Annotated in this window: 42 protein-coding genes, 1 tRNA gene and 2 rRNA genes (2 of these 45 cut by a window edge); 17 read left to right on the forward strand and 28 right to left on the reverse strand. The window is 59.9% G+C overall.

Annotated elements, in window-relative coordinates:
- A protein-coding gene (locus tag ACTG20_RS21110; protein ID WP_040069504.1) for a calcium:proton antiporter crosses the window boundary here: on the forward strand, positions 1–177 show its final stretch. It extends 921 nt beyond the left edge of the window; only the last 177 of its 1,098 coding nucleotides appear in the window; its start codon lies beyond the left edge, outside the window; its stop codon occupies positions 175–177.
- A 145-nt stretch (positions 178–322) separates the two neighbouring features.
- Here the strand turns inward: ACTG20_RS21110 and hutH are convergent, their stop codons facing one another.
- From hutH to ftsY, 10 genes are all read right to left on the reverse strand, one after another.
- Positions 323–1,855, reverse strand: coding sequence for a histidine ammonia-lyase (gene hutH / locus ACTG20_RS21115; RefSeq protein ID WP_439987388.1), 1,533 nt, complete (start codon positions 1,853–1,855; stop codon positions 323–325).
- Positions 1,856–1,859: 4 nt separating this feature from the next.
- Positions 1,860–3,569 (reverse strand): urocanate hydratase, encoded by a 1,710-nt coding sequence (gene hutU / locus ACTG20_RS21120; protein ID WP_439987389.1) that lies wholly within the window; start codon positions 3,567–3,569, stop codon positions 1,860–1,862.
- A gap of 53 nt (positions 3,570–3,622) precedes the next feature.
- Positions 3,623–4,567 (reverse strand): formimidoylglutamase, encoded by a 945-nt coding sequence (gene hutG / locus ACTG20_RS21125; RefSeq protein WP_194494916.1) that lies wholly within the window; start codon positions 4,565–4,567, stop codon positions 3,623–3,625.
- Positions 4,560–5,795, reverse strand: coding sequence for an imidazolonepropionase (gene hutI / locus ACTG20_RS21130; protein ID WP_194494917.1), 1,236 nt, complete (start codon positions 5,793–5,795; stop codon positions 4,560–4,562). Before hutI ends, hutG begins: the two co-directional genes overlap by 8 nt.
- Before the next feature lie 154 nt (positions 5,796–5,949).
- Complete coding sequence (gene hutC / locus ACTG20_RS21135; protein ID WP_194494939.1) at positions 5,950–6,654, reverse strand: histidine utilization repressor; 705 nt, start codon at positions 6,652–6,654, stop codon at positions 5,950–5,952.
- Between the two features lie 11 nt (positions 6,655–6,665).
- Positions 6,666–7,325: a carbonate dehydratase gene (can, locus tag ACTG20_RS21140; protein ID WP_005339998.1), complete on the reverse strand. Its 660-nt coding sequence runs from the start codon at positions 7,323–7,325 to the stop codon at positions 6,666–6,668.
- A 125-nt stretch (positions 7,326–7,450) separates the two neighbouring features.
- Positions 7,451–8,305 carry an RNA polymerase sigma factor RpoH gene (rpoH, locus tag ACTG20_RS21145; RefSeq protein ID WP_005339997.1) on the reverse strand — a complete coding sequence of 285 codons (855 nt, stop codon included), beginning with the start codon at positions 8,303–8,305 and terminating at the stop codon, positions 7,451–7,453.
- 451 nt (positions 8,306–8,756) lie between these two features.
- Entirely contained in the window at positions 8,757–9,710 is a 954-nt protein-coding gene (ftsX, locus tag ACTG20_RS21150) for a permease-like cell division protein FtsX (RefSeq protein ID WP_005339996.1), read from the reverse strand.
- Positions 9,710–10,378 (reverse strand): cell division ATP-binding protein FtsE, encoded by a 669-nt coding sequence (gene ftsE, locus ACTG20_RS21155; RefSeq protein WP_005339995.1) that lies wholly within the window; start codon positions 10,376–10,378, stop codon positions 9,710–9,712. The genes ftsX and ftsE overlap by 1 nt, the downstream gene beginning before the upstream one ends.
- A gap of 89 nt (positions 10,379–10,467) precedes the next feature.
- The gene (gene ftsY, locus ACTG20_RS21160; protein ID WP_194494918.1) at positions 10,468–12,309 is read right to left on the reverse strand and encodes a signal recognition particle-docking protein FtsY; all 1,842 of its coding nucleotides are present in this window, start codon (positions 12,307–12,309) and stop codon (positions 10,468–10,470) included.
- Between the two features lie 110 nt (positions 12,310–12,419).
- Between ftsY and rsmD the strand changes: the two genes are divergently transcribed.
- Both rsmD and ACTG20_RS21170 read left to right on the forward strand, forming a co-directional pair.
- Positions 12,420–13,049, forward strand: coding sequence for a 16S rRNA (guanine(966)-N(2))-methyltransferase RsmD (gene rsmD / locus ACTG20_RS21165; RefSeq protein WP_194494919.1), 630 nt, complete (start codon positions 12,420–12,422; stop codon positions 13,047–13,049).
- Positions 13,033–13,344 (forward strand): DUF1145 domain-containing protein, encoded by a 312-nt coding sequence (locus ACTG20_RS21170; protein WP_005342853.1) that lies wholly within the window; start codon positions 13,033–13,035, stop codon positions 13,342–13,344. The genes rsmD and ACTG20_RS21170 overlap by 17 nt, the downstream gene beginning before the upstream one ends.
- 855 nt (positions 13,345–14,199) lie before the next feature.
- Here ACTG20_RS21170 and ACTG20_RS21175 read toward each other — a convergent pair.
- The 5 genes from ACTG20_RS21175 to ACTG20_RS21195 all read right to left on the reverse strand — a co-directional run bounded on the left by ACTG20_RS21175 (position 14,200) and on the right by ACTG20_RS21195 (position 19,321).
- A complete protein-coding gene (locus ACTG20_RS21175) occupies positions 14,200–15,186 on the reverse strand; it encodes a helix-turn-helix transcriptional regulator (RefSeq protein WP_005339987.1) in 987 nt (328 codons plus the stop codon).
- Positions 15,187–15,473: 287 nt separating this feature from the next.
- Positions 15,474–15,860 carry a SirB2 family protein gene (locus ACTG20_RS21180; RefSeq protein ID WP_194494920.1) on the reverse strand — a complete coding sequence of 129 codons (387 nt, stop codon included), beginning with the start codon at positions 15,858–15,860 and terminating at the stop codon, positions 15,474–15,476.
- A complete protein-coding gene (locus ACTG20_RS21185; protein ID WP_194494921.1) occupies positions 15,857–17,713 on the reverse strand; it encodes a monovalent cation:proton antiporter-2 (CPA2) family protein in 1,857 nt (618 codons plus the stop codon). Before ACTG20_RS21185 ends, ACTG20_RS21180 begins: the two co-directional genes overlap by 4 nt.
- 67 nt (positions 17,714–17,780) lie before the next feature.
- On the reverse strand, positions 17,781–18,377 hold the full coding sequence (gene kefF / locus ACTG20_RS21190; RefSeq protein WP_042081420.1) for a glutathione-regulated potassium-efflux system oxidoreductase KefF: 597 nt from the start codon (positions 18,375–18,377) through the stop codon (positions 17,781–17,783).
- Positions 18,378–18,478: 101 nt separating this feature from the next.
- On the reverse strand, positions 18,479–19,321 hold the full coding sequence (locus tag ACTG20_RS21195; protein ID WP_439987393.1) for a LysR family transcriptional regulator: 843 nt from the start codon (positions 19,319–19,321) through the stop codon (positions 18,479–18,481).
- Positions 19,322–19,463: 142 nt separating this feature from the next.
- Between ACTG20_RS21195 and ACTG20_RS21200 the strand changes: the two genes are divergently transcribed.
- The 6 genes from ACTG20_RS21200 (at position 19,464) to ACTG20_RS21225 (ending at position 27,509) form a co-directional block, all read left to right on the forward strand.
- Complete coding sequence (locus ACTG20_RS21200; protein WP_439987394.1) at positions 19,464–20,186, forward strand: SDR family oxidoreductase; 723 nt, start codon at positions 19,464–19,466, stop codon at positions 20,184–20,186.
- An 88-nt stretch (positions 20,187–20,274) separates the two neighbouring features.
- Positions 20,275–20,598 carry a hypothetical protein gene (locus ACTG20_RS21205; protein WP_005339955.1) on the forward strand — a complete coding sequence of 108 codons (324 nt, stop codon included), beginning with the start codon at positions 20,275–20,277 and terminating at the stop codon, positions 20,596–20,598.
- A gap of 46 nt (positions 20,599–20,644) precedes the next feature.
- Positions 20,645–21,076 (forward strand): DUF411 domain-containing protein, encoded by a 432-nt coding sequence (locus ACTG20_RS21210; protein WP_005348551.1) that lies wholly within the window; start codon positions 20,645–20,647, stop codon positions 21,074–21,076.
- Positions 21,077–21,310: 234 nt separating this feature from the next.
- A complete protein-coding gene (locus tag ACTG20_RS21215) occupies positions 21,311–23,464 on the forward strand; it encodes a S9 family peptidase (RefSeq protein WP_439987395.1) in 2,154 nt (717 codons plus the stop codon).
- Positions 23,465–23,878: 414 nt separating this feature from the next.
- A complete protein-coding gene (locus ACTG20_RS21220; RefSeq protein ID WP_005339950.1) occupies positions 23,879–24,850 on the forward strand; it encodes a TAXI family TRAP transporter solute-binding subunit in 972 nt (323 codons plus the stop codon).
- Positions 24,851–24,953: 103 nt separating this feature from the next.
- Entirely contained in the window at positions 24,954–27,509 is a 2,556-nt protein-coding gene (locus tag ACTG20_RS21225; RefSeq protein WP_194494927.1) for a TRAP transporter permease, read from the forward strand.
- Positions 27,510–28,041: 532 nt separating this feature from the next.
- On the opposite strand, the gene ACTG20_RS21230 is transcribed toward ACTG20_RS21225, so the two are convergent.
- Complete coding sequence (locus ACTG20_RS21230) at positions 28,042–29,295, reverse strand: phospholipase D-like domain-containing protein (RefSeq protein WP_194494928.1); 1,254 nt, start codon at positions 29,293–29,295, stop codon at positions 28,042–28,044.
- Between the two features lie 73 nt (positions 29,296–29,368).
- Between ACTG20_RS21230 and ACTG20_RS21235 the strand changes: the two genes are divergently transcribed.
- The gene (locus ACTG20_RS21235) at positions 29,369–29,545 is read left to right on the forward strand and encodes a hypothetical protein (protein ID WP_194494929.1); all 177 of its coding nucleotides are present in this window, start codon (positions 29,369–29,371) and stop codon (positions 29,543–29,545) included.
- Here the strand turns inward: ACTG20_RS21235 and ACTG20_RS21240 are convergent.
- From ACTG20_RS21240 to tatA, 3 genes are all read right to left on the reverse strand, one after another.
- Positions 29,523–30,944 (reverse strand): lytic transglycosylase F, encoded by a 1,422-nt coding sequence (locus ACTG20_RS21240; protein ID WP_194494930.1) that lies wholly within the window; start codon positions 30,942–30,944, stop codon positions 29,523–29,525. The two genes, ACTG20_RS21235 and ACTG20_RS21240, sit on opposite strands and share 23 nt — an antisense overlap.
- 229 nt (positions 30,945–31,173) lie before the next feature.
- Positions 31,174–31,476: a YfcZ/YiiS family protein gene (locus ACTG20_RS21245; protein ID WP_005339945.1), complete on the reverse strand. Its 303-nt coding sequence runs from the start codon at positions 31,474–31,476 to the stop codon at positions 31,174–31,176.
- A gap of 16 nt (positions 31,477–31,492) precedes the next feature.
- Positions 31,493–31,654, reverse strand: coding sequence for a twin-arginine translocase TatA/TatE family subunit (tatA, locus tag ACTG20_RS21250; protein WP_005339944.1), 162 nt, complete (start codon positions 31,652–31,654; stop codon positions 31,493–31,495).
- Positions 31,655–31,930: 276 nt separating this feature from the next.
- On the opposite strand from tatA, the gene ACTG20_RS21255 reads away from it, so the two are divergent.
- On the forward strand, positions 31,931–32,899 hold the full coding sequence (locus tag ACTG20_RS21255) for a LysR family transcriptional regulator (RefSeq protein ID WP_005357635.1): 969 nt from the start codon (positions 31,931–31,933) through the stop codon (positions 32,897–32,899).
- Between the two features lie 75 nt (positions 32,900–32,974).
- Here the strand turns inward: ACTG20_RS21255 and ACTG20_RS21260 are convergent, their stop codons facing one another.
- A complete protein-coding gene (locus ACTG20_RS21260) occupies positions 32,975–33,574 on the reverse strand; it encodes a YhgN family NAAT transporter (RefSeq protein WP_040069536.1) in 600 nt (199 codons plus the stop codon).
- Positions 33,575–33,673: 99 nt separating this feature from the next.
- The gene (locus tag ACTG20_RS21265) at positions 33,674–33,919 is read right to left on the reverse strand and encodes a YecH family metal-binding protein (RefSeq protein WP_005357633.1); all 246 of its coding nucleotides are present in this window, start codon (positions 33,917–33,919) and stop codon (positions 33,674–33,676) included.
- Between the two features lie 209 nt (positions 33,920–34,128).
- On the opposite strand from ACTG20_RS21265, the gene ACTG20_RS21270 reads away from it, so the two are divergent.
- Positions 34,129–35,412 carry a dicarboxylate/amino acid:cation symporter gene (locus ACTG20_RS21270; protein WP_040069539.1) on the forward strand — a complete coding sequence of 428 codons (1,284 nt, stop codon included), beginning with the start codon at positions 34,129–34,131 and terminating at the stop codon, positions 35,410–35,412.
- A gap of 11 nt (positions 35,413–35,423) precedes the next feature.
- On the opposite strand, the gene ACTG20_RS21275 is transcribed toward ACTG20_RS21270, so the two are convergent.
- Positions 35,424–35,738 (reverse strand): putative signal transducing protein, encoded by a 315-nt coding sequence (locus tag ACTG20_RS21275; protein WP_058054231.1) that lies wholly within the window; start codon positions 35,736–35,738, stop codon positions 35,424–35,426.
- 9 nt (positions 35,739–35,747) lie between these two features.
- Positions 35,748–36,650 carry a LysR family transcriptional regulator gene (locus ACTG20_RS21280; protein ID WP_019444678.1) on the reverse strand — a complete coding sequence of 301 codons (903 nt, stop codon included), beginning with the start codon at positions 36,648–36,650 and terminating at the stop codon, positions 35,748–35,750.
- Positions 36,651–36,746: 96 nt separating this feature from the next.
- Between ACTG20_RS21280 and ACTG20_RS21285 the strand changes: the two genes are divergently transcribed.
- Together ACTG20_RS21285 and ACTG20_RS21290 are read left to right on the forward strand one after the other, a co-directional pair.
- Positions 36,747–37,799: an HlyD family secretion protein gene (locus tag ACTG20_RS21285; protein ID WP_439987397.1), complete on the forward strand. Its 1,053-nt coding sequence runs from the start codon at positions 36,747–36,749 to the stop codon at positions 37,797–37,799.
- Positions 37,799–39,352, forward strand: a complete 1,554-nt coding sequence (locus ACTG20_RS21290; protein WP_120416308.1) for a DHA2 family efflux MFS transporter permease subunit — start codon at positions 37,799–37,801, stop codon at positions 39,350–39,352. Before ACTG20_RS21285 ends, ACTG20_RS21290 begins: the two co-directional genes overlap by 1 nt.
- 77 nt (positions 39,353–39,429) lie before the next feature.
- On the opposite strand, the gene ACTG20_RS21295 is transcribed toward ACTG20_RS21290, so the two are convergent.
- Positions 39,430–40,056, reverse strand: coding sequence for a lysoplasmalogenase (locus ACTG20_RS21295; RefSeq protein ID WP_005348507.1), 627 nt, complete (start codon positions 40,054–40,056; stop codon positions 39,430–39,432).
- A gap of 175 nt (positions 40,057–40,231) precedes the next feature.
- Between ACTG20_RS21295 and ACTG20_RS21300 the strand changes: the two genes are divergently transcribed.
- Positions 40,232–40,387 (forward strand): hypothetical protein, encoded by a 156-nt coding sequence (locus ACTG20_RS21300; protein ID WP_155397466.1) that lies wholly within the window; start codon positions 40,232–40,234, stop codon positions 40,385–40,387.
- Positions 40,388–40,732: 345 nt separating this feature from the next.
- On the opposite strand, the gene ACTG20_RS21305 is transcribed toward ACTG20_RS21300, so the two are convergent.
- Positions 40,733–41,851 (reverse strand): fatty acid desaturase, encoded by a 1,119-nt coding sequence (locus ACTG20_RS21305; protein ID WP_111900340.1) that lies wholly within the window; start codon positions 41,849–41,851, stop codon positions 40,733–40,735.
- A 147-nt stretch (positions 41,852–41,998) separates the two neighbouring features.
- Here ACTG20_RS21305 and fabR point away from each other — a divergent pair, with 147 nt between their 5' ends.
- Both fabR and ACTG20_RS21315 read left to right on the forward strand, forming a co-directional pair.
- Positions 41,999–42,619 (forward strand): HTH-type transcriptional repressor FabR, encoded by a 621-nt coding sequence (fabR, locus tag ACTG20_RS21310; protein ID WP_005339921.1) that lies wholly within the window; start codon positions 41,999–42,001, stop codon positions 42,617–42,619.
- A gap of 19 nt (positions 42,620–42,638) precedes the next feature.
- Positions 42,639–43,004 carry a YijD family membrane protein gene (locus tag ACTG20_RS21315; protein ID WP_194494935.1) on the forward strand — a complete coding sequence of 122 codons (366 nt, stop codon included), beginning with the start codon at positions 42,639–42,641 and terminating at the stop codon, positions 43,002–43,004.
- A gap of 487 nt (positions 43,005–43,491) precedes the next feature.
- Here ACTG20_RS21315 and ACTG20_RS21320 read toward each other — a convergent pair.
- The 3 genes from ACTG20_RS21320 to ACTG20_RS21330 all read right to left on the reverse strand — a co-directional run.
- Positions 43,492–43,568: transfer RNA gene (locus ACTG20_RS21320), tRNA-Asp, on the reverse strand.
- Positions 43,569–43,663: 95 nt separating this feature from the next.
- A 5S ribosomal RNA gene (rrf, locus tag ACTG20_RS21325) occupies positions 43,664–43,778 on the reverse strand.
- Positions 43,779–43,900: 122 nt separating this feature from the next.
- Positions 43,901–44,657, reverse strand: a 23S ribosomal RNA gene (locus tag ACTG20_RS21330) (it continues 2,133 nt past the right edge of the window).

Below are 44,657 nucleotides of genomic sequence, written 5' to 3' on the forward strand. Positions count from 1 at the left end.
TCCATGCTGGGTCAGGAGGTGCGCCTCGGCCTCTCCCCCGCCGATATGGTGCTGCTGGTCACGACTTTGATGGTCTGTAAAGTAACCTTCAGCAGCGGCCGCACCAATGTGCTCCATGGAGCGACCCATCTGGTGTTGTTTGTGGTCTATCTGTTCCTGATGTTCGAACACGAATAACCGCGTTCAACCAACGTCAGAAACGCAAAGACCGCCCGATTGGGCGGTCTTTTGTTATCTGCTCCCGGCTGTCACCGGCGCCTGTGAAGCGGCGTCCCCCTCATCCCCCACCCTTCTCCCGCCAGGAGAGAAGGGGGATCAAGGCTTACAGACTGGGCAGCACCCCGGCCGGGATCAGGTCGTTGTAGCTGGCACGGCCCAGCAGGGCGGCGGCCGCTTCGATGTCCGGCGCGAAGTACCTGTCTTTGTCGTAGAAGCTCACCTCTGCCCGCAGTCGTCCCTTGGCCTGCTCGATCAGCTCGGTACTGCGCAATGGCGCGCGAAAATCGAGCCCCTGCGCCGCCGCCAGTAGTTCAACTGCCAGAATGCCGCGGGTGTTCTCGGCCATATCGGCAAGCCGGCGGCCGGCGAAGGTCGCCATGGAGACGTGATCCTCCTGATTGGCCGACGTAGGCAGGCTATCCACCGAGGCGGGATGGGCCAGGGTCTTGTTCTCGGAGGCGAGCGCAGCCGAGGTGACCTGAGCGATCATAAAGCCCGAATTCACCCCGCCGTTGTTGACCAGAAACGCCGGCAGACCGGACATCCGCGAGTCAATCAGCAGCGCCATTCGCCGCTCGGAGAGGGAACCTATCTCGGCGATGGCCAGCGCCAGATTATCGGCAGCGAAGGCCACCGGCTCGGCGTGGAAGTTGCCGCCGGAGAGGATCTCCTTGTCATCGGCAAACACCAGCGGGTTGTCGGAGACCGCGTTGGCCTCGCACACCAACACCTCGGCGGCGTGGCGGATCTGGGTCAGGCAAGCCCCCATCACCTGCGGCTGGCAGCGCAATGAGTAGGGATCCTGCACCTTCTCGCAATTGTGGTGGGACATGCCGATCTCGCTGCCATCCACCAGCAGGTGGCGATAGCAGGCGGCCGCGTCGATCTGGCCACGCTGACCGCGCACTTCGTGGATGCGGGCATCGAACGGGCGACGACTGCCAAGGGCGGCCTCCACGCTCATGGCACCTATGGTGATGGCACCAGCGAACAGATCCTCGGCATGGAACAGCCCTTCCAGCGCGAAGGCGGTGCTCGCCTGAGTGCCGTTGAGCAGCGCCAATCCTTCTTTGGGTGCCAGCGCGATAGGCTCGAGCCCGGCAATTTTCAGCGCAGTAGCGGCGTCGATCAGCTCGCCCTTGTGGCGAGCCTTGCCTTCACCGATCAGCAAGCAGCTCATATGGGCCAGCGGCGCCAGATCGCCGGAGGCGCCGACGGAGCCCTTCTTCGGCACCACCGGATAGACTTCGGCGTTGATGAGGGTCATCAGGGCCTCAAGCACCGTCAGCCGGATGCCGGAGAAGCCCCGCGCCAGCGAGTTGAGTTTGAGCACCATCATCAACCGTACAGTGGCGTCATCCATGTATTCGCCGATGCCAGCGGCATGGGAGAGCACGATAGAGCGCTGAAGCTCGTCCAGCTGCTCCACCGGAATGCGGGTGTTGGCCAACAGACCAAAGCCGGTGTTGATGCCATACACCACCCGGTTCTGCTCGATCACCTTGGTAACCACAGCAGCTGAGGCGTGGATCCCCGGCAGCGCGGCCGGATCCAGTGAAACATGTACCGGCTCGCGGCTGACGCGGCGCAGGGTGGCAAGATCCAGCTCGCCAGGAGTAATAGTCAATTCAAACATGGTGTTACACCTTTCCTTTGACACCGTTGGCGCCGTCAATCATCGGCAGATCCAGTTTCGCCTCATGGGCACAGTTGATGGCAATCTCGTAGCCGGCATCCGCGTGGCGCATCACCCCGGTGGCCGGATCGTTGCGCAACACCCGACCGACGCGGCGGGCCGCGTCATCGGAGCCGTCGCAGACGATCACCACGCCGGAGTGCTGGGAGAAGCCCATGCCGACCCCGCCTCCGTGGTGCAGGGAGACCCAGGTCGCGCCGCCAGCGGTGTTGAGCAGGGCGTTGAGCAGCGGCCAGTCGGAGACGGCATCGGAGCCATCCATCATCGACTCGGTCTCGCGGTTCGGGCTCGCCACCGAGCCGGAATCCAGATGGTCGCGGCCAATAACGATGGGGGCTTTCAGTTCACCGTTTTTCACCATCTCGTTGAAGGCCAGACCAAGGCGTACCCGATCCTTGACCCCGACCCAGCAGATCCGCGCCGGCAGCCCCTGAAACGCGATGCGCTCGCGGGCCATGTCGAGCCAGTTGTGCAGGTGAGGATCATCGGGGATCAGCTCTTTCACCATCTGATCGGTCTTGTAGATATCTTCCGGATCGCCGGAAAGGGCCACCCAGCGGAACGGGCCAATCCCCTCGCAGAACAGCGGGCGAATGTAGGCGGGGACGAAGCCGGGGAAGTTGAAGGCGTTCGCAACCCCCTCCTCAAGCGCCATCTGACGGATGTTGTTGCCGTAATCCAGAGTCGCCGCGCCGCGCTCTTGCAGGGTCAGCATCGCCTCCACCTGACGGGCCATGGAGCGACGAGCAGCCAGATTCACCTCCTGCGGGGCACTCTTTTGCAGCTCGCGCCACTTGGCCACGCTCCAGCCCTGCGGCAGGTAGCCGTGCAGCGGGTCGTGGGCAGAGGTCTGGTCGGTCACCACATCCGGGGTGATACCACGGGCCACCAGCTCGGCGAAGACATCGGCAGCGTTGCCGAGCAGGCCGACGGAGATGGCGGTGCCACTCTGCTTGGCCTCTTCGACCATGGCAAGCGCCTCATCCAGGCTGTGAGCCTTCTTGTCCACATAACGGGTGCGCAGACGAAAATCGATGCGAGTCTCGTCGCACTCGACGGCGATCATCGAGAAGCCCGCCATGGTGGCGGCCAGCGGCTGGGCACCGCCCATGCCGCCGAGACCACCGGTGAGGATCCAGCGCCCTTTGGGTTCACCGTTGAAGTGCTGGTTGGCCACCGCGAAGAAGGTCTCGTAGGTGCCCTGCACGATCCCCTGGGTGCCAATATAGATCCAGGAGCCCGCAGTCATCTGGCCGTACATCATCAAGCCCTTCTTATCGAGCTCGTTGAAGTGCTCCCAGTTGGCCCAGTGCGGCACCAGATTGGAGTTGGCGATCAGCACCCGTGGCGCATCCTTGTGGGTCTGGAACACCCCGACCGGCTTGCCAGATTGCACCAGCAGGGTCTGATCCTCTTCCAGCCGAGTCAGCACTTCGACGATCTTGTCAAAGCAGGCCCAGTTGCGGGCGGCGCGGCCGATGCCGCCATAGACCACCAGCGACTGGGGATGCTCGGCCACCTCGGGATCCAGGTTGTTCATCAACATCCGCAGCGGCGCTTCAGTGAGCCAGCTCTTGGCGGTCAGTTCAGTGCCGCGCGGGGCACGGATCACGCGGTTCGGATCATGGCGGGGGTCCTGCTGTTGCACAGACATACACACTCCTTGTTGTATCAATAGGGTGCCTTCGGCGACGTGCGGCCAAAGGGTTAACGGGTCAACAGATGAACCAGTCGCGCGGCCACACGGGCGCTACGGTTGTCCTGATCCAGCGTCGGGTTGTACTCGGCCAGATCGGCGAGCCGCAGCTTGCCGCTGGCCCGGATATGGGCAATGAGCGGTTCGATCACCGCCAGCTCCACACCGCGGGCTGCGGGGGCGCTCACTCCCGGCATCAGGTTGCCGGGCAGCACATCGAGATCGATGGTCAGATAGAGGTGATCACAATCGGCGATAAAGGCATCCAGTCCGCTTAGCAAGGCTGGCAGCCCGGTCTGGGTCATCGCCTCGTCCAGCACATGCCACACTCCCAGCGCCTTGGCACGGGCAAACAAGGCTTGGGTATTGGCGGTCTCGGCCACCCCGAGGCAGGCGTAGTGAAACGGCGTGCCCTGAGCGGCGCACTGCTCGGCGATCTGAAAGAAGGGGGTGCCGGAGCTGGCCTGCTCCAGCTTCATGCGCAGGTCGAAGTGGGCGTCGAAATTGATGATCCCGACCCGCCCCTCACCACCAAGATGACGGTTCAGGCCGCTCCAGCTGCCGAAGGCCACCTCGTGACCACCCCCCAGCACCAGCGGGAAGTGGCCCAAATCGAGCGCGGCGGCGACCCGCTCGGCCAGACGGCCGTGGGCGGCATCGAGATTGCCGTCGGGGCAACTCACATCCCCGCCATCGTAGACGGGTCGATTCAGGTGCCAGGCGGTGTTGGCCAGCAGCTTGCGCACCGCTTGCGGCGCCCCGGCTGCACCAATGCGCCCCTTGTTGCGGCGAACCCCTTCATCGCAGGCAAAACCAAGCAGTACCACACCGGCAGTGTCTTGTGCTCTGGCGGTCCAGGGCTGCACCTTGTCATGCCAGCGCAGGGCCAGTTCGCCATCTTCCGGATCCTGTCGCCCCTGCCAGAGCGACATGTCGATCGGGTTGAACTTATCCATGGAGAGTCTCCTCGCCTTTGAAGATGCGGCCTGCCAGCTGATCGACGCCGACCATGTAGCTCAGCTCGGCCGGATGGGCGCAGTGCCAGATCAGAAAATCAGCCGCCATGCCGACCCTGAGCTGACCAAGGCGATCCTGCTCGCCAAGCGCTTTGGCGGCGTGACGGGTCACCCCGACCATGGCCTCCAGCGGGGTCAGGCCAAACAGGGTGCAGGCCATGTTCATCGCCATCCGCAGCGAGACAATGGGGGCCGTACCCGGGTTGATATCGGAGGAGACCGCCATCGCCACCCCCGCCTTGCGCAGGGCGGCAACCGGCGGCAGTTTGGTCTCTTTGAGGAAGTAGAAGGCGGTGGGCAGCAGGGTGGCGACCACGCCACGGTGGGCCAGCGCCAAGATCCCTTCCGGATCCAGATACTCCAGATGATCCACCGAGAGGGCGCCAAAGTTGGCAGCGAGGGTGCTGCCACCGAGATTGGAGAGCTGATCCATATGTCCCTTCACCGGCAGGCCGTACTGATCCGCCGCCAGATAGACCTGCTCGGTCTGGGCCAACGAGAAGCCGATATGCTCGCAGAAGACATCTACCGCATCGGCCAGACCCGCCTCGGCGGCGGCCGGAATGATCTCCTGACAGATGGTCTCGACCCAGCTGTCGGGATCGTCGCGATACTCCGGCGGCACCGCATGGGCCGCCAGCAGAGTGGTCTTGACCCGGATCGGCAGCGCCTCTCCCAGTCGGCGGGCCACCCGCAGCATCTTGAGTTCATCATTCAGTGTCAGGCCATAGCCGGATTTTATCTCCACCGTAGTGACCCCTTCGCGGATCAGGGATGTCACCCTCGGCAGCGCCAGCTCGAACAGTTGCTCTTCGCTGGCGGCACGGGTGGCACGCACCGTGCTGATGATGCCACCGCCCCGACGGGCGATCTCGGCATAGGGCACTCCCTGCTGACGCAGCTCGAACTCTTCGGCACGGCTGCCGGCGAAGACCAGATGGGTGTGACAATCGATAAGGCCGGGGGTGACCAGCTTGCCCCGCATATCCTGCCAGTGAGCGGGATACGACCCCTTGAGTTCGGCCATCGGCACCAGCGCGTGGATCTTGCCATCCTTCACGCCGATGGCCTGGAGCGGCAGCAGGCCGTAGTCGGCCAGCTCATCATTCAGGGTAGCGGGCGTCACGTTGAGCCAGACCCGCTCGCAGTTCAACAGTTCCTTGTTCATAGCGACCTCAAATGTATATACATATTCTTATAGTCGATCTCTATGACGAAAGGAAGAGCGAAATTCACATCCTGATAACAGCATCAAACTTAGAGTTTAAGCACAAAAAAGCCCACCAGGAGGTGGGCTTTGCAAAATCGAGTTGTATAGACATTTACTCCAGCTGAGTCTTGGAGCTGAGCTTGTAGCGGGAACCGGGGGAGAGCAAACGGGCGTAGGAGACCAGATGCCCCTCCGACCAGGTACGCCGGTGCAACAACAGGCAGGGGGAATCTACGCGGATCTGCAACAATCCCGCCTCACCGGCGCTCGGCAGCACGGCTTCCACCACGTGCTCCATCTCGGAGAGGGGGCAGACATCCATCAGATAGCGGTTGGGAGTTTGCAGGGTGAAATCCTGCTCGCCATAGCCTGGCAGGCGCCCGGCATCGACGAAGCGTTCCTCCAATTGCAACGGCTCCCCATCGGCCTGATGGACGATCAGGCTGTGAAAGATGGGGGCGCCAACCCGCAGCCCCAGTTGTACCGCCACCTTCTCGTCGGCGGCCAGCCGCTGCAGCCGGATCACCCGGGCGCTGTACTCACCGCCACGCTCGGCTATCTCGTCGGCAATATTGCGAATAGCCAGCAGCTGCGACTCGGTGCGCCGGTCCGCCACGAAGCTGCCGGAACCGGCGGTACGCACCAGCCACCCTTCCGCCACCAGTTCCCGCAACGCCCGGTTGACCGTCATCCGGCTCACGGTGAACTGCTCGCACAGGGCCGCTTCGGTCGGGATCCTGTCCCCCGCCTGATAGTGGCGTTCGCGGATCCCGTCCAGAATATGCTGCTTGATCTGCAGATAGAGGGCTGGCGCCACCATGAAGATCCCTAGCGCCGACGGTGGGGCGGACGCATGTCCGGCCAGGCGCGATAGACATCGGGGATCTGATCCGGGCCGCTGATGCAGAGATCGAGATCATGCAGCAAGCCATCCTTGATCCCGTAGATCCAGCCATGCACCGCCAGCTCCTGCCCCTTGCGCCAGGCGTTCTGGATGATGGTGGTGTGGCAGACGTTGGCGACCTGCTCGGCCACGTTCAGCTCGCACAGGTAGTCGAAGCGCTCATGCTCATCCTCGATGGCCTCGAGCTCTTCACCGTATTTGAAGTAGACATCCTTGATGTTGCGCAGCCAGTTGTCGATGAGCCCCAGCTCCTGGTTCTGCATCGCGGCCTTGACGCCACCGCAACCGTAGTGACCGCAGACGATGATGTGCTTCACCTTGAGCACTTCTACCGCGTATTGCAGCACGGAGAGGCAGTTGAAATCGGTATGTACCACCAGATTGGCGACGTTGCGGTGGACGAATACATCCCCCGGCAGCAACCCCATCAGCTGGTTGGCGGGGACCCGGCTGTCGGAACAACCGATCCAGAGGTATTCGGGGGCCTGCTGGGCAGAAAGAGTGGCAAAGAAAGCGGGATCTTCGGCTTTGATCCGTTCGGCCCACTCACGGTTGTTGGTAAACAGGTCGTTCAACAGTTTCACTTCTGCTCTCCCTAATGTGGCAGTGGCGGCAACATAACACACTCAAGGGTAACCAAAGCAAGGCCGACCAGATCCTTGTGAAACAAAAACAGGGCCATCAGGCCCTGTTTTTATGAGAGGAAGCATCAGGCTTCCATGGCATCTTTCAGCTTCTTGAGTGCGTTTTTCTCAAGCTGACGCACACGCTCGGCAGAGACGCCGTAGGTATCGGCCAGCTCCTGCAGAGTGGTCTTGCTGTCATCATCGAGCCAGCGGGCGCGGATGATGTGTTGGCTGCGCTCATCCAAGGTGGCGAGGGCCGAGCTCAGGCGACGGGTCGCGTGATCGTCCCAGTTGTCATTCTCGATGGTCGCGGCCAGATCGGAGGATTTGTCCTCCAGATAGTGAACCGGAGCGAAACCGCCCTCTTCTTCATCATCACCCACCAGATCGAACGCCTGATCGTAGTTGGCCATCCGCGCTTCCATCTCGGTCACGTCAGCGGCAGAGACGCCGAGATCGGCCGCCACGGCCTGAACCTCTTCGTGGTTCAGCCAGCCCAGACGCTTTTTGGATTTGCGCAGGTTGAAGAAGAGCTTGCGCTGGGCCTTGGTGGTCGCCACCTTGACCATGCGCCAGTTGCGCAGGACATATTCGTGGATTTCGGCCTTGATCCAGTGCACGGCAAAGGAGACCAGACGCACGCCGACCGTCGGGTCGAAGCGCTTGACCGCCTTCATCAGGCCGATGTTGCCTTCCTGAACCAGATCGGCCTGAGGCAGGCCGTAACCGGCATAACTCTTGGCGACATGAACGACAAAGCGCAGATGCGACATAACCAGCTGACGGGCAGCCTCGAGATCGCCATCCTGCTGCAAACGCTCAGCCAGTTCACGCTCTTCCTCTGCGCTCAGCACAGGAATAGAGTTTACTGCCTGGATATAGCCTTCCAGACTACCTTGCGGAATCAGAGCCATAGTGCGCTGCAATGAAGTTCCCATCTGTTACCTCTTACTTTTCAATCGAATCAGTCTAACACCCTGAGAGGGTCTGTCTACTGACCGGATGCCATTCTGCGGCGTGTATCAAAGAACATGCCCAGTTTTAGACCAGCTTATCTTAAGCCTGCAGGATGAATCATGAATGAACAGTCAAAAAAAGGGGGTCACAATGAAGGACCCCCGAAAAGTAGCATGCTAAGTCCATTGTTGCGGAGCTCGCAACCTTCACATGCTTGCCAAGTCTGACGAGCAAGGCAGAGGGGCCACACCCGTATAAATGCTTCAGCTTTAATAGACTGCTTATAAATCAGAAGGTTCACTGGATCTCGCGAAGATCCGGAAGATCATTGTTATTCAGAATACTCTGACTATGGGGGCCAAGCCAGAAACGGCCCCTCTTTTACTTGATCCGCCTCTCAAAATCCAGCGATTTACTTTGATGACAAAGTAATCAGGATGGTTCGATGTCGCGAATGTGGCGATGGACCGAGAACCAGGAGGCAATCAGCCCCAGCAGAGCGCCCAGCAAGATCAGATTGATCCCGTCTACCGCCCCCATGCCAACCAGCCGGAAGTTACTGTTATACAAGCCCGCTAGCTCCTTCACCACCCCTTCGCTCCAGATCACCATCACTTCGGTCAGCCACCAGGCCAGCATGCCGCCGATGACCCCGAACCAGATACCGGTATAGAGGAAAGGACGATGAATAAAGGAATCGGTCGCCCCCACCAGCTTGAGCACTTCAATCTCGGAACGCTGGTTGAGGATGTTGAGACGCAGGGTATTGCCGACGATCAGCAATACGGCGGAGAGCAACAGCACCGCGATACCGGTAATGGTGTGGCGCAGCAGGTTCATGATCCCCTGCAGCCGGGTCAGCCACTGCAGATCCAGTTTGCCCTGTTCGACCCCCACCTCGTTGTTGAGCTTGCTGAGCAGCTCGGCGGCCCCTTCAGGGTTCTGCCAGCGTGGATCCGGAATGACGCTCAGCACAGGCGGTAGCGGGTTGCTGTCCAGATAATCGAGGGCATCGCCAAAGCCTGAGATCTCGCGAAACTCCCGCAACGCATCGTCACGGCTCAGGTAGGTGACCGAATCCACCTCGGGATAGAGCAGGATCCGGTGCTGCAGATCGAGAATGCTCTGTTCCGGCAGATCCTTGCGCAGGTAAAGAGAGATCTGGGAACTGCTCTGCCAGCTCCCCTCCACCACCTCGGCGTTTTTCAGCAGCACGTGGAAGCAGGATGGCAGCGCCAGACTGACGCCAAGCACCGCCAGCGTCATCAGGGAGGCGAGCGGATTGCGCCACAACTCTCCGAGACTGGCAAACGCCTGCCGCACATGGTCAACCCCGTACATCATCAGACGGCGCAGCGGCGGTTGTTTATGACGAACGATAGCCATCAGAGCTCCTCCCCGGCCGAATACATGCGACCCGCCTTGAGGGTCAGGGTGCGATAGCGCATGCGAGCGATCAGCCCCAGATCGTGGGTGGCAATCAGTACCGAGACCCCAAAATTGTTGAACTCCTGAAATAGCCGCATGATATCCATGGATAGCTGGGGGTCCAGGTTGCCGGTCGGTTCATCCGCCAGCAGCAGCGGCGGCTTGTTGACGATGGCACGGGCGATGCCGACCCGCTGCTGCTCACCACCGGAGAGCATGCGCGGCTGGTAACGCTCCTTGCCGAGCAGCCCCACCTTGTCCAGCGCCGCCGCCACCCGCTTGTTGATGTCCGCATGGCTGTAACCATCGATCACCAGCGGCAGCGCCACGTTGTCGAACACGGTTCTGTCCATCAGCAGGCGATGATCCTGAAAGATCATCCCGATCTGGCGGCGAACATAGGGGATCTGGCTGCGCTGGATATGGCTGACATCATCGCCATGAAAGAAGACGCGACCATCGGTCGGACGCTCCATCACGCTGATCAGTTTGAGGAGGGTACTCTTGCCCGCCCCCGAGTGCCCGGTTAGAAAGGCCATCTCTCCCTTGCGCAGGTGAAAGCTGACCTTCTGCAACGCCTGATGGCCACCGCTGTATACCTTGCTGACCTTGTCAAAACGAATCATAACGGTTCCCTGAAATTGACAAACCCCGACCGGAGTCGGGGTATGGAACACTTACTCATCACGGCTGAGCTGACTCATCGCGGCCGGACTTATTCATCGCGGCTGAAGAGCGCCTCGATGAAGTCGTTGGCCACGAAGGGACGCAGATCGTCGATCCCCTCGCCCACCCCGATATAGCGGATCGGGATCTGGAACTTGTCGGCCACCGCAAAGATGACGCCGCCCTTGGCAGTGCCATCCAGCTTGGTGAGGGTGATACCGGTCAGGCCCACTGCCTCGCTGAACAGCTTGGCCTGACTCAGGGCGTTTTGGCCGGTGCCGGCATCCAGCGTCAGCATGATCTCGTGGGGGGCCTCTTCATCCAGCTTCTTCATCACCCGCACCACCTTCTTGAGCTCTTCCATCAGGTTGCTCTTGTTCTGCAGGCGACCGGCGGTGTCGGCGATCAGCACATCAGCCCCGCGGGAGCGGGCGGCCTCGATGGCGTCATAAATGACGGAGGCGGAGTCGGCACCGGTATGCTGGGCAATCACCGGAATATTGTTGCGCTGACCCCAAACCTGCAGCTGTTCGACCGCTGCGGCACGGAAGGTGTCACCCGCCGCCAGCATCACGCTCTTGCCTTCAGCCTGGAACTGCTTGGCCAGCTTGCCGATGGTGGTGGTCTTGCCGACGCCGTTTACGCCGACCATCAGGATCACATAAGGCTTCTTGCTGGTGTCGATCACCAGCGGCTGCTCCACCTTGGCCAGCATCTCGCCCATGTCCTGCTTGAGCAGGCCGTAGAGCGCCTCGGCATCCTTGAGCTGCTTGCGATCCGCGTGCTGCACCAGCCCCTCGATGATACGAGTGGTGGTATCCACACCGAGATCGGCGGTCAACAGCTGGGTTTCCAGCTCTTCAAACAGCTCATCGTCGATCTTCTTGCCACGGAACAGGCCGAAGAAACCGGAACCGATATTCTCCTTGGTGCGCACCAGACTGCGCTTGAGGCGAGCAAAGAAGCCCTCCCGCTGCGGTTTGTCCTGGGTGTCGTCGTCCACCTTGGCGGCCAGCGGCAGAGCGGCCAGGGCGGCGGCCTCAGCCTCCATCGCGGCGACTAGGCGCATATCTTCCGCGCGCTGGGCCTCTTTGGCGATACGGGCTTCTTCCGCAGCCTGAGCTTCGGCGGCAATGCGAGCCTCTTCCGCAGCGCGAGCTTCGGCGGCGATACGAGCCTCTTCCGCGGCGCGAACTTCTGCAGCAATGCGAGCCTCTTCCGCGGCACGGGCTTCGGCGGCAATACGAGCATCTTCTGCAGCGCGGGCTTCGGCAGCGATACGTGCCTCTTCCGCAGCACGGGCTTCGGCAGCAATACGGGCCTCTTCCGCGGCGCGGACTTCGGCAGCAATACGAGCCTCTTCCGCAGCACGAGCTTCGGCGGCGATGCGGGCCTCTTCTGCGGCGCGAGCCTCGGCGGCGATACGAGCATCTTCTGCAGCGCGGGCTTCGGCGGCAATGCGAGATTCTTCCGCGGCGCGAGCTTCGGCAGCAATACGAGCCTCTTCGACTGCCTTGACCTCAGCGGCTTGCGCCTCTGCGGCAGTGCGAGCGGCTTCAGCGGCACGATCCTCTTCGGCGATCAGTGCTTCATTGACAATCACCGGCTCCAGATCGGAAGCGCACTCCTCCACCACCAGCGGGCAGCGGTCGTCCAGCTCGGTCGGCGGGCAGCAATCATCTTGTAAAACGGGATTCTGTGCGCTGGCAGGCACTTCGGGGGCCACAGCCGGCGTACTATCGGAAGCTGTTGTATCGGAAACAGGAGCGGGGGTAGCAGTGACCTCGGGCTCTACAGTGATGGGGGTGGCTTGGGGTGTCTGTGGTTGGACAGCCTCAGCCTCTTCTTTCTTGCGGCCGAAACCCAGCCAGGAAAACAAACCTTTTGCCATCTAAAAATACTCACATCAAAGGCTGACTGCTAAGATAGCCGTCCCTTGGCGGGTCGGCATAAAAATGAACCGCCTTATACTACCACTTTATTTTCTGACGATGAAACGCGATGCCCAGAGTGAAATCCAGCCGTAGCAACCCGAGCAAGAGTCCCGCCCCGCAAGGAAAATCGGGCTTTGTAAGAATCATCAGCGGCCAGTGGCGAGGCCGTAAATTGCCGGTCAAGGATGTGGAGGGGCTCAGACCCACCACGGATCGCGTCAAGGAGACCATCTTCAACTGGCTGGCCCCCCACATTCGTGGCACCCGCTGCCTGGATCTGTTTGCCGGTAGCGGCGGACTCGGGCTGGAGGCGCTGTCGCGCTATGCCGAGCAGGTGACCCTGATCGAGATGGACAAAGGGGCCGCCGACCAGATCAAGAAGAACCTGACCGCCCTCGGCAGCAGTCAGGGTCAGGTGATCCAGTCAGATGCAGTGAGCTGGCTGCAAGGCCCGGTCACGCCGTTTGATCTGGTGTTCCTCGACCCGCCGTTTCGCCGCGAGCTGCTGCCGCAGGTGTGCGAACTGCTGGAGCAGCGCGGCTGGCTGGCACCGGACGCCCTCATCTATCTGGAGCGGGAAAAAGAGATGGCCGATCTGGCGCTGCCCGCCAGTTGGCAACTACTCAAGGACAAGCAGGCAGGTCAGGTCTGTTATCAACTCTATCTACGGGAGGTAAACAATGAAGCGGGTCTTTAATCTGTTGGCGATGGGGCTGATATTGTTCTTCTGGTTTGGCGTACTGGTGAGCCTGATTGCCCCGCTGCCCGGCAAACTCAACGGCTTTCTGCCGGTCTGCGGCGTGATCGTCGCCCTGCTGCACTGGCTGCAGGCCAGCATGATCAAGGCGGCTTGCAAACGCTACTTCGCGGTCACCAAAGCCGAATTTGTCACTGTGCTGATCTTTGGTGTGTTTGGCATGGTCGACATTCGTCAGCGCCTGCAAGAGATCGTCAACGCCGCCCAGCGCGGCAATCTCTCGGACAAACCATAAAAGAAAAGGGGACGGCGGTAGCCGTCCCCTAGAGTCGTGTCGTCCTGTCCGTAGAACTGCAATGCTCCCTGCAATCCCTGACGTTATCCTAATCCTTTGGAATATCCCCTTTCCAATCCGTTGGCGTGTCCTGCGGCGTTCCTGGCCTGGCAATTCATCCTGAACTGCTTCCCTGTCTCCATCCTGGAGGTGTCCATTACCACGTCCTGTGGGGTTCCTTGCGTCTTCCTGACAGATAACCATCCGGGTTATCTCACTTCATCCTGAAGTATTCCTCTCGCATCCGGCGAGGTCCTATTCATCCTGAAGAACGAGGTTCCGTTCATTCTGCTCCCATCCCGAGAGTGTCCTGCCGCATCCCGCGGTGTTCCTTTATTCATCCGTGACGATAATCATCCTGATTATCGAGCTCATCCTGAGGTGTCCCTTGTCCACATCCAGCGGACTATTCCATCTTTATGCGCTGCCCTGCATCCTGCCGGACCAGCTCCGTCCTGGTGAGACCCATACTAAGGAAATGCGCACCCCGAACAAGGGCCATCCGATGATAAAGATCCGATGCAGCTCCCATCTCAAAAAACGAACTTAAAAACTAACCCTTTAATATCAGTTATTTATTTAGTTTCACGGGAAAGCTCGATCATTCTGGCATGGCTTCGCGTACGGCTCAAAGCGCCAGCCTCTTACAGTCGCTATGGCAGATCTCTTACACGGGTTTCGCCCCCAAAAACGGGGCAGGAAAACGGTTCAATCCTGACGTTAAGACTTAAAAATTAGTTGAATAAATATGCTTAAAAAAACCGCAAAAAAAAGAGCCGAGACCAGGCTCGACTCTTCAACATTCCAATTTTTTAATCAGCTCAAGCGGTTGGCCGGATTGAGATAGGCCTTGCGCAACGATTCCGGCGCCAGCACCTCCAGTTCACCGCCGATGTTGTTCAACCAGCTGCGAAACTCCGGAGTGTCCTGCACTTCGGTCTCCACCACCACGCTGCGCTTGTCATAGCGGGTCATGCGCGGATTGTTGCCGGGGATCTGGTTATCCACCAGCGACTGGCTGTTGGCATCGATCCGGCCGACAAAGCGGATCGGGCCGCTCACATCCTGATAGCCCTGATCGCGGATCAGCTTCTGGATATTGAAATCCTTCGGCTGGGTGGCGCTGAAGTTGGTCAGCTCCACGTTCTTGATATGGTCGAACGGAATGCCGTAGACCTTGGGATCCAGCTCGGACAGGGTGCAGAGCAGGATCGGACCATCCGGCTGATTGAGAATGCCGAGCGGGTTGATACGGTCGTAGCAGAGCCACACGGTGCGCTCTTTGATCACGCGCTGGATCTCGGCACTGAACTTGCGACCACGCCAGAGCGCATCGCGGATCAGGGTGCTGCGGCGGATCTCCGGGTTGCCGGCAAACGGACGCGGTGACTGGTGGACACTCTCCAGCCAGCGTTCGGCCAGTTCGCTCTGGCTGTCGCGGATCACCTGGCTCGCCTTGTCGACCAGCGGATTCAATTCGGTCAGTACACTCGCCGGCAACAGTTGGCTCGCCTGATCACTCCAGGTTTTCAGGGCCACCGCCAGCGAGAGCGGCATGATATTGGCAAAGTCGTTGAGGCCGTGGCGCTCGAAGCACCAGCCATGGGGTTTGCTGCGCTCGTCCGAGGTGAGGTCGAACAGTCCCATGCCGGACATCTCCTCCAGGTCCCGTTGCACGGTACGCAGACTGACGTGGATACCTTCCTCTTCCAGTTTTACCTGGAGTTGGCTGGCGGTCAGCTTGTAAGGGCGGTGCGGGATGCAACGCGCCAAGGTCAGTTGTCGTAACAGCTTCTTGCTCATGGTGCTTGCCTTCACTGGTTTAGCGTTGACTGTATGCTAGTCGTGACTTGCGACAGTCTATGTCGCAAGTTTTGCTGCGACAACTGTCGCCATTTTCATACAAAACACACTAACCAATTGATTTACAAAGACAATGCACTCAAAAAAGGAGCCGCTAGAGGCTAAAATCAGCCCAAAACCCCTCAAATGAAAGTTCTATATTGTGATTTTTTGTCAGCATAAAACACCACCAACAAAATACATGGCAGAATATAACTTCAGGGGAGAGCATAAGCCTCCCCTTTTGCTCACATCAGCCAAGACCAGGCTGACTTGGTGATGGCCGCACCGACCATATAACCAAACACCGCCAGCGCCGCCACACCGGCCACCAGCTTCTGACCGCGGGCCGGGCGCTTGAGCGCCATGACACCCAGACCGATATAGAGCACCAGTGCAATCAGCTTGGCCATCAGCCAGGGCTGCTGGCCCGGGCTCAACTGCAAGGTCACCGCCAGCAGCACACCAAACAGCAGCAGGAAGGTGTCGTTGATATGGGGCAGGATCTTCAGCCACTTCTGCTGCAATCGATCGCTGCCAGCCAACGCCAGACGCCAGCGATAGATAAAGAGCAGCAGGCTGACCAGCGCCAGCGTCATATGCAGGTGTTTGAACATGGGGTAATAGGCAATCATTTTGCTTCCTTGTCGTCGTCGGGTAGCCCGCTGTTCCAGTTGTGGGCATGGATACGCTCCTGCCCCTCCTCGTCGTCTTGCAACAGATCGGAGAGGATCTCCCGGTATTGCAGGCTCTTGTTGATATAAGTGTGTTCGTCGTCCAGATAGTTGACCTGCTCGCGCAACAGCCAGTTATCGTGCTGCTTGAAGGTCTGGCCCGCACGCCAGGCCTGGTTGGCCCGAAAACCGAGCTGGGTCAGGGCTTCCACCCCCAGATCGACCGCCGAGCCCAGAGTTTCCCGGTGCACGCTCTCGACCCCGTGGCGCAGGATCTCGTGGGCATGGGGTCGATCCAGTGCTCGCGCCAGGATCTTCAGGTGCGGGAAGTGCTTCTGCACCATCTCGATCACCGCCAGCGAAGTGGCGGGATCGTTGATGGAGAGCACCAGCAGCTTCGCCTTGTGCGCCCCGGCTGCATGGAGCAGATCGATCCGGCTGGCATCGCCATAAAATACCTGATAGCCATACTTGCGCAGGGTCTCTATCTGGCTGGCATCCTGCTCGAGGATGGTGGTGCCGATACCGTGACCATGTAGCAGGCGCCCCACGATCTGGCCGAAGCGGCCGAAGCCCGCGATGATCACCGGATGCTCCACCAGCTCAGGTTGCTCATGCTGCGGCGCGTCGCTCTGGTTACGGTAATCGAACCAGGGCTGGATCACCCGATCGTTGAGGATCAGCAGCAGCGGGGTCAGCGCCATGGAGAGCGCAACCACCAGCGTCAGCAGCGAGATGGTCTCACCGGGCAGCACCCGATTCTGGGCGGCAAACGAGAAGAGCACGAAGGCAAACTCCCCCCCTTGCGCCAGTGCCAGCCCGAAGGTCCAACGCTGACTCGGCGAGATGCGGATGATGAAGCCGAGCGCCATCAGCACCAGCCATTTGAGCAACATCAGGCCGACCACTAGCGTCGGGATAAGGAAGGGGTGCTCGGCAAACAGCCCGAAGTCGATCCCCGCCCCCACCGACATGAAGAAGAGGCCGAGCAGCAAACCCTTGAACGGCTCAATGTCCGCCTCCAGTTCGTGACGGTATTCGCTGTCGGCCAGCACCACCCCGGCGAGGAAGGAGCCAAGAGCGGGGGAGAGCCCCACCGACTCCATCAGCACAGCGATAGCGATCACCAGCAGCAGGGCGGCGGCGACGAAGATCTCCCGCATATGGGACTGGGCGATGGCACGAAACACCGGCCGCATCAGGTAGTGGCCACCCAGCACTATGCCGGAGATGGCCGCGACCACCAGCAGACCATGCTGCCAACCCGCCAGCTCGGAGCCACCACTGCTGGCGACCGGTGCCATGGCCAGCAGCGGCAGCAGCGCCAGGATCGGAATGACCGCAATATCCTGAAACAGCAGCACCGCAAAGGCGGATCGACCGCTCTCGCTCTGCATCAGCTTGCGCTCCTGCAGGCTCTGCAAAACTATGGCGGTGGAGGAGAGCGCCAAAATGAGGCCGATGGCCAGCCCCTGTTGCAGCGGCAGACCGATCAGGTGCGCCACGCCGGTCAGTGCCGCCGTAGTGAGCAGCACCTGCAGGCCACCGGTGCCGAGGATCGCCCCCTTCAGCTGCCACAAGAGGGCCGGACGCAACTCCAGCCCGACCAGAAACAGCATCAGCACCACGCCAAACTCGGCGAAGTGCATCACATCCTTCTGTTCCCCCACCAGCCCCAGCAGAAAGGGGCCTATGATGATCCCCGCCAGCAGGTAGCCGAGCACCGAGCCCAGCCCCCAGCGCTTGGCCAGCGGCACCGCGATGACGGCGGCGGAGAGGTAGATAAAGGCATCAAACAGGATCCCGTTGCCCATCAGTCAGCCCTCCGTGTGAACATCTGGTCCGGCTCATAAACTCGGCCAACAAGCTGCCCATGTGTCATCAGAGCACCTCCAGCAAGTCGCGCAGATAAGGACGCCCGGCCAGCTGCTCCGGGGTCAGCTGATCGTCACGCAAGGCGCAAAGCAGCTGGCGGTAGTCCTGTCCGCAGCGGCGCAGGGCGGCGGGATCCTTGATCTTGTGAAAGGAGTGCAGCACGAAAGGGGGCAGCCAGTTCATGCCGCACAAGGTGGCCGCCTGCTGAAATGGCAGCAGAAAATCGAGCAGCGGTCGGCTGTTGTACCCCTCGCTGCAGTAGGACTCCGGCGCCCCGCCGGTGGTGATGGCGCTCAGCCACTGCTTGCCCTTGAGGGCGTGGGCTTCGGGGCCGTAGGCATAGCCATACTCCAGCACCAGATCCATCCACTCTTTCATGATGGCCGGGCAGGAGTACCAGTAAAACGGGTGCTGGAAGACGATGATGTCGTGCTCCGACAGCAGCGCCTGCTCCCGCTTCACATCGATAAACATGTCGGGATAGTGCTGATAGAGGTCGTGAACCTTGACCCCCTCCAGCCCCTCAATCGCCTGCAACAGCTGCTTGTTGGCCCGCGAGCTCTGCAAAGCGGGATGGGAAAAAATAACCAGAATGCGTTTCATGACCACATCACCCGAACAAAGCCTTGCGGTGCAAGGCGAGGTAAACAGAAAAGGGGAGTCTGGGGAGCTGCATCGTAAAGGTGCACAGGAGAGCGACCTTATCAGGAAGCGCCATAGCCTGCCAACTCGGGGATCAGCTCCCGCAGCGCCGGATTGAGGGTCTGGTGGGCGGGATAGCAGAGCCCGATCCGGCGAAACATCCGCGGCCCGCTCACCGGCAGGGTACAGAGCCCCGCCTCATCCTCGACCAGCCCGTCCGGCAGAAAACTGATGCCGACCCCCGCCAGCACCAGCGCCATCACCAGCCCCTTGCTCTCGGCCTTGGCCACCAGATTGAGGGTAAGGCGGTCACAGGCCAGCAGGCCGATAGTCTGCTGATGGGCTTCGCAGGGCGGGCACTCAATAAAATCATAATGTTGCAGCTCGGCCAGCTCGATTTTCTCGCGGCTGGCCAGGGGATGGTCGACCGGCACGCAGAGCACGTAATCCTCCTCCCACAGCGGCAGGAAGATCTCGTCCTCCCGGCGCAAGGCATCCAGCGTCAAGCGGCAGTCGGCAGGTGTGGTGTAGTCGGAGAGGGTGAGATCCAGCTGCGGCAACACGCGCTGTACTTGCTGCAGCAGCCCGGCCACCCGGCGGCGACTCAAGTCCGGCATGATGGCGATATTGAGCCTCGCACGCGTCGCTTTCTGGCGAAACAGCTCCGGCAGACGGCGCGCCTCCTCCACCAGCTTGACCGCGTGGGGATAGAGATAGTGGGCCGGATCTTTCGCCACCACCCCCTTCTTGCCCCGGACAAACAGGCTGTCACCGAGCGCCTCTTCCAGCTGGCGCAGTCCCGCCGAGAGGGAGGGCTGGCTGACGTGGCAGCGCTCGGCCGCCGCCGTGATGTTCTTCTCTTCATAGATGGCGATGAAGAAACGCAGCAATCTCAAGTCCAGCATAAACCAACCATAGTTTTTTCAGATGATAACCAGCGGAAAACAATATTTATCACTTATAGATGCAGTGACTATAGTGATTGGGTTCCGTGCTGGCCAGCCACCTGTTTGCTCAAACCGACTCTTGAATCAGAAGGAAAGACCCATGTCCAAATCTCTCGTCGTGATCACCGGTGCCTCCGCCGGGATCGGTGCCGCCATCGCCCGTGCCTTCTCTGCCGCCGGTCATCCGCTGCTGCTGCTGGCCCGCCGGGTCGAGCCGATGCAGGCACTGAACCTGCCCTATACCCTCTGCATCGGGGTCGATGTGACCGACACCGCTGCCATGAAGGCCGCCGTCCAGCAGGCAGAAGCCAATTTTGGCCCGGTCGGCTGCATGGTCAACAACGCCGGTGTCATGCTGCTGGGTCAGGCCGATGTGCAGGATCCCACCGAGTGGCAGCAGATGCTCAACATCAACGTGATGGGGGTGCTGAACGGCGTCCACGCAGTGCTGGCAGGCATGAAGGAGCGCCGCAGCGGCACCATCATCAACATCAGCTCCATCGCCGGTCGCAAGACCTTCCCGAACCATGCTGCCTACTGCGCCACCAAGTTCGCCGTGCACGCCCTGACCGAGAACATCCGCGAAGAGGTAGCCGATGTCGGCGTGCGGATGGTGACCATTGCCCCGGGTGCGGTCGAGACCGAGCTGCTCAGCCACACCACTGACGAGAGCATCAAGGCCGGTTACCACGACTGGAAAGATCAGATGGGAGGCGTCATTGCGCCGGAAGTGATCGCCGATGCCGTGCTCTACGCCTGGAACCAGCCTGCCAACGTCTGCGTGCGCGAGATCGTGCTGGCGGCGACCCGTCAGCAACCTTAATCCTGGCTGACTGACACCATGGGGAGGGCTTGACCCTCCCCCGGGGCACAGGGTTACCATGTGCCCCTTATTTTTTCCGAGTCATTCCATGGTTCTCACCCGTCGCCAACTCGCTCACGCCCGTCGCTGGCTCCCCTTGTGGAGTCTGGTGCTGGTGTTGATGTCGTTTGGCAGCCGGGCCGCAACCGACCTCTGTACCCTGACTACCCACTGCAGCCAGAGCGAGCGCACCCTGGAAAAGGCGATGCCCTGCGGCAGCTTTACCACCGCCCTCTCGATGACGCTGGTAGGCAGCGACAGCCTGACGGTCGCCGTACTGGAACCGGATACCCCCGACTTCGCCTCCCCCTCTCTCTTTATGCCGGACGCCCCGTGCGAGCGGCTCGAACGTCCCCCACGCACCCGGATCTGAAACGCATCCCGTATCGGGCATCTTTTCTTTCAATCTGAGGTGAGTGATGTACAAACCCCTGTTACTGGCCATGCTGGCCGGTACCGTCAGCTTTTCGGCTCTCGCGGCCGAGAAGATGACCGTCTACAAATCCAAATATTGTGGTTGCTGCCAAAGCTGGAACGAGCACATGGAGCAGAATGGCTTCGAACTGGACGTTATCGAAACCGAACAGCTCGGCGCAGTGAAGCAGCAATACGGTATCGCGCCGGAACTGGCCTCTTGCCATACCGGTATCGTAAATGGCTATGTGATCGAGGGGCATGTACCGGCCGCCGATGTACAAAAGCTGCTCAGGGAAAAACCGGCGATCCGTGGCCTGACCATTCCGGGCATGCCCCAGAGTGCACCGGGCATGGATATTCCGGGCCATCCCTATGAGGTACTGAGTATCAGCAACGAGGGCGCGACCAACCGCTGGTCGAGCTACCCCGGCTGACGAAAACTGGCCATGAGAGGGCACTCCCATATCATGTGAGGCACACCTGAGCGGACTCTTGCCGCTCATGGCCAGAAAGAGGGCCGCTATCGCGAGATAGCGGCTTTTTTTGATTACATTTCCTGCAATAACAAGGGATTGCTTGCAACCACCGGCAACAAGGGGCAGATTTAACGCCAATTCATGGAGCCGATGCTCAGGTCTACCAACCCTTTCCAGCGCCAAGGATGCGACATGTTTACCTTTTCCCGAGGAGTTCTGCTGCTAGCCTTTCTGACAGTTCTCCCCCCCACTTATGCCAATGAAGAGCCCGCCATGCTGACAAGCGAACATCCAATCCAGCCGCCCGTGGCCACCAAACATCCCCGCACTCTGAAAAAACACGGGGATACCCGCATCGACAACTACTACTGGCTGCGTGACGACGAGCGGCAGAAGCCCGAGGTGTTGGACTATCTCAAGGCCGAGAACGCCTATACCGAGGCCATGCTCAAGCCGACCCAACCCCTGCGCGAACAGCTTTACAAAGAGATGGTCGCCCGCATCCCCCAGCAGGATGAGTCGGTACCCTATGTGAAGAATGGCTACCGCTACCAGACCCGCTATGAGCCGGGCAAGGAGTACGGGATCTACTCGCGCACCAAGCTCGGTGAAGAGCAGGCGAGTCTGTTGCTCGACAGCAACCAGCGGGCAGAAGGGCACGAGTTCTATGCCCTCGGCGCCCTTGAGGTGAGCCGCAACAACCGCTGGCTGGCGGTGGCGGAAGATTTCCTCTCCCGTCGTCAGTACCAGGTCCAGTTCCTCGATCTGGAGAGCGGCCAGTGGGCCACCGACAAACTGGAAAATACCTCCGGCAATCTGGTATGGGCCAACGACAACAAGACCGTCTTCTATGTGCGCAAGCACCCGCAGACCCTGCTGCCCTATCAGGTCTATCGCCATACGCTAGGGACGGATCCGGCCACAGACAAGCTGGTCTACGAGGAGAAGGATGACTCCTTCTACATCAGCCTCTACGCCACCACCTCGGAAGATTTCATCGTCATCGCGCTCTCCAGCACCACCACCGGCGAAGCGCGGCTGATCGATGCCAACCAGCCGGAGCACGCCCCCCGCCTGTTCCTGCCCCGTCAGGTGGATCACGAATACAGCCTGGATCACTACCGTGGCCGCTTCTATGTGCGCTCCAACAAGGATGGCAAGAACTTCGGCCTCTACGAGACCAAAGAGAGCCCGGTCGATCGCTGGAAGGCGGTAATCGCCCCCAATCCGGACGTGCTGCTGGAGAGCTACGCCCTGTTCAAGGATTGGCTGGTACTGGAAGAGCGCAACAAGGGGCTGACCCGACTGCGCCAGATCAACTGGCAGAGCGGTGACGAGAAGGAGATCGCCTTCGACGATCCCGCTTATGTCACCTGGCTCGCCTACAACCCGGAGCCCGATACCAGCGCCCTGCGCTATGGCTACTCCTCCATGACCACCCCCGCCTCCACCTATGAGCTGGATATGGCGAGCGGCAAGCGCACCCTGCTCAAGCAGCAGCCGGTGGCCGGCTTCAAGGCCGACCAGTACGCCAGCGAGCGACTCTGGGTGACCGCCCGCGACGGCGTATCGGTGCCGGTGTCGCTGGTCTATCGCAAGGACAAGTTCAAGAAAGAGCTGGCCGATGCGCCCAAGAATCCGCTGCTGGTCTATGGCTACGGCTCCTACGGCGCCAGCATGGATCCCGATTTCAGCAGCTCGCGCCTGAGCCTGCTCGATCGCGGCTTCGTCTACGCCATCGCTCATATCCGGGGTGGTGAAGAGCTGGGCCGTCACTGGTACGAAGATGGCAAACTGCTGAAAAAGCAGAACACCTTCAATGACTTCATCGATGTCACCAAGGCGTTGGTTGAGCAAGGCTACGGCGCTAAAGATCAGGTCTACGCCATGGGCGGTAGTGCCGGTGGCCTGTTGATGGGAGCCGTCATCAATCAGGCACCCGAACTCTATCGCGGCGTGGTGGCGCAGGTGCCGTTCGTCGATGTGGTCACCACCATGCTGGACGAGTCCATTCCCCTCACCACCGGGGAGTATGACGAGTGGGGCAACCCGAACCAGAAGCGCTACTACGACTACATGAAGAGCTACAGCCCCTACGATCAGGTCAAGGCACAAGCCTACCCCAACCTGCTGGTCACCACCGGGCTGCACGACTCCCAGGTGCAGTATTGGGAGCCCGCCAAGTGGGTCGCCAAGCTGCGCGAACTGAAGACGGATGATAACAAGTTGTTACTGAACACCGACATGGACGCCGGCCACGGCGGCAAGTCGGGCCGCTTCAAAGCCTACGAGGATATCGCGCTGGAATACGCCTTTATCCTGGATCTGGCCACCCCGGCCAACTGATCTCTCATGACTCCGGCCCTTGTCATTCAAGGGCCGCATAAGAATCCTCTCGTAGTTTTTCCCTCTTCCATTTCCCTCCATATCAAATTAATCTTCGGCAAGAAAATGAATGATCAAGGTCATGTTTCTCAAGATTTAACTCCGCTATTTTGCCATTTCGTTTGATTTATGTTGGGTGAATGTGCTTAATCGGAGTGCTTGCAACTTTTTATTTGGCCCCTCAGGGGCCAATTTATCTTCGACCGACAGGAGGTCGGTAGCCTCACCACAGGATGAGGGTGACTGCCGGAAAGGGGGTGATCAACTCCCCCAGCTTTCGCGCAACGAGAAGAGCGGGCAAGCCCGGCGCAGAACGGGATTGCCATCAATTTATCCGGGGATCGGATAAACAAAATCAAAGAAAAGGGAGAAAAAATGAAAGGATTAACTTTGGCATGCGCCCTGTCGGCGGCTCTGGTCGGTGTTTCATTCGGTGGTCCGGTACAAGCACAGGAGCGCTTCGTGACCATAGGCACCGGCGGTCAGACCGGCGTCTACTATGTCGCTGGCCAGTCCATCTGCCGCTTCCTCAATCGCGGCGCCGCCGATCACCAGATCAAGTGCAACGCCCCGGCCAGTGGCGGTGGTGTTGCCAACGTCAACGGCATCCGCAGCGGTGAATTCAACTTCGGTATCATGCAATCCGACCACCAGTTCAAGGCGATGAAGGGGCTGCCACCGTTCCAGGCCGAAGGGGCCATGGACGATATGCGCGCCGTCTTCTCCCTGCAGAGCGAGGTGTTCACCATCCTGGCTCGCCGCGATGCCAAGATCGCCAGCTTCGACGACCTGAAAGGCAAGCGCGTCAACATCGGCAACCCGGGCTCCGGCCAGCGTGACACCATGGAAGAGATCATGGCGGTCAAAGGCTGGAAGAAGGGTGACTTCGGTCTGGTCTCCGAGCTGAAGCCGGCCGAACAGGCCTCCGCCCTCGGTGACAACAACATCGACGCCATGAGCTACTTCGTCGGTCACCCGAACGGCGCCATTCAGGAAGCCTCCACCACCACAGATGCAGTACTGGTACCTGTGACCGGCGCCGACATCGACAAGCTGCTGGCCGAGAAGAGCTACTACAGCAAGGCCGAGATCCCGGGCGGCATCTACAAGGGCAGCGATAAACCGACCCCCTCCATCGGTGGCAAAGCGGTGCTCTCCACCAGCGCCAAAACCGATCCGGAAGTGGTCTATCAGCTGGTCAAGTCGGTGTTCGACAACCTGGATCGCTTCAAGCGCCTGCACCCTGCCTTTGCCGACCTGAAAGAGGCCGACATGATCAAGGTGGGTCTCTCTGCACCGCTGCATGAAGGGGCTGCCCGCTACTACAAAGAGCGCGGCTGGCTCTGATTGAAGGCCCCGGGGCCTTTGTCACTCTCTTCGACACCCGTCCGCCGCCTGATTGCGGGGGCGGGTGTCGCTCTTGTTGTACTCGTTGGCACAAGTTAACCCTATGCAAGATAAACAACTCTCTACCGAGGAACTGATCGCCCAGGATGTGGGCGCTCGCCTGCCGCTGGGCCCGCTGGGCTGGATCATCACCACGCTGGCGCTGGCCTGGTCGCTGTTCCAGCTCTGGATCGCCTCGCCACTCCCCTTCATGGTGGGGTTTGGCGTACTCAATGACACCGAAACCCGCTCCATTCACCTCACCTTTGCCCTGTTGCTCGCTTTTCTGGTGTTCCCGGCGTTTCGCACCTCGCCGCGGGATCGGGTCCCCCTCGGTGATATCGCCCTCGGTCTGATCGCCGCTGGCGCTGCGTCTTACCTGTTCGTGATGTATGAAGCGCTGGCGCTGCGTCCCGGCACCCTCACCACCGCCGATCTGGTAACCGCCTGCATCGGCATTCCGCTGCTGCTGGAAGCGGCGCGCCGCGCCCTGGGGCCAGCACTGGCGGTCATCGCCATCGTCTTTCTGATCTACAGTCTGGCGGGCCCCTGGATGCCGGGACTGCTGGCACACCGCGGAGTAGGCTTTACCGCGCTGGCCAACCACCAGTGGATCACTACCGAAGGGGTGTTCGGCATTGCCCTTGGCGTCTCCACCAGCTTCGTGTTCCTGTTCGTGCTGTTTGGCGCCCTGCTGGAGCGGGCCGGCGCAGGTCACTACTTTATCCAGCTCGCCTTCAGCCTGCTCGGTCACCTGCGTGGCGGCCCGGCCAAGGCGGCAGTGGTCGCCTCCGGCCTGACCGGTCTGATTTCCGGCTCGTCAATTGCCAACGTGGTAACCACCGGCACCTTCACCATCCCGATGATGAAGAAAGTGGGCTTCAGTTCAGAGAAAGCGGGGGCGGTGGAAGTGGCCTCCTCGGTCAACGGCCAGATCATGCCGCCGGTGATGGGGGCTGCGGCTTTCCTGATGGTCGAATACGTGGGTATCCCCTATGTGGAGATCATCAAGCACGCCTTCCTGCCTGCCGCCATCTCCTACATAGCGCTGCTCTACATCGTCCATCTGGAGGCGTTGAAACTGGGCATGCAGCCCATCGGCAACCATCAACCCAAACCCTGGCTGCGTCGCCTGACCGGCTTTGCCTTTGGCGCGGCCCTCATCAGCGGCCTGTCACTGGCGGTCTACTATGGCCTCGGCTGGCTCAAACCTGCGCTGGGTGACTACGCCCTGCCGGGGATCTCGGTACTGCTGGCTGCCACCTATGTGGCCCTGTTGAAGATCGCCGCCAGCAATGAACCACTGCCTGCCGAAGATCCCGACAAGCCGCTCACCGAGTTGCCCAACACCCGCGCCGTGCTGCTCTCCGGCCTGCACTTCCTGCTGCCGGTGGTAGTACTGGTATGGTGCCTGATGGTGGAACGCCTCTCGCCGGGGCTGTCGGCCTTCTGGGGTACCGTGATGCTGGTGATCATCCTGCTGACCCAGCGTCCGCTGCTCAACTGGCTGCGCAAGGACGGCAAGCACGACTACGGCACCGTCGCTGACGGCGTGGTGGATCTGCGGGAAGGGCTGGTCGCAGGTGCCCGCAACATGATCGGTATCGGCATTGCCACCGCCACCGCGGGGATTATCGTGGGTGCGGTCTCCCAGACCGGGGTCGGTCTGGTGCTGGCGGATCTGGTGGAGTTCCTCTCCATGGGCAACCTGCTGCTGATGCTGCTGCTCACCGCCCTGCTGAGCCTGATCCTCGGCATGGGGCTGCCGACCACTGCCAACTACATCGTCGTCTCCAGCCTGCTGGCACCGGTGGTGGTAACGCTGGGGCAGCAAAACGGGCTGATCGTGCCGCTTATCGCAGTGCACCTGTTCGTCTTCTACTTCGGCATCATGGCGGATGTGACGCCGCCGGTGGGACTGGCTTCCTTCGCGGCAGCGGCTGTCTCCAAGGGCGATCCCATCAAGACCGGGATCACGGCGTTTTACTACAGCCTGCGTACCGCGGCGCTGCCGTTCCTGTTTATCTTCAACACCGATTTGCTGCTGATCGACGTGGACTTCGCCCACGGGGTGCTGATCTTCATCGTGGCGACCATCGCCATGCTGATCTTCGCCGCTGCCACTCAGGGCTGGTTCCTGGTGAAGAGCCGCTGGTACGAGAGCGTGCTGCTGCTGCTGGTCGCCTTCACCCTGTTCCGCCCGGGTTTCTGGATGGACATGGTGCACGACCCCTATCGCGAGACCCCACCTGCCCAGCTGGCCCAAACCATGGGTGAAGTGGAGGCGGAGAGCACCCTGCGGCTGCGGATCCTCGGTGAAGATGCAGTGGGCAAGCCACGCAAGTTCACCCTGCTGGTCGCCGTACCGGATGGGGCAAATGGCGAAGAGCGGCTGGCCAATCTGGGGCTGAGCCTCTATGAGCAGGATGGCAAGACGCTGATCGACAACGTCGCCTTTGGCAGCCCGGCCGCCACCATGGGACTGGAGTTCGATCAGGAGATCCTCACCGTCAAGGCGCCGACCGAGCGCTGGACCAAGGAGTGGATGTGGATCCCGGGCTTCCTGCTGTTCGGGGCGATCGTCTGGCTGCAACGTCGCCGCAGCGTCAAGGCTGGTTAATCCACCGAGCAGATGAGACAGAGGGCCGCTATTGCGGCCCTCTTTTTATTGCCTTGTTATTGCCTTGCCCTCTGCGGCTCTTGTGATGAGCAACAGTCATGGAAAAAGGTAAACGGTGGCGAACAGCCAAAAAAGTGGGGTGACATGTCCATGTCACCCCCTCGCAAATAGCATGTTCCATATTGGAGTCCGGCCACGTCGGGCTTCTGTTTCACTTTCCGATAGTTCGCGACCCATCTGAAGTGCGCGCCAATTGCAGCAATGCAACCAGCCAGCTACCCGTTACAACCTTCGTCCACACGGCAGACAAGCCACCGTGTTTGTCCTTGCAACTGAAATATTACGCATAAAAACAAAATAAAAAACGTTTTTATGCCCATTTCATTCACATCAGAGTACAAAAAACAGCCTTGTCATCACCAATAAATTGTTATAAAACAGTAAGATAGATTCATGCGTGGTTATTCGCCCGCAAAGGGCATCAGCAATGGCTTACAAGGCTTTGCGAGATCTCGCACAAAAAATGGCCACCTCATAGCCAACGCCGCAGTGGCAACCAGTCGCTCAGGCGGGCTATCAGCCGCCTTGACCACCCTTCGGGTTTGCGCGGCAATCCACCCGCCTGCTCCTGCCAGCGAGCCAGCCACGTTTGCAGCGCCTCGCAGATCGGCGGGCAGTGCAGATGCAGCATCAGCTCGGTATTGAGAAACAGCGAGCGGGGATCGAGGTTGAGGCTGCCAAAAAGCGCTCGCTCCTCCCCCAGCAGGATCAGTTTGGCGTGCAGGCTGCCGTGGCCATGGTCAAACTCGGCGACCCGGATCCCGCGCCGCAGCAACCAGCCGAGATAACGTTGGTAGGCGCCATAGACCAGCGGCACATCGGTGCTGGCCAACGAGTTGGTGAGAATGTCGATGGCGACCCCCTGCTGGCGCAGCCGCGCCAGACGGTGCCGAAATCCGCGAGTAAGGATGAGGTAAGGGGTCACCAACCCCAGCGAGCAAGGATTGTCAGCCAGCTGGCGCCAGAGCTGACGGGCAGTGGTGGGACGGGAGATAAGCCCCTTGCCGGGACGGTCGAACCACACCTCTGCCCACCCCTCGTGCCACTGCAGCGGCAAATCGCTCTCGTCAAACAGCGCCGCAGGCAGATCGTAGACCGTCGCTACCGCCGGATCAGTCATGGTAAACAGGAAGTCGTTGACCACCTCTATTTCGGCGGGTAGCAGCTCGCGGCGCAGCAGATGGCGGATGGGGTGACTCCAGCGGCTGTGCCAGAACTGCTCGAACCCCTGCGCCATCTGCTGGCACAGTCCCCCCTGACAGGCGAGATCGAGATCCACGAAGGGGGCTTGCGGATCCAGACCGAAGTAGCGATCGCCGATGTTGCGCCCGCCGATCAGCGCCAGCTTGCCATCCACCAGCAGCAGCTTGTTGTGCATCCGGTGGTTGATGCGGCGAAAGCTGAGCAGTCCCTCCAGCAGCAGTGCCAGCGGGCGCCAGCCCCGCAGCCAGAAGGGGTTGAACAGCCGCACCTCGATCCCCGGGTAGTGAGCCACCATCTCCAGAAAGCGGTTGTCACCGGCATAGAGATCATCCACCAGCAGCTGCACCTTGACGCCGCGCCGGGCGGCGTGAAGCAGCTCGCTCAGCAGCAGCTTGCCGCTGCTGTCCTCCTCCCAGCTATAGTACTGCGCCTGGATCCGCTCTCGGGCATGACGGATCCAGTGGCAGCGCACCTTGAGCGCCAGCAGGGGATCGTCGATCAGGGCAAAGGATCCGGGGATCATGGTGTCATCCTGCTGTCATGGCCGGGTGTCATAACGCTGGCGAGCCTCTTCACATATTCAAAAGGAGTTGCTGATGGAACTGCATGATACCCCGATGTTGCGCTATCTGGGCCAGCTCAGCCAGCCAGATCTCATCCCGGCCACCAGCCCTGCTCACTGGTTTTTGCAACACAGGGACGGTGGCTGGCAATTGCCGACCGTGCAGGCGACCCTGCCGGTCAACCAGCTCAGGGCTGAGCCGCTTCGATAGCGGCAGCCTTGCCCTCGATCTGGGGCAGGCTGAAACGATAGGCTACGTAGTACTTGTAGATGGTGCCGACATAGTTGATCGGCCCCTGTCCGACTTCGTTGGCTACCAGCTGATCCACGTTGCCGAACCAGACGTTGGGATCGAGCCCCAGTTTCTCCGCCTTGCCTCGCAGCGCCTGCACCCGGTTTGGCCCGGCGTTGTAGGCAGCGAGGGCAAACAGGTGGCGGTTGAGCCGATCCAGTTTGGGATCATTGAAGTAGGTATCGAGGATCAACCGCATGTAGCGGCAGGCGGCCTCCACATTTCCCTCCAGCGTGGTGAGTCTGGCGCCGTTGATGCCGACTTCCCGCCCCGTACTGGGCAGCAACTGCATGAGGCCCACGGCCCCCTTGGGCGAACGCGCCTTGGGATTGAGGCCGGACTCCTTGTAGCCGAGCGCCGCCAGCATCAGCCAGTCGAGATCGTATTTATTGGCGTACTTCTCCAGCACCTTGCGAATGGTCGCGAGGCGCCCCATGGGATCCGGCGCCAGGATATTGCTCATCTGATCACTGCGAACCAGCAACCGGCGCAGGGTCATGTCGCTGTAGAGGCTGTTGCGGCTGACACTCGCCAGATAACCATTGACCGCCTTGAGCAGCTCGGGGCTGTTCTTGCGCAGCGCCCAGGCACTGGTACCGTTGCTGCGCAGGGGGATCAACTTGTGAGCCTTGAGGCCGGAGATCATGCCACCCAGCCAGATCCGTCCCTTGTAGCTGTCAGTCACAGTCAGGGGAATAATGCCGGCGGCCACCATCTCCAGCAGATCGCCATCCTGCAGGTATTCGGGCACCGTTTCGATATAGACGGGGGGCAACCCCAGCTCGCGAAACAACCAGTTGAGCTGGCGCAAACTCTCGTAGTAGCTGGAGCTGGCACGCACCCAGACCCGCCTGCCGGAGAGCTGGGTAATACGGCTGAAGGCGGGCAGGCTCTGCTGGCTCACCACCCACTCCTCTATGGATGAAATGAGCGGCCTGGAGAAGGCCACCTGTTCACGCCGGGTCGGGGTCACCGTCATGGTCGCCGCCACCAGATCGCCACGCCCCTCGGTCAGATAGTCCAGCAGCTTGTCCTGACGCACCGGGATGTAGACCACCTTGAGTTTGACCTTCTCTTTGGCGAGATAGGTCTTGTTCAGCCAGCGTTCGAACCCTTGCAGCTGATTGACCAGAATACCGTACTGGGCGCCGCGATCGAGAAAATAGAAGCCGCGCTCATAGACCACCAGAGCCCTGAGTTCGCGCTTTTGCAGAATGCTTTCGAGGTCCCCGGGTTGGGGCAGACGCTGTGGCTTGAGTTCAGCCGCGAGCAGGGGAAAACAGCAGAGGGCCAGCAGCGCCCAGATCCAGCGTTGCATCACGATGGCTGCCCCTGTGCTGAGGTCACGCCTGCTGCCTGTTGGCAGCACGGATCACGATAGAGGGTGGGATTGGGGGCAGAGATCCATCGCTGCGTCATGATGTTTGCGCCTTCTGTTGGCCGACTCGCGCCGGGCAAAAACGTCTGTGGGATAGAGTAACTATAGAACGCCGACCCACAGCAGAAGGGTCAACACGGCAGGCAAACCTGCCGCGTTATCAGACAACTCAGATAGAGCGGGCCCGCATTTCGAAAATCAGTTTTTCGGCGGTGCAGGTGAATTGCAGGCGGGCTTTCAGGATCACGCCATTGGCGCCCTGAGTCAGTTCGCTGCTCACTTGAGCTTCGGCAGTGACCTGTTTGGCCAGTGCTTCATAGGCAGCCAGCTTGGCGCGGGCATCAGCCTCGGCAGCGGCTTCAATCACCAGATCCATCACATCGTCGCCTTCGCCGATGATGGTGCCGATCTCGGCAAAACAGCCGCAGCTGTCACAGGTTTCGTTCAGTTCAACTTTCTCGTCTACAGACATTTTCTACTCCTACTGCTTATTTCGGATGATTTGCGTCGTCACGCATCGCCTTGCGAAAATCTTTGATGGCGGTACCCAGATCCTCACCTGCACTGGCAAGACGCTTGCTGCCGAAGACCAGCACAACGACCAGCAAGAGGATCAGCATATGCCAGATATGAATTCCACCGAGTCCCATAGGGATACTCCCTCACAAAGAGATATCTGTTACTTGTATCAAAATAGAGCGCAGGGATTGTTGGGCAAAATCAAGGCAGGTGCAAGTGAGCAAATAAATCATAGCCAAAAAATAGGGCGACCCTGAGGTCGCCATATTGATTGTGCTACATGTCCCCTCAACCGCTACATCCTGTACCAGTGGTTCATGCGAACCTGAGACCATTCGAGGATAAGATCGCCAAGATATGAAAACAAATGGTATAAATTCATCTTAGAATTGAAGAGGATTCATATCATGCTGCTGGAACAACTGGGTCGCATCGACCTCAATTTGCTGATTATCCTGCAGGTATTGCTGGAAGAGCGCAACGGCAGCAAGGCGGCACGCCGCCTTCATCTGAGCCAGTCCGCGGTCAGTAAAGCCCTCGGCCGTCTGCGCGATACCTTCAATGATCCCCTCTTCATCCGCTCTGCCTACGGGCTGGAACCCACCGGCCGAGCCCTTGCGCTGCAACAACAGTTGCAACCCATCCTGCTGTCGCTGGACAACCTGATCCAGCCGCCCGAGTTCGACCCCGCCAGCTCGGAGCGGGAGTTCGTCATCGCCAGCATGGACAGCGCCTTCACCCTGTTTGCCCCGCTCTACCTGAGCGAGCTGAAGCGGCAGGCACCACGGATCCGCTTGCGTTACGAGGAGTGGACCGAGAACAGTCTGACCGAGATGAGTCAGGGTCAGGTGGACATCGCCTTCGCGGTGCGGGAAAACTGCATCAGCTCCGATTATCGGCTCGATACCCTGCCCGACAGCATCTGTCAGCGAGTGCTGGCGGTCGATGATCTCACCTGTCTGGTGCAGCAGCACCACCCCGCGCTGCGAGAGCCCAACTGGAATCTGGAGCACTACCTCAGCTATCCCCATGTGCAGACTTACTGCGAGGGGCGAGACCGCTGGATGCTGGATCACAAGCTGGCGGAGCAGGATCTCTACCGGCGTATCGAGGCAACCGTGCCCTCCTTCGAGGCGGCGCTGCGGATGGGGATGCACTCCGACATGATAGTGACGCTATCCCGGCTCTACGCCCGCCACGCCACCCAGGTCTATCCGCTGTTACAGCTGCCGCTGCCCATCGGGTTGGACAGCATCTCCCACCTGCTGATCTGGCATCAGCGTCACAGCGAGGATCCGGGCCACCGCTGGCTGCGGGAATTGCTGCTCTCCCTCATCATGAGCAAACTGGAACCCGCAGCGACCACTCACGGGTGACGGCACGCCTTCTCGGCGACACAAAGAACGGGGCTCTGCGTAGCCCCGTTTCATTCACTTCAATATGTAAACCACTCAGCCCTGGCCGGTCACCGCCAGATAGTGATGTACCCCGTCCAGCAGCATCTGAACCGAGATCATCACCAGCAGCATCCCCATCAGCCGCTCCACCGCAGTGAGTCCCCGCTCACCCAGCAGCTTGTTGAATACCTCGTAGAACATCAGGATCACCGCGCTGGCGGCCCAGGCCATAAAGAGCGCCAGCGACCAGTCCACCATCCGGCTGGGCTCCTGATTGGCCAGCAGCATCAAGGAGGCGAGGATCGACGGACCGGCGATCATCGGGATCGCCATCGGCACCAGGAAGGGCTCCTCGCCCGCCGCCAGCCCGGTCACGCCCCCCTCACTCGGGAAGATCATCTTGATGGCGATCAGGAACAGGATAATGCCCCCCGCAATGCTGACCGCCTCCTGCCGCAGGTTGAGGAAACCGAGGATCTGCTGACCGACGAACAGGAACAGCATCATGATGGCCAGCGAGAAGAGCAGCTCGCGCACCATCACCTTGCGGCGTCGCTTGGGGTCGATATGACGCAGGATAGAGAGGAAGACCGGCAGGTTGCCCAGCGGGTCCATGATCAGAAACAGCATGACTGCGGCAGAGAAAGTATCCATACAACGCCCGGGCTACGCCCTGAATAGGGAAAAGAGAGGGGGCGAAATATAGCAAAGGGCGAAGAATTGAGCGAGCGCCATGATGCGCTCGCAGCGGGATTAACCGTGGTTGCAGATCTTGTCGGCGCGGGTCTGAAAACCCTCGGCCGAGTCGATGAATTTGCCGCGGGCGGCCAGAAAGTCGATCAGCGCTTCCGCATCCATCTCGCTGGCGCTGCAGGTATGAAAACGGGCCTCGGCACCGAACCGCTCGGCCATCGCCTGTTTCAGGCTGGCACGGGTAAATTGCCCCCCTTGCGCCAGCATCATCTCCATCACTTCGTGACCATGAACCGATTGCGACATCTCTCACCTCAATAATGAACATATTTAATGCCAATTAAATATCTCCCCGCCCGGAGGGATCTTGATATAGGCCAATAAATTGCGCATTTCCTGGTCAGGGGAGTGGTCACCGCCACCGCTTTGTCGATAATGTGGCAACCCGCGTCAGGGATCGCTACACTGGCGCCCCTTTTTGGCCATCGCAGACAATGTATAAGGATATTGGCGTCATGCTGTTCCATGGAGAGGCTCTCAAGCCCTGGCAGATCTGGACCCGCCGACCACTCTGGCTCAAGACCCTGATCGGCATGCTGACAGGGGTGGGTCTGGGCGTCGGCTTTGAAGAGCAAGCCCTGTTGCTCAAGCCCCTTGGCGTCCTGTTTGTCAACACCATCCAGATGCTGATGGTGCCTCTTATCTTCTGCTCGGTCATCGCCGGTCTCACCTCGCTGCTCAAGGGCAAGGCCCTCGATCGCATCGGCAGCAAGGCGATCTGCCTCTACTTCTGCTCGACCGCCATCGCCATCTGCATCGGCCTGATGATGGGCTGGCTGCTAGAGCCCGGCATGGGTGCCGACATGGGCCCCTATGAGCGGATCGGTATGTCGGAACCACCCACCCTGGCCAGCGTGCTGAGCCATCTGGTGCCGAGCAACCCGGTACAGGCGATGGTGGATGGCAAGATCCTGCAAGTGATCGTCTTTGCGGTGGCGCTGGCGGTCGCCCTCAATGCCAGCGGTCGCCGTGGCCGCCCCGCCATCCTCTTCTTCACCTCGCTGGCCGAGGGGATGTTCAAGCTGACCCAGATGGTGATGGCGCTCGCCCCTTACGGTGTCTGCGCCCTGATGGCCTGGATGACCGGCAAGTACGGCCTCGACCTGCTGCTACCGCTGCTCAAGGTGATCGGCGCCGTCTACCTCGGCTGCCTGCTGCACGTGCTCGGGGTCTACAGCACCCTGCTGCTCCTGCTGGCACGGCTCAATCCGCTGCACTACTTCAAGAGCATCGTTGACGCTCAGGCGGTGGCCTTCACCAGCAGTTCCAGCAACTCCACCCTGCCCATCAGTCTGGCCTGCGCCGAGAAGCGGCTGGGAGTCTCCCCCGCCATCACCGCCAAGGTGCTGCCCATCGGCGCCACCATCAACATGGATGGCACCGCCCTCTATCAGGGAGTGACTGCGCTGTTCGTGGCTCAGGCATTCGGGGTGGATCTGCACATGGTCGATTACCTGACCATCATCAGCATCGCCACCCTGGCCAGTATCGGCACCGCAGGCACCCCGGGCACCGGGTTGATGCTGCTGACCCTGACCCTGACAGCGGTGGGCTTGCCGCTGGAAGGGGTGGCACTGATTGCAGGCATTGACCGGATCCTCGACATGGCGCGCACCACGGTCAATGTATCGGGGGATATTCTGGTGTCGGTTCTGATCGCCCGCAGCGAAAACGAGCTGGATCTGGCGACCTATCACGATGCCAGCGCAGGGGAAGATATCGAGTTCCCGCCGCGCTAGCGGAAGAGAAATCAGCTGTCGTGGGGATCGTGATGGCAGCGCCAGCACACTTCAAAGTTGGCGCCGTTCTCCTCCCCGCACTGGCCGCACAGCCAGCCGTTACCCTGACGCTGCTGGTAACGCTCGATGACCCGTCCTGCCTTGCTGCGATCCTCGGCCCGCACCATCAGGGTCACCTGCAACATGTCGACCGGCAGCTCGCCAAGGGCGCCAGACAGCCCCTCGCCATTGAGGCGCACCAGCACCCCTTCCGCCTCCAGCGCCCCTTTCAACGCGTGCGCCTCCAGGGTGTGTGAGGCGCGATAGAGATTGATCCAGTTATCCATAGCTCCCCCTTACAACAACTTGTCGATGCCAAACTCGGCGCCGTTCTCAATCATGAAATCGATGAATGCCCGCAACTTGCGCGGCATCAGTTGCCGCTCCGGAAACAGCAAATAAATCGGCACCCTGGGTTGCTGCCACTCTGGCAGCAGGATCACCAATTCGCCGCTGGCCAGCTCATCCTGACAGAGCATAGCGGGTAACGAGGCCAACCCCAGCCCCGCCTTCGCCGCCTCCCGGGCACAGGTAATATTATTGACCCGAAAACGGGAGGGGGGGTCAACCAGCACCTCTCTGCCATCCAGCTCGAAACACCAGTGAGAGGCGAGAAACCCGCTGCTCACCGTCACCCGCTCGTGGTTGGCCAGATCCTCCGGCCGCTCGATGACCGGGCTGCGGGCCAGATAGTCCGGGCTGGCACAGAGCAGCCTTCCGGTGCTCCAGAGTCGGCGTGCAGCCAGATTGGAGTCGCTCATGTCGCCAATCCGCACCACCGCATCCAACCCTTCACTGATGGGGTCCACCACCCGGTTGGTCAGTTCCAGCTCCACCTGCAGGGCGGGATAGGCCTGCAAAAACTTGGCGACCAAGCGCCCAACCACCAGTTGCCCCGTCTCGATGGGCACCGCCAGTTTGAGGGTGCCGGTTACCTCCTGCTGGCTGGCGCTCAGCATCAGCTCGGCTTCGGTCAGGGCATCGACCGCCTTGCTGCAGTGCAGGTAGTACTTCTCCCCCTCCTCGGTCAAAGTGAGCTGACGAGTGGAGCGATAGAGCAGACGCACACCGAGCCGCTGTTCCAGCTCGGCGATGCGGCGGCTGACCATCGCCTTGGTCATCCCCAGCTCGCGGGCGGCCCCCGTAAACGAGCCCTTGTCGACGATACGCACCAGAATTAACGCGGCATTGAGATCCATTGTTGCACCAGTGAAACTGTATATCTCGTGAACCAATACTAATCGAAACAGTTGACCAGTGTTAGCCTGCGCCCCTTAAGTTCAGGAATCACAAAAATGAGTCAACACAAAAAAATTCCCCTGCTGGCAGCCATGATATTGGCGCTGCTCGGTCTGCTGTTCGCCGGTTACTGGTATCTTCACGGCCGCTATTTTGAAAGCACCGACAACGCCTATCTGCAAAGTGAAGTGACCGGGATCAGCTCCAAGCTGCCCGGCTATATCCGCGAAGTGCTGGTCACCGACAACCAGCCGGTCAAAGCGGGCCAACTGATAGCCCGTCTCGATGATCGCGAATACAAAACCAGGGTCGCGGAGGCCGAAGCCGACCTGCGCCTCAATCAGGCGACGGCCGAAAATCTGGCCGCCACCCGCACCCAACAACTGAGCCTGATCCAGCAGGCCGAGGCCAAGGTCGCCTCCGCCAATGCCGAACAGCTGCGTGCCAGCCAGCAGGTCAACCGGATCAGTCAGCTCAACCAGCGCCACTACAGCTCGCAAGACAGTCTGGACGAGGTGCGTGCCAGCCTGCAGGTCAATCAGGCGCAAGCCTGGGAGGCCCAAGCCGCCCTGCAAGCGGCCCGTGAGCGACTGCTGGTACTGGATGCCGAGCGCAAACAGAATCTGGCCAAGCTGGCATTGAGCGAAGCGCAACTGGAGCAGGCCAAGCTGGAGCTCGGCTACACCGAACTGCGGGCACCGGCCGACGGCATCATCGGCAAGCGCAGCCTGCGGGAAGGGCTCTACGTCCAGTCCGGTATGCAGGTCGCCAGCCTAGTGCCGCTACAGCAGGTGTGGGTCGAGGCCAACTTCAAGGAGACCCAGCTCGCCCATATGCAGCCGGGCCAGAAGGTCGAAGTGGTGCTCGATGCCTACCCGGATCAACCGGTCGAGGGGATCATCGACAGCCTGGCCCCGGCCACCGGTGCCAAGTTCGCCCTGCTGCCACCGGAGAATGCTACCGGCAACTTCACCAAAATCGTGCAGCGGGTACCGGTGAAGATCCGCATCCTCGAGCCGGGCCCGCTGGCAGGCAAGCTGCTGCCGGGTCTCTCGACCGAAGTGATCGTGGATACCCGCACTCCTGATCCCGTGGTGGCTGCCAACTGATGGAACCCATTCCACGTCGCAACTGGATCGCGGTCATGGGGGGCCTTATCGGTGCCTTCATGGCCATCCTCGATATCCAGATCACCAATGCCTCCTTGAAGGATATTCAGGGGGCCCTGTCGGCCACCCTGAGCGAAAGCTCCTGGATCTCCACCTCCTATCTGGTGGCGGAGATGATCGCCATCCCCCTGAGCGGCTGGTTGAGCCGGGGGTTGAGCGTGCGCCGCTACCTGCTCTGGACCACTGGTGCCTTTATCGCCGCCTCCGTGCTCTGCTCGTTCAGCTGGAACCTCACCAGCATGATCGTCTTCCGGGCGCTGCAAGGCTTCACCGGCGGGGCGCTGATCCCGATGGCCTTTTCCCTCATCGTCACCCTATTGCCGCTACAGAAGCGGGCCACCGGCATGGCGCTGTTTGGCCTCTGCGCCACCTTCGCCCCCGCCATCGGCCCAACCCTCGGCGGCTGGCTCACCGAGCAGATGTCGTGGCACTACATCTTCTATCTCAACGTGCCGCCAGGATTGCTGGTGATGGCCATGCTGGCCCACGGGCTGGATAAAAAACCGGTGGACTGGGCCGTGATCAAGCGGGTGGATCTCATCGGGATTGTCACCATGGCACTCGGCCTCGGCTTGCTGGAGGTGGTACTGGAAGAGGGCAACCGGGAGGACTGGTTCGGCTCAAGCTTCATCGTGCGACTGGCAGTCATTTCGGCGGTGGCGCTGGTGTTCTTCGTCATCAGCCAGCTGATCCGCCGTCACCCGCTGGTCAATCTGCGGCTGCTGCACAACCCGCGCTTCGCGCTGGCCTGCTTCGCCTATCTGATCCTCGGCATGGCGTTGATGGGATCCATCTATGTGCTGCCGCTCTACATGACCCAGATCCACAACTACAACGCGCTGGAGATCGGCGAGGTACTGATGTGGATGGGGCTGCCGCAACTGCTGGTGCTACCGCTGGTGCCCAGGCTGACCCACAAGATAGACCCGCGCTATCTGGTGAGCTTCGGCTTCCTGATCTTCGCCGTCAGCTGCTTTATGAACGTCAACATGAGTGCCGACTACGCCGGGCCGCAGCTGATCCAGTCACTGATCGTGCGGGCGCTGGGGCAGCCCTTCATCATGGTGCCGCTCTCCCTGGTCGCCACCGCCAGCCTGAGCCACGACGAGATCCCCTCCTCCTCGACCCTGCTCAACGTGCTGCGCAACCTCGGTGGCGCGTTCGGTATCGCCATCATCGCGACCATGCTCGACAACGATACCCGCACCCATGTGCTGCAGATTGGCAGCACTCTGGCCGCCAGCAGTATCGAGGGGCAGAGCTATCTGCTGCAACTGGCCCAGAGCATGATGGCGCAGGGTTCAGGCCCCGAGATTGCCCAGCAGCAAGCCCACGCCATGCTGGCCAATACCATCAACCGGGAAGCGGCCATCATGGCCTACAACCAGGTGTTCTACATCATGGGGATCTTCTTGCTGATCGCCAGCGGCCTGATGCTGTTGCTCAAATCCCCCGCCCCACGGGCAGCGGATGCCGAACCGCTAGAAGCGTGAAAAACGCCGGGCATAAAACGAAAAACGGGCCAATGCCCGTTTTTCGTTATCTGTTACCTGCACTCAACCAGAAGACGTTATCCCGCCAGCGACCCAGCAATCAGGAATTGCGCTGCGAAGTAGCTACTCATCACCCAGGCGCGGGCGTGGGGAAAGGGGCGGCGGAAGCGATCGAGCGCCAGCATGCTGTCGGAGAAGAGGAACATCAGCGCCCCCACCAGAGCGGCGGCAGAACCGGCAGTGAGAGAGGCGTGCCAGGCTCCGGCGGCCACCCAGGCCATGCCGATGATCACCAGCATGTAGCAAAAGACCGGGATCCGCATCTCCCCCAGCTTGCCCCACAGCAGGCCAAATACCATGCCGGCGATCAGCAACAGCAGCAAACCATCCACCAGATTGAGCAACAACGGCCCTTGGGCAAAACCGACGATATAGCAGAGATGCGCGACAAGAAATGCCGCCAACCCCTGAATGAAGCGATCACTTGGCAACATCAGCAGCACATCGCCCGCCAGCGAGAGGCAGAGGCCGAGCAGGATCCAGGCATGGGAACCGTCGTGGTCATAACTCTGGTAGCCGAATGCCAACGCGATGATAAGCAGCATGGTCAGCGGCTTGCTGATATAGAACTGGCGGCTGTCTGAACCATAGGCAGCACGGATATGCCACCAACCTGAAGCGATGATCAAGAAACTCAATAACATGCCCTGCTCCTCACCTGTTGCTCGCAGTCATACGGCAACCGTTTTTATCATGGTGCAGGGTAACAAATTCCCTCCCCCAGTGGCAGGGGTGCTTATCAAATGGACAGACTAAGCCTAAAGTCTAATTGCCGCACCGAGTGGTTCAGGGCATAAGTGACGGGTCTGGAGGATCACCATGGAAGAAGCTATGAAGAACTATCTGCCCGCCATCGATATCATGATGTGCCATCTGGGGATCAGCTTTGAGCAGGCCTGTGAACAACTGGGTCTTAGCCAGCAGGAGCAACAGGCACTGGATCTGCTGCAGCAACAGCAGAGCCAAGCCAACTAAGCCCTCCCGTTATTGGATATCATGATGTGCCATCTGGGGATCAGCTTTGAGCAGGTCTGTGAACAACTGGGTCTTAGCCAGCAGGAGCAACAGGCACTGGATCAGTTGCAGCAACAGCAGAGCCAAGCCAACTAAGCCCTCCCGTTATTGGATATCATGATGTGCTATCCGGGGGTTAGCTTTGAGCAGGCCTGTGAACAACTGGGTCTTAGCCAGCAGGAGCAACAGGCACTGGATCAGTTGCAGCAACAGCAGAGCCAAGCCAACTAGCTTGAGTTGAATCATAAAAGAGAAGACCGCCAGCAGGCGGTCTTCTCTTTTAGTCTCTGTGATAACCGGACGGCATCATGCAATACCTGCCAGCAAACGACTCCAGTTGCGTTTACCAGCGATGAAGCCGTCACGCAGGGCCCGGTACTCCAGTTGCAGCTTGAGGCGGTCATAGCGCGCCAGCGCCTTGCGCTTGCGCAGCTCCAGCAGCCGCTTGCGACTGGCGTAATAGTGTTGCAACTGCTGGCTCAGCTTGTCGTATTCCTCCTGCAGCAGCGCCTGCCACAGTTCGCGATCTTCCTGCTTGCGCAACTTGGCTTGTGCCCGTTTCAGCTGCATCTGCAGCCGGGCTTGTTCGATACGCTCCTCCGGCGAAGATCTGAGATCCCCCGCCAGACCACACCAGGAGGCGAGCCGGATCAACCACTTGGTCGGATCGAACTGCCACCAGTGAATGCCGTTGCGATAATCATTCTCGAACAGGTGGTGAAAGTTGTGGTACCCCTCGCCAAAGGTGAAAAAAGCCAGGATGCCGTTATCGCGAGCGGTATTGCGATCGGTATAGGGCTGACTGCCCCAGATGTGGGCCAGCGAGTTGATGAAGAAGGTGGTGTGGTGAGTCATCACCATCCTCAGCACGCCCGCCAACAGCAACATGCCGAGCAAGTCCCCGTGCCACAGGCCGAGCAGCAGCGGCAGCCCCAGATTGGCCGCCAGCGCCAGCGTCAGATAGTGACGGTGCTGAAACGCGACCACCGGGTTGTTTTGCAGGTCTCGCACATTGCTGTAATCGCCATAGCGATCTCCTTGATGCTCCCGCAACATCCAGCCGATGTGCGAATACCAGAAACCGCGCCCCGCGCTGTAGGGGTCTTTATCGTTGTCATCCACATGACGATGGTGACGGCGGTGATCGGCCGACCAGTGCAGGGCAGAATTCTGCAGCGCCAACGCACCGCCGATGGCAAACAACCACTGCAAAGCGGGGTGCGCCTTGTAGGCCTTGTGCGACCAGAGCCGGTGATAGCCTGCGGTGATGGAGAGACCACTCAGGCAGAACAGCAACAGGAAACTGGCCCACTGCCAGAGATCGTAACCGTGGCTCACGCCGTACCAGGGCACGACAATCAACGCCACTATCCCGGAGAGGGAGAACAGCAGGGTATTGGTGAAAATAATGGGGGGTCTGGCCATCTCATTGCATCCTTTCAGCGAACAGCTGTTAGCCATTTTCTATGGTGATTTCCTCACGGTCAATGGTAAAAAAGTAGGATACAAACCTGATCCTGAGGCGCCTTCGGGTTATCATTTGGCCTCAATAAGCTGAAGGTGACTGATTTCGTGGGTATTCGCGCTCAACAAAAAGAAAAAACCCGGCGTACATTGATCGATGCTGCATTCAGCCAACTGTGCGCCAATCGGAGTTTCTCCAATCTCAGCCTGCGGGAAGTCGCTCGCGAAGCGGGTATCGCGCCCACCTCTTTCTATCGCCACTTTCGCGATATGGAGGAACTGGGCCTGACCCTAGTTGACGAAGGAGGTCTCACCCTGCGCCAACTGATGCGCCAGGCACGCCAGCGCATTGCCGGTGGCGGCAGTGTCATCAGCACCTCGGTGCAAACCTTTATGGAGTTCGTCGAGAACAACCCCAACATCTTTCGGCTGCTGCTACGGGAACGCTCCGGCACCTCGGCCGCCTTTCGTCAGGCGGTGGCTCGCGAAATCCAGCACTTCATTGCCGAGCTGACCGATTATCTGGAAGCCACCACAGAAGCACCACGGGAAGATGCCTACATCCAGGCAGAAGCCATGGTCACCATCGTCTTCAGTGCCGGTGCCGATGCACTCGACATGACCAGCGAAGAGTGCCGGGCACTCTCTGATCGCACTATTCGCCAACTGCGGATGATCGCCATGGGCGCCGAGGTACAAAACCAGAAGCGCCGTGAACCTCACCCATGACCACAGGATGGAGAACGATATGACTGAACAGCTTATGATCCCGAAAAAACCGCTCGCCATGGCCATGCTGATTGGTATCTGTGGCGATGCCTCTCTGGCCGTGCTGACCAACTCGGTTGTGCCTTTCTCCTTCTTCCCGCTGATTGCCCTCTGGCTGGCGGCCTATCAGCTGTTCCAGCACTATCGCCATGAACCCATGATGGGCAACACCCCCATCTGTACCCTGCTCTGCTTCTTTATCGGTGTCTTCGGCCACTCCGCGCTGCTCAAGGTGCAATACCCGGAACTCGGCAGCAACTTCTTCTCCCTGATCATGATGCTGCTGTTACTGGCGGCCCTCTCCATCAAGCTGGGTCTAAGCATCGGCAAGAAAGAGAAACCCTGATTAGTCGACAAAGTGGTCGCAATCACTTGATAGATAAAGAAAAGATGCCTTCCCAACGGGAAGGCATCTTTGTTTGCGCTACGCAGATTTATCGGGCATGACCATGCCGAGCAATCGCAGCATGGTCACCCTCGCCAGGCAACTCGGCTTTACCATTGATGTCCAGATGGAGGAGGGAGTGGTCAATATGGCTCTTACCTGTGGGGCTGGAGTCCGGTGATGGGGATGCGTGGAAGCGAGTAATCCAGTACCAAGGGTTGCGAATCATCCAAAAATTACTGTGATTACATACCAAAAGGAGGGAATAGCGGCCCTGCCAGCGCCTTCCTTCAGGCAAGAGCTACTGCTCAGTGGTTTCTGGATGTTCAAAATGCCAAAGCCCGGTCATCAGACCGGGCTTTGGTGTCTATTCTGGCGTGCAAGGCTGTGGCCGGGCAAACCGCCCATAGCAAAAAGGCCTTCCCATCAGGGAAGGCCTTCAAATTAGTGGCGGAGCGGACGGGACTCGAACCCGCGACCCCCGGCGTGACAGGCCGGTATTCTAACCGACTGAACTACCGCTCCGCATTCGGTTAGCTTTCGCTAAATCTTTTGCTGCTTCTTCTGAGGTGTCATCCTCGCAGCCGGCTATGTGTTTTCACATCACCGTTTAATTGGGTGCCTGGCAGTGTCCTACTCTCGCATGGCGAATGCCACACTACCATCGGCGCTACCGCGTTTCACTTCTGAGTTCGGCATGGGATCAGGTGGTTCCACGGCGCTATGGCCGCCAGGCAAATTCTTAATCTAGAAAGCTGACGTGAGTAGTGAGGTTGCGCTTGGCTTGTCACTATCACTGAATTTGTAAGTAGTTCGTTCTATTTGCTACAAGCCTTAGAACACTTCTTGGGTGTTGTATGGTTAAGCCTCACGGGTAATTAGTATGGGTTAGCTCAACACGTCACCGCGCTTACACACCCCACCTATCAACGTTGTGGTCTCCAACGGCCCTTTAGGACCCTCAAGGGGTCAGGGATGACTCATCTCAGGGCTCGCTTCCCGCTTAGATGCTTTCAGCGGTTATCGATTCCGAACTTAGCTACCGGGCAGTGCCACTGGCGTGACAACCCGAACACCAGAGGTTCGTTCACTCCGGTCCTCTCGTACTAGGAGCAACTCCCTTCAATCATCCAACGCCCACGGCAGATAGGGACCGAACTGTCTCACGACGTTCTGAACCCAGCTCGCGTACCACTTTAAATGGCGAACAGCCATACCCTTGGGACCGACTTCAGCCCCAGGATGTGATGAGCCGACATCGAGGTGCCAAACACCGCCGTCGATATGAACTCTTGGGCGGTATCAGCCTGTTATCCCCGGAGTACCTTTTATCCGTTGAGCGATGGCCCTTCCATTCAGAACCACCGGATCACTATGACCTACTTTCGTACCTGCTCGACCTGTCCGTCTCGCAGTTAAGCTGGCTTATGCCATTGCACTAACCTCCTGATGTCCGACCAGGATTAGCCAACCTTCGTGCTCCTCCGTTACTCTTTGGGAGGAGACCGCCCCAGTCAAACTACCCACCAGGCACTGTCCGCGAGCCCGATTCAGGGCCCTGCGTTAGAACATCAAACATACAAGGGTGGTATTTCAAGGACGGCTCCAGCGCAA

It is taken from the genome of Aeromonas sp. 84A (assembly GCF_051919345.1).
In the GTDB taxonomy this organism is placed as follows: Bacteria; Pseudomonadota; Gammaproteobacteria; order Enterobacterales; family Aeromonadaceae; genus Aeromonas; species Aeromonas veronii.

What these genes read in the sequence shown, in the direction of transcription:
- hutH (WP_439987388.1), bottom strand. Translation starts at nt 1,855, where the DNA reads ATGTTTGAATTGACTATTACTCCTGGCGAGCTGGATCTTGCCACCCTG.
- hutU (WP_439987389.1), bottom strand. Translation starts at nt 3,569, where the DNA reads ATGTCTGTGCAACAGCAGGACCCCCGCCATGATCCGAACCGCGTGATC.
- hutG (WP_194494916.1), bottom strand. Translation starts at nt 4,567, where the DNA reads ATGGATAAGTTCAACCCGATCGACATGTCGCTCTGGCAGGGGCGACAG.
- hutI (WP_194494917.1), bottom strand. Translation starts at nt 5,795, where the DNA reads ATGAACAAGGAACTGTTGAACTGCGAGCGGGTCTGGCTCAACGTGACG.
- rpoH (WP_005339997.1), bottom strand. Translation starts at nt 8,305, where the DNA reads ATGGGAACTTCATTGCAGCGCACTATGGCTCTGATTCCGCAAGGTAGT.
- ftsX (WP_005339996.1), bottom strand. Translation starts at nt 9,710, where the DNA reads ATGGCTATCGTTCGTCATAAACAACCGCCGCTGCGCCGTCTGATGATG.
- ftsE (WP_005339995.1), bottom strand. Translation starts at nt 10,378, where the DNA reads ATGATTCGTTTTGACAAGGTCAGCAAGGTATACAGCGGTGGCCATCAG.
- ftsY (WP_194494918.1), bottom strand. Translation starts at nt 12,309, where the DNA reads ATGGCAAAAGGTTTGTTTTCCTGGCTGGGTTTCGGCCGCAAGAAAGAA.
- rsmD (WP_194494919.1), top strand. Translation starts at nt 12,420, where the DNA reads ATGCCCAGAGTGAAATCCAGCCGTAGCAACCCGAGCAAGAGTCCCGCC.
- ACTG20_RS21170 (WP_005342853.1), top strand. Translation starts at nt 13,033, where the DNA reads ATGAAGCGGGTCTTTAATCTGTTGGCGATGGGGCTGATATTGTTCTTC.
- ACTG20_RS21175 (WP_005339987.1), bottom strand. Translation starts at nt 15,186, where the DNA reads ATGAGCAAGAAGCTGTTACGACAACTGACCTTGGCGCGTTGCATCCCG.
- ACTG20_RS21180 (WP_194494920.1), bottom strand. Translation starts at nt 15,860, where the DNA reads ATGATTGCCTATTACCCCATGTTCAAACACCTGCATATGACGCTGGCG.
- ACTG20_RS21185 (WP_194494921.1), bottom strand. Translation starts at nt 17,713, where the DNA reads ATGGGCAACGGGATCCTGTTTGATGCCTTTATCTACCTCTCCGCCGCC.
- kefF (WP_042081420.1), bottom strand. Translation starts at nt 18,377, where the DNA reads ATGAAACGCATTCTGGTTATTTTTTCCCATCCCGCTTTGCAGAGCTCG.
- ACTG20_RS21195 (WP_439987393.1), bottom strand. Translation starts at nt 19,321, where the DNA reads ATGCTGGACTTGAGATTGCTGCGTTTCTTCATCGCCATCTATGAAGAG.
- ACTG20_RS21200 (WP_439987394.1), top strand. Translation starts at nt 19,464, where the DNA reads ATGTCCAAATCTCTCGTCGTGATCACCGGTGCCTCCGCCGGGATCGGT.
- ACTG20_RS21205 (WP_005339955.1), top strand. Translation starts at nt 20,275, where the DNA reads ATGGTTCTCACCCGTCGCCAACTCGCTCACGCCCGTCGCTGGCTCCCC.
- ACTG20_RS21210 (WP_005348551.1), top strand. Translation starts at nt 20,645, where the DNA reads ATGTACAAACCCCTGTTACTGGCCATGCTGGCCGGTACCGTCAGCTTT.
- ACTG20_RS21215 (WP_439987395.1), top strand. Translation starts at nt 21,311, where the DNA reads ATGTTTACCTTTTCCCGAGGAGTTCTGCTGCTAGCCTTTCTGACAGTT.
- ACTG20_RS21220 (WP_005339950.1), top strand. Translation starts at nt 23,879, where the DNA reads ATGAAAGGATTAACTTTGGCATGCGCCCTGTCGGCGGCTCTGGTCGGT.
- ACTG20_RS21225 (WP_194494927.1), top strand. Translation starts at nt 24,954, where the DNA reads ATGCAAGATAAACAACTCTCTACCGAGGAACTGATCGCCCAGGATGTG.
- ACTG20_RS21230 (WP_194494928.1), bottom strand. Translation starts at nt 29,295, where the DNA reads ATGATCCCCGGATCCTTTGCCCTGATCGACGATCCCCTGCTGGCGCTC.
- ACTG20_RS21235 (WP_194494929.1), top strand. Translation starts at nt 29,369, where the DNA reads ATGGAACTGCATGATACCCCGATGTTGCGCTATCTGGGCCAGCTCAGC.
- ACTG20_RS21240 (WP_194494930.1), bottom strand. Translation starts at nt 30,944, where the DNA reads ATGCAACGCTGGATCTGGGCGCTGCTGGCCCTCTGCTGTTTTCCCCTG.
- ACTG20_RS21245 (WP_005339945.1), bottom strand. Translation starts at nt 31,476, where the DNA reads ATGTCTGTAGACGAGAAAGTTGAACTGAACGAAACCTGTGACAGCTGC.
- tatA (WP_005339944.1), bottom strand. Translation starts at nt 31,654, where the DNA reads ATGGGACTCGGTGGAATTCATATCTGGCATATGCTGATCCTCTTGCTG.
- ACTG20_RS21255 (WP_005357635.1), top strand. Translation starts at nt 31,931, where the DNA reads ATGCTGCTGGAACAACTGGGTCGCATCGACCTCAATTTGCTGATTATC.
- ACTG20_RS21260 (WP_040069536.1), bottom strand. Translation starts at nt 33,574, where the DNA reads ATGGATACTTTCTCTGCCGCAGTCATGCTGTTTCTGATCATGGACCCG.
- ACTG20_RS21265 (WP_005357633.1), bottom strand. Translation starts at nt 33,919, where the DNA reads ATGTCGCAATCGGTTCATGGTCACGAAGTGATGGAGATGATGCTGGCG.
- ACTG20_RS21270 (WP_040069539.1), top strand. Translation starts at nt 34,129, where the DNA reads ATGCTGTTCCATGGAGAGGCTCTCAAGCCCTGGCAGATCTGGACCCGC.
- ACTG20_RS21275 (WP_058054231.1), bottom strand. Translation starts at nt 35,738, where the DNA reads ATGGATAACTGGATCAATCTCTATCGCGCCTCACACACCCTGGAGGCG.
- ACTG20_RS21280 (WP_019444678.1), bottom strand. Translation starts at nt 36,650, where the DNA reads ATGGATCTCAATGCCGCGTTAATTCTGGTGCGTATCGTCGACAAGGGC.
- ACTG20_RS21285 (WP_439987397.1), top strand. Translation starts at nt 36,747, where the DNA reads ATGAGTCAACACAAAAAAATTCCCCTGCTGGCAGCCATGATATTGGCG.
- ACTG20_RS21290 (WP_120416308.1), top strand. Translation starts at nt 37,799, where the DNA reads ATGGAACCCATTCCACGTCGCAACTGGATCGCGGTCATGGGGGGCCTT.
- ACTG20_RS21295 (WP_005348507.1), bottom strand. Translation starts at nt 40,056, where the DNA reads ATGTTATTGAGTTTCTTGATCATCGCTTCAGGTTGGTGGCATATCCGT.
- ACTG20_RS21300 (WP_155397466.1), top strand. Translation starts at nt 40,232, where the DNA reads ATGGAAGAAGCTATGAAGAACTATCTGCCCGCCATCGATATCATGATG.
- ACTG20_RS21305 (WP_111900340.1), bottom strand. Translation starts at nt 41,851, where the DNA reads ATGGCCAGACCCCCCATTATTTTCACCAATACCCTGCTGTTCTCCCTC.
- ACTG20_RS21315 (WP_194494935.1), top strand. Translation starts at nt 42,639, where the DNA reads ATGACTGAACAGCTTATGATCCCGAAAAAACCGCTCGCCATGGCCATG.